This window comes from Acinetobacter sp. UBA991 (assembly GCF_002292065.1).
Lineage (GTDB): Bacteria > Pseudomonadota > Gammaproteobacteria > Pseudomonadales > Moraxellaceae > Acinetobacter > Acinetobacter higginsii.
Genome location: NZ_DBBF01000011.1, coordinates 1 through 54,293, shown reverse-complemented (window position 1 = coordinate 54,293; position 54,293 = coordinate 1). Strand labels below are relative to the sequence as shown.

At 41.3% G+C, this 54,293-nt stretch carries 73 protein-coding genes, 2 tRNA genes and 1 other RNA gene (1 of these 76 running past the window's edge); 61 read left to right on the top strand and 15 right to left on the bottom strand.

Translation table 11 applies throughout. The features are described from left to right. From B2727_RS04260 to B2727_RS04240, 5 genes are all read right to left on the bottom strand, one after another. Positions 1-415, bottom strand: partial view of a hypothetical protein gene (locus B2727_RS04260; RefSeq protein WP_291348142.1) — the 5' end (the start) only. Its footprint begins 911 nt before the window's first position; the window shows 415 of its 1,326 coding nt (coding positions 1-415); its start codon is at positions 413-415; its stop codon lies beyond the left edge, outside the window. Positions 416-424: 9 nt separating this feature from the next. Further along, positions 425-1,186: an ERF family protein gene (locus B2727_RS04255; protein ID WP_291348140.1), complete on the bottom strand. Its 762-nt coding sequence runs from the start codon at positions 1,184-1,186 to the stop codon at positions 425-427. Positions 1,187-1,197: 11 nt separating this feature from the next. Beyond that, positions 1,198-1,572, bottom strand: coding sequence for a hypothetical protein (locus B2727_RS04250; protein ID WP_291348139.1), 375 nt, complete (start codon positions 1,570-1,572; stop codon positions 1,198-1,200). Positions 1,573-1,574: 2 nt separating this feature from the next. Then, positions 1,575-2,030: a hypothetical protein gene (locus tag B2727_RS04245; RefSeq protein WP_291348137.1), complete on the bottom strand. Its 456-nt coding sequence runs from the start codon at positions 2,028-2,030 to the stop codon at positions 1,575-1,577. A 201-nt stretch (positions 2,031-2,231) separates the two neighbouring features. Beyond that, complete coding sequence (locus tag B2727_RS04240; RefSeq protein WP_005090154.1) at positions 2,232-2,912, bottom strand: helix-turn-helix domain-containing protein; 681 nt, start codon at positions 2,910-2,912, stop codon at positions 2,232-2,234. 99 nt (positions 2,913-3,011) lie between these two features. Here B2727_RS04240 and B2727_RS04235 point away from each other — a divergent pair, with 99 nt between their 5' ends. The 33 genes from B2727_RS04235 (at position 3,012) to B2727_RS04080 (ending at position 24,349) form a co-directional block, all read left to right on the top strand. Continuing rightward, the gene (locus tag B2727_RS04235; protein WP_291348133.1) at positions 3,012-3,227 is read left to right on the top strand and encodes a hypothetical protein; all 216 of its coding nucleotides are present in this window, start codon (positions 3,012-3,014) and stop codon (positions 3,225-3,227) included. A 9-nt stretch (positions 3,228-3,236) separates the two neighbouring features. Beyond that, positions 3,237-3,551: a hypothetical protein gene (locus B2727_RS04230; protein ID WP_075315860.1), complete on the top strand. Its 315-nt coding sequence runs from the start codon at positions 3,237-3,239 to the stop codon at positions 3,549-3,551. Positions 3,552-3,568: 17 nt separating this feature from the next. Continuing rightward, positions 3,569-3,760, top strand: a complete 192-nt coding sequence (locus tag B2727_RS04225; protein ID WP_016162979.1) for a hypothetical protein — start codon at positions 3,569-3,571, stop codon at positions 3,758-3,760. Then, a complete protein-coding gene (locus B2727_RS04220) occupies positions 3,757-4,053 on the top strand; it encodes a hypothetical protein (RefSeq protein ID WP_291348129.1) in 297 nt (98 codons plus the stop codon). The genes B2727_RS04225 and B2727_RS04220 overlap by 4 nt, the downstream gene beginning before the upstream one ends. Then, complete coding sequence (locus tag B2727_RS04215; RefSeq protein ID WP_291348127.1) at positions 4,050-4,406, top strand: HNH endonuclease; 357 nt, start codon at positions 4,050-4,052, stop codon at positions 4,404-4,406. Before B2727_RS04220 ends, B2727_RS04215 begins: the two co-directional genes overlap by 4 nt. Beyond that, positions 4,403-5,320, top strand: coding sequence for a helix-turn-helix domain-containing protein (locus tag B2727_RS04210; protein WP_005312752.1), 918 nt, complete (start codon positions 4,403-4,405; stop codon positions 5,318-5,320). The genes B2727_RS04215 and B2727_RS04210 overlap by 4 nt, the downstream gene beginning before the upstream one ends. Then, on the top strand, positions 5,317-5,832 hold the full coding sequence (locus B2727_RS04205; protein WP_291348125.1) for a hypothetical protein: 516 nt from the start codon (positions 5,317-5,319) through the stop codon (positions 5,830-5,832). Before B2727_RS04210 ends, B2727_RS04205 begins: the two co-directional genes overlap by 4 nt. A gap of 7 nt (positions 5,833-5,839) precedes the next feature. Further along, positions 5,840-6,277 (top strand): hypothetical protein, encoded by a 438-nt coding sequence (locus B2727_RS04200; RefSeq protein ID WP_291348123.1) that lies wholly within the window; start codon positions 5,840-5,842, stop codon positions 6,275-6,277. A 208-nt stretch (positions 6,278-6,485) separates the two neighbouring features. Then, positions 6,486-6,914, top strand: coding sequence for a hypothetical protein (locus tag B2727_RS04195; protein ID WP_291348121.1), 429 nt, complete (start codon positions 6,486-6,488; stop codon positions 6,912-6,914). After that, on the top strand, positions 6,911-7,069 hold the full coding sequence (locus B2727_RS04190; RefSeq protein WP_291348120.1) for a hypothetical protein: 159 nt from the start codon (positions 6,911-6,913) through the stop codon (positions 7,067-7,069). Before B2727_RS04195 ends, B2727_RS04190 begins: the two co-directional genes overlap by 4 nt. Positions 7,070-7,083: 14 nt before the next feature. Continuing rightward, positions 7,084-7,830: a hypothetical protein gene (locus B2727_RS04185; RefSeq protein WP_291348118.1), complete on the top strand. Its 747-nt coding sequence runs from the start codon at positions 7,084-7,086 to the stop codon at positions 7,828-7,830. 474 nt (positions 7,831-8,304) lie between these two features. After that, positions 8,305-8,649 (top strand): hypothetical protein, encoded by a 345-nt coding sequence (locus B2727_RS04180; protein ID WP_291348188.1) that lies wholly within the window; start codon positions 8,305-8,307, stop codon positions 8,647-8,649. A gap of 78 nt (positions 8,650-8,727) precedes the next feature. Then, positions 8,728-9,000 (top strand): hypothetical protein, encoded by a 273-nt coding sequence (locus tag B2727_RS04175; RefSeq protein ID WP_291348116.1) that lies wholly within the window; start codon positions 8,728-8,730, stop codon positions 8,998-9,000. Next, positions 8,904-9,365, top strand: coding sequence for a hypothetical protein (locus tag B2727_RS04170; protein WP_291348114.1), 462 nt, complete (start codon positions 8,904-8,906; stop codon positions 9,363-9,365). Before B2727_RS04175 ends, B2727_RS04170 begins: the two co-directional genes overlap by 97 nt. Next, positions 9,334-9,975 (top strand): putative metallopeptidase, encoded by a 642-nt coding sequence (locus B2727_RS04165; protein WP_291348112.1) that lies wholly within the window; start codon positions 9,334-9,336, stop codon positions 9,973-9,975. The genes B2727_RS04170 and B2727_RS04165 overlap by 32 nt, the downstream gene beginning before the upstream one ends. A 58-nt stretch (positions 9,976-10,033) precedes the next feature. Further along, the gene (locus tag B2727_RS04160) at positions 10,034-10,540 is read left to right on the top strand and encodes a DUF2280 domain-containing protein (protein ID WP_291348110.1); all 507 of its coding nucleotides are present in this window, start codon (positions 10,034-10,036) and stop codon (positions 10,538-10,540) included. Further along, positions 10,537-12,195 carry a terminase gene (locus B2727_RS04155; RefSeq protein WP_291348108.1) on the top strand — a complete coding sequence of 553 codons (1,659 nt, stop codon included), beginning with the start codon at positions 10,537-10,539 and terminating at the stop codon, positions 12,193-12,195. The genes B2727_RS04160 and B2727_RS04155 overlap by 4 nt, the downstream gene beginning before the upstream one ends. Before the next feature lie 12 nt (positions 12,196-12,207). Further along, a complete protein-coding gene (locus tag B2727_RS04150; protein WP_291348107.1) occupies positions 12,208-13,623 on the top strand; it encodes a DUF1073 domain-containing protein in 1,416 nt (471 codons plus the stop codon). Next, a complete protein-coding gene (locus B2727_RS04145) occupies positions 13,595-14,281 on the top strand; it encodes a phage minor head protein (protein WP_291348105.1) in 687 nt (228 codons plus the stop codon). The genes B2727_RS04150 and B2727_RS04145 overlap by 29 nt, the downstream gene beginning before the upstream one ends. A gap of 1 nt (position 14,282) precedes the next feature. Beyond that, positions 14,283-14,573: a hypothetical protein gene (locus tag B2727_RS04140; RefSeq protein WP_241345312.1), complete on the top strand. Its 291-nt coding sequence runs from the start codon at positions 14,283-14,285 to the stop codon at positions 14,571-14,573. Between the two features lie 45 nt (positions 14,574-14,618). Then, positions 14,619-15,935: a DUF2213 domain-containing protein gene (locus tag B2727_RS04135; protein ID WP_241345313.1), complete on the top strand. Its 1,317-nt coding sequence runs from the start codon at positions 14,619-14,621 to the stop codon at positions 15,933-15,935. A gap of 2 nt (positions 15,936-15,937) precedes the next feature. After that, entirely contained in the window at positions 15,938-16,426 is a 489-nt protein-coding gene (locus tag B2727_RS04130) for a structural cement protein Gp24 (RefSeq protein ID WP_241345314.1), read from the top strand. 62 nt (positions 16,427-16,488) lie between these two features. Further along, a complete protein-coding gene (locus B2727_RS04125; protein ID WP_241345315.1) occupies positions 16,489-17,514 on the top strand; it encodes a DUF2184 domain-containing protein in 1,026 nt (341 codons plus the stop codon). A 10-nt stretch (positions 17,515-17,524) separates the two neighbouring features. Further along, positions 17,525-18,028 carry an STY1053 family phage-associated protein gene (locus B2727_RS04120; protein WP_291348099.1) on the top strand — a complete coding sequence of 168 codons (504 nt, stop codon included), beginning with the start codon at positions 17,525-17,527 and terminating at the stop codon, positions 18,026-18,028. 3 nt (positions 18,029-18,031) lie between these two features. Then, on the top strand, positions 18,032-18,418 hold the full coding sequence (locus tag B2727_RS04115) for a DUF4054 domain-containing protein (protein WP_291348097.1): 387 nt from the start codon (positions 18,032-18,034) through the stop codon (positions 18,416-18,418). Continuing rightward, complete coding sequence (locus B2727_RS04110) at positions 18,415-18,975, top strand: hypothetical protein (RefSeq protein WP_291348096.1); 561 nt, start codon at positions 18,415-18,417, stop codon at positions 18,973-18,975. The genes B2727_RS04115 and B2727_RS04110 overlap by 4 nt, the downstream gene beginning before the upstream one ends. Further along, the gene (locus B2727_RS04105; protein ID WP_291348094.1) at positions 18,962-19,330 is read left to right on the top strand and encodes a hypothetical protein; all 369 of its coding nucleotides are present in this window, start codon (positions 18,962-18,964) and stop codon (positions 19,328-19,330) included. The genes B2727_RS04110 and B2727_RS04105 overlap by 14 nt, the downstream gene beginning before the upstream one ends. Positions 19,331-19,333: 3 nt before the next feature. Further along, entirely contained in the window at positions 19,334-19,879 is a 546-nt protein-coding gene (locus B2727_RS04100; RefSeq protein ID WP_291348092.1) for a phage neck terminator protein, read from the top strand. After that, positions 19,876-20,997, top strand: a complete 1,122-nt coding sequence (locus B2727_RS04095; RefSeq protein WP_291348090.1) for a DUF3383 family protein — start codon at positions 19,876-19,878, stop codon at positions 20,995-20,997. Before B2727_RS04100 ends, B2727_RS04095 begins: the two co-directional genes overlap by 4 nt. Before the next feature lie 10 nt (positions 20,998-21,007). After that, entirely contained in the window at positions 21,008-21,451 is a 444-nt protein-coding gene (locus tag B2727_RS04090; RefSeq protein WP_070074780.1) for a phage structural protein, read from the top strand. Positions 21,452-21,462: 11 nt separating this feature from the next. Further along, complete coding sequence (locus B2727_RS04085; RefSeq protein WP_291348087.1) at positions 21,463-21,903, top strand: phage tail assembly chaperone; 441 nt, start codon at positions 21,463-21,465, stop codon at positions 21,901-21,903. A gap of 44 nt (positions 21,904-21,947) precedes the next feature. Continuing rightward, the gene (locus tag B2727_RS20020; protein ID WP_409449601.1) at positions 21,948-22,100 is read left to right on the top strand and encodes a DUF6889 family protein; all 153 of its coding nucleotides are present in this window, start codon (positions 21,948-21,950) and stop codon (positions 22,098-22,100) included. An 8-nt stretch (positions 22,101-22,108) separates the two neighbouring features. Next, positions 22,109-24,349, top strand: coding sequence for a phage tail tape measure protein (locus B2727_RS04080; protein ID WP_291348085.1), 2,241 nt, complete (start codon positions 22,109-22,111; stop codon positions 24,347-24,349). Here the strand turns inward: B2727_RS04080 and B2727_RS04075 are convergent. Both B2727_RS04075 and B2727_RS04070 read right to left on the bottom strand, forming a co-directional pair. After that, on the bottom strand, positions 24,346-24,711 hold the full coding sequence (locus B2727_RS04075) for a hypothetical protein (protein WP_291348083.1): 366 nt from the start codon (positions 24,709-24,711) through the stop codon (positions 24,346-24,348). The genes B2727_RS04080 and B2727_RS04075 overlap by 4 nt on opposite strands. 9 nt (positions 24,712-24,720) lie before the next feature. Next, positions 24,721-25,098: a hypothetical protein gene (locus B2727_RS04070; protein ID WP_291348081.1), complete on the bottom strand. Its 378-nt coding sequence runs from the start codon at positions 25,096-25,098 to the stop codon at positions 24,721-24,723. A gap of 85 nt (positions 25,099-25,183) precedes the next feature. On the opposite strand from B2727_RS04070, the gene B2727_RS04065 reads away from it, so the two are divergent. The 16 genes from B2727_RS04065 to B2727_RS03990 all read left to right on the top strand — a co-directional run bounded on the left by B2727_RS04065 (position 25,184) and on the right by B2727_RS03990 (position 37,699). Continuing rightward, the gene (locus tag B2727_RS04065) at positions 25,184-25,834 is read left to right on the top strand and encodes a phage baseplate protein (protein WP_291348079.1); all 651 of its coding nucleotides are present in this window, start codon (positions 25,184-25,186) and stop codon (positions 25,832-25,834) included. A gap of 3 nt (positions 25,835-25,837) precedes the next feature. Then, the gene (locus tag B2727_RS04060; RefSeq protein ID WP_291348077.1) at positions 25,838-26,131 is read left to right on the top strand and encodes a phage baseplate plug family protein; all 294 of its coding nucleotides are present in this window, start codon (positions 25,838-25,840) and stop codon (positions 26,129-26,131) included. Further along, complete coding sequence (locus B2727_RS04055) at positions 26,128-27,120, top strand: baseplate hub protein (RefSeq protein ID WP_291348075.1); 993 nt, start codon at positions 26,128-26,130, stop codon at positions 27,118-27,120. Before B2727_RS04060 ends, B2727_RS04055 begins: the two co-directional genes overlap by 4 nt. Further along, complete coding sequence (locus B2727_RS04050; RefSeq protein ID WP_291348073.1) at positions 27,120-27,797, top strand: Gp138 family membrane-puncturing spike protein; 678 nt, start codon at positions 27,120-27,122, stop codon at positions 27,795-27,797. Before B2727_RS04055 ends, B2727_RS04050 begins: the two co-directional genes overlap by 1 nt. A 37-nt stretch (positions 27,798-27,834) precedes the next feature. Further along, complete coding sequence (locus tag B2727_RS04045; protein ID WP_101237244.1) at positions 27,835-28,194, top strand: hypothetical protein; 360 nt, start codon at positions 27,835-27,837, stop codon at positions 28,192-28,194. Next, a complete protein-coding gene (locus B2727_RS04040; RefSeq protein WP_291348069.1) occupies positions 28,191-29,375 on the top strand; it encodes a baseplate J/gp47 family protein in 1,185 nt (394 codons plus the stop codon). Before B2727_RS04045 ends, B2727_RS04040 begins: the two co-directional genes overlap by 4 nt. Beyond that, entirely contained in the window at positions 29,375-29,968 is a 594-nt protein-coding gene (locus B2727_RS04035; protein WP_291348067.1) for a DUF2612 domain-containing protein, read from the top strand. Before B2727_RS04040 ends, B2727_RS04035 begins: the two co-directional genes overlap by 1 nt. Beyond that, complete coding sequence (locus tag B2727_RS04030; RefSeq protein WP_291348065.1) at positions 29,958-30,617, top strand: hypothetical protein; 660 nt, start codon at positions 29,958-29,960, stop codon at positions 30,615-30,617. Before B2727_RS04035 ends, B2727_RS04030 begins: the two co-directional genes overlap by 11 nt. Positions 30,618-30,697: 80 nt before the next feature. Beyond that, complete coding sequence (locus B2727_RS04025) at positions 30,698-32,662, top strand: GDSL-type esterase/lipase family protein (RefSeq protein WP_291348063.1); 1,965 nt, start codon at positions 30,698-30,700, stop codon at positions 32,660-32,662. A 58-nt stretch (positions 32,663-32,720) separates the two neighbouring features. Continuing rightward, on the top strand, positions 32,721-34,760 hold the full coding sequence (locus tag B2727_RS04020) for an FAD-dependent oxidoreductase (RefSeq protein WP_291348061.1): 2,040 nt from the start codon (positions 32,721-32,723) through the stop codon (positions 34,758-34,760). Continuing rightward, positions 34,761-35,588 carry a LamG-like jellyroll fold domain-containing protein gene (locus B2727_RS04015; RefSeq protein ID WP_291348059.1) on the top strand — a complete coding sequence of 276 codons (828 nt, stop codon included), beginning with the start codon at positions 34,761-34,763 and terminating at the stop codon, positions 35,586-35,588. Between the two features lie 55 nt (positions 35,589-35,643). After that, complete coding sequence (locus B2727_RS04010) at positions 35,644-35,925, top strand: phage holin (RefSeq protein ID WP_291348057.1); 282 nt, start codon at positions 35,644-35,646, stop codon at positions 35,923-35,925. Next, on the top strand, positions 35,915-36,127 hold the full coding sequence (locus B2727_RS04005) for a hypothetical protein (protein WP_004805867.1): 213 nt from the start codon (positions 35,915-35,917) through the stop codon (positions 36,125-36,127). Before B2727_RS04010 ends, B2727_RS04005 begins: the two co-directional genes overlap by 11 nt. Positions 36,128-36,309: 182 nt before the next feature. Further along, positions 36,310-36,840 (top strand): hypothetical protein, encoded by a 531-nt coding sequence (locus tag B2727_RS04000; protein ID WP_225761670.1) that lies wholly within the window; start codon positions 36,310-36,312, stop codon positions 36,838-36,840. Between the two features lie 26 nt (positions 36,841-36,866). Next, positions 36,867-37,046, top strand: a complete 180-nt coding sequence (locus tag B2727_RS03995; protein ID WP_005312839.1) for a hypothetical protein — start codon at positions 36,867-36,869, stop codon at positions 37,044-37,046. 98 nt (positions 37,047-37,144) lie between these two features. Further along, a complete protein-coding gene (locus B2727_RS03990) occupies positions 37,145-37,699 on the top strand; it encodes a lysozyme (protein ID WP_005312842.1) in 555 nt (184 codons plus the stop codon). A gap of 293 nt (positions 37,700-37,992) precedes the next feature. On the opposite strand, the gene B2727_RS03985 is transcribed toward B2727_RS03990, so the two are convergent. The 3 genes from B2727_RS03985 to B2727_RS03975 all read right to left on the bottom strand — a co-directional run bounded on the left by B2727_RS03985 (position 37,993) and on the right by B2727_RS03975 (position 39,725). Continuing rightward, entirely contained in the window at positions 37,993-38,217 is a 225-nt protein-coding gene (locus tag B2727_RS03985; RefSeq protein WP_032858899.1) for a hypothetical protein, read from the bottom strand. Positions 38,218-38,221: 4 nt separating this feature from the next. Next, entirely contained in the window at positions 38,222-38,398 is a 177-nt protein-coding gene (locus tag B2727_RS03980; protein ID WP_005312847.1) for a hypothetical protein, read from the bottom strand. Between the two features lie 112 nt (positions 38,399-38,510). Further along, entirely contained in the window at positions 38,511-39,725 is a 1,215-nt protein-coding gene (locus B2727_RS03975) for a tyrosine-type recombinase/integrase (RefSeq protein ID WP_005312850.1), read from the bottom strand. Positions 39,726-40,040: 315 nt separating this feature from the next. Between B2727_RS03975 and coaD the strand changes: the two genes are divergently transcribed. From coaD to B2727_RS03950, 5 genes are all read left to right on the top strand, one after another. After that, entirely contained in the window at positions 40,041-40,532 is a 492-nt protein-coding gene (gene coaD / locus B2727_RS03970; protein ID WP_004805114.1) for a pantetheine-phosphate adenylyltransferase, read from the top strand. A gap of 1 nt (position 40,533) precedes the next feature. Next, a complete protein-coding gene (locus B2727_RS03965; RefSeq protein ID WP_005321387.1) occupies positions 40,534-40,797 on the top strand; it encodes a YfhL family 4Fe-4S dicluster ferredoxin in 264 nt (87 codons plus the stop codon). 26 nt (positions 40,798-40,823) lie between these two features. Then, an RNA gene (rnpB, locus tag B2727_RS03960) (RNase P RNA component class A) lies at positions 40,824-41,179 on the top strand. A 61-nt stretch (positions 41,180-41,240) separates the two neighbouring features. Further along, positions 41,241-41,317: transfer RNA gene (locus tag B2727_RS03955), tRNA-Met, on the top strand. Positions 41,318-41,580: 263 nt separating this feature from the next. Beyond that, positions 41,581-41,657 (top strand) — tRNA-Met (locus B2727_RS03950). Between the two features lie 114 nt (positions 41,658-41,771). Here the strand turns inward: B2727_RS03950 and B2727_RS03945 are convergent. Together B2727_RS03945 and B2727_RS03940 are read right to left on the bottom strand one after the other, a co-directional pair. Then, a complete protein-coding gene (locus B2727_RS03945) occupies positions 41,772-42,803 on the bottom strand; it encodes a hypothetical protein (RefSeq protein WP_033134439.1) in 1,032 nt (343 codons plus the stop codon). Further along, a complete protein-coding gene (locus B2727_RS03940) occupies positions 42,796-44,421 on the bottom strand; it encodes an NAD+ synthase (RefSeq protein WP_033134440.1) in 1,626 nt (541 codons plus the stop codon). The genes B2727_RS03945 and B2727_RS03940 overlap by 8 nt, the downstream gene beginning before the upstream one ends. A gap of 863 nt (positions 44,422-45,284) precedes the next feature. On the opposite strand from B2727_RS03940, the gene B2727_RS03935 reads away from it, so the two are divergent. Next, the gene (locus tag B2727_RS03935; protein ID WP_164467937.1) at positions 45,285-45,446 is read left to right on the top strand and encodes a hypothetical protein; all 162 of its coding nucleotides are present in this window, start codon (positions 45,285-45,287) and stop codon (positions 45,444-45,446) included. Positions 45,447-45,490: 44 nt separating this feature from the next. Here the strand turns inward: B2727_RS03935 and B2727_RS03930 are convergent, their stop codons facing one another. Further along, positions 45,491-46,027, bottom strand: coding sequence for a hypothetical protein (locus tag B2727_RS03930; RefSeq protein ID WP_005321396.1), 537 nt, complete (start codon positions 46,025-46,027; stop codon positions 45,491-45,493). A gap of 77 nt (positions 46,028-46,104) precedes the next feature. Here B2727_RS03930 and B2727_RS03925 point away from each other — a divergent pair, with 77 nt between their 5' ends. Then, complete coding sequence (locus B2727_RS03925; protein WP_033134441.1) at positions 46,105-46,830, top strand: tetratricopeptide repeat protein; 726 nt, start codon at positions 46,105-46,107, stop codon at positions 46,828-46,830. Between the two features lie 55 nt (positions 46,831-46,885). Beyond that, positions 46,886-47,281, top strand: a complete 396-nt coding sequence (locus B2727_RS03920; RefSeq protein ID WP_033134442.1) for a hypothetical protein — start codon at positions 46,886-46,888, stop codon at positions 47,279-47,281. Between the two features lie 79 nt (positions 47,282-47,360). Here B2727_RS03920 and hemJ read toward each other — a convergent pair whose 3' ends face one another. Beyond that, a complete protein-coding gene (gene hemJ, locus B2727_RS03915) occupies positions 47,361-47,813 on the bottom strand; it encodes a protoporphyrinogen oxidase HemJ (RefSeq protein WP_004805133.1) in 453 nt (150 codons plus the stop codon). A gap of 21 nt (positions 47,814-47,834) precedes the next feature. Next, positions 47,835-49,064 (bottom strand): beta-ketoacyl-ACP synthase II, encoded by a 1,230-nt coding sequence (locus B2727_RS03910; RefSeq protein WP_004805136.1) that lies wholly within the window; start codon positions 49,062-49,064, stop codon positions 47,835-47,837. 291 nt (positions 49,065-49,355) lie between these two features. On the opposite strand from B2727_RS03910, the gene B2727_RS03905 reads away from it, so the two are divergent. The 4 genes from B2727_RS03905 (at position 49,356) to fusA (ending at position 54,168) form a co-directional block, all read left to right on the top strand. Beyond that, the gene (locus B2727_RS03905) at positions 49,356-50,687 is read left to right on the top strand and encodes an EcsC family protein (RefSeq protein ID WP_005321425.1); all 1,332 of its coding nucleotides are present in this window, start codon (positions 49,356-49,358) and stop codon (positions 50,685-50,687) included. Positions 50,688-50,847: 160 nt separating this feature from the next. After that, positions 50,848-51,222, top strand: coding sequence for a 30S ribosomal protein S12 (gene rpsL, locus B2727_RS03900; protein ID WP_004648013.1), 375 nt, complete (start codon positions 50,848-50,850; stop codon positions 51,220-51,222). A gap of 159 nt (positions 51,223-51,381) precedes the next feature. Then, a complete protein-coding gene (rpsG, locus tag B2727_RS03895) occupies positions 51,382-51,852 on the top strand; it encodes a 30S ribosomal protein S7 (RefSeq protein ID WP_004655203.1) in 471 nt (156 codons plus the stop codon). A gap of 177 nt (positions 51,853-52,029) precedes the next feature. After that, positions 52,030-54,168 (top strand): elongation factor G, encoded by a 2,139-nt coding sequence (gene fusA, locus B2727_RS03890; protein ID WP_005205454.1) that lies wholly within the window; start codon positions 52,030-52,032, stop codon positions 54,166-54,168. The last annotated feature ends 125 nt before the right edge of the window (positions 54,169-54,293 follow it).

The following is a 54,293-nucleotide window of genomic DNA, read 5'->3' as shown; positions in this document are numbered from 1 at the left end:
TTATTTCATCACTAAGCTCACGACCTAGTGCTTTTGATATAGCCTTTAATTGAAGCTCAGCATTTTCAGCGTCACGTTGAACAAAACCACTATTGATAGATTCAACAAGCGCACTGGTTTTGAAGTTCATGACATAGATTGAAGGGGCATAAGTACAAATAACAAATACATCTTGCCCTTCTTGATATTCATCAACCGTAAGTGGCTTTGTAAATTTAATACCAGCTAATTCCAACATTTCTAATTGAATGCAAAATTCATAATTAGGTTGGCCAAAAACGGTCGCAGGCATTTGGTCCAGAGTGCTGAAATCTTTATCTGCATGAAGAACGCCATCACCAGCATAACGGCACAGTACTGTTTTACCCTTTTGAAGGGCAGCGAAAGCCTCTTGGGCATTTAAAATATTATTCATAGCCGTGTCCTAGTGATGTATCTGATTATTTTGTTGATTTTGAACTTGTGAAGGCATTGGTAATTCCCAGCCTTGTTGGTCGGCACGCGCCTGGCATGCTTTTCTGATACCGGCATAAAAATTAGTGCCGTTAAACGTACTCAATGCCTTTTCTAAAGTTGCAGGATTATTTGCCTTGCTGATTGATACCAAGGCATCCTGAAAGCGTTGGCCAAGAGACTTTTGAACAGGCTGATTCTGTTGCTGAGATATGTTTTGGTTTTGCTGGTAATTCCCACGCTGGTTGTTCTGACCATTCGCACATTGTTGGTTTTGGCCTCTACTTTGCTGGTTATTTTGACCCTGTGATCCAGCTTGTTGTTGGTACGCATCCGTATCGGCATCTTGAGTATCATCAATCAGAAATAAGCCATTTAATGCATATTTACGGGCGTATGAGCTTGAAGCACCAAAGGTTTGAGCAACATCCATACCTTTCTTATTAATATCTACGCCAGCATGAGCAGTTACTACAGTTTGTTTTCCATTTGCATCGGTAAACACAGCTTTAGCAGTAAGCACTACTACAGATCCAATTTCTTGTACCTCATCAGTAAGGACAAGGGTTGCGTTATGTTGTAGTAAAAATGGTTTAACACCCTCCAGAATGTCCTCAAGGCTGCGGTAATGGAAATTACCAAATTTATTGAATTTACTTTTTGGTGCCTTTAATTCCTGTTGAATGGTGCGTAACACATCTAATTCAGCAGATTTTGAATGTTGTTGTGTCATGACAGATCCCCTTAATTAGATTGTGCGTTGTGGTATGCAGTACGTTGGTTGGCGCTATAACGTGAAACTTGGCTGTTACGTGCTTTGCGTTCTATTGCACGTTGCTTATTTACAGCCTTTTTAAACTCACGCTTAAACCACGTCTTAGATAAATCATCGGTAGTGATCGGGCGTAATTCTCCATCTTGAGAATCACGAACACGGATTGAGTACCAATCGAACTTTTGGTCCTGGGCACCGCCAAAGAACTCTTTGTCGAAGTCAGGCGTATAGTTCAATGAAAGCTTGGCCAAGTAGATTTTTGGACCAAGGCGAACGTTGTAAAAACCATCTTCATCTTTGCAAAGGTACTGGCTAAAAGGGGTGGTGAATTTAGCAATGCTCATGATCACCCCCGGACCATTTTATTTTTTTCGATGTGGGCGGTGATCACTGAGATCATGTTTCGGATATCGTCAGCGTTTGTGAAATCGCCGTAATTACCATTATTTGATGTGAATATCTGGTCAACAGCCAAGTTGGTGATATGGATTGTTGGTTGTTCTCCGCCAATTGCACCGTTCCATTCTTCAACAAGTTCAAAGTCAAAGCTTGTGTAGACACGGAAGCCGTCAAGATTGACAACAGCTTGGCCTGTACTTTCAGAAGTAATATGAGCGGCTAATACGCCGTAAGTTGACTGAGTATTTGCATAGTTATATGAAGGGGAAACTTCGACAGGCTTGGTTACTAATGCATAAGCACCTGTTAAAACACCAACACCAATAGCAGCAGCTGTGCAATTTTTTAACAAACTCTTGCCAATTGCATAACCGCGATTGTGATTTAAAACATTTTGTTCCATAATCTACCTCATGTAAGTGAGAAGCCCTGTTTTGATGTGAGAGTCGGCAGGGCTTTTTGCTGTATATGAGTTAGATTATGTACTACAGGTACATGTAAGTAAATAGTGATTTATGATTATTTTGTACTTATAGTTCATTAATATTGTATGTACATGATAAATAGAATAAAAAAAATCCGCATGAAGCGGATATTTTCTTAATTAGAATCTTCTTGGTGGAATAAATGAACCAGCATACTTACCAACCAACACCGCTCCTTCTGGAATTTCAATAATTTTAGGATGCCAATCAGGGTTTAATGCTTTTAAAAAAAGCTTATCACTTTCAACAACTAATGCTTTAAAAGTTGCTTTATTATCCCATCGAACAACAATCATTTCTCCATTTTGAATATCAGAAAGGCAAAAATCAGGGTCGATACAAATCTTTTCTCCATCTTCAAACTCAGGGAAATTACTTTCCCCTTTAACTGTTAGATAAAAACTATTTTTCCCTGCATAGGGGGTTAATGGCAAAACTTCTTCGTCACCAGATAAAACAACACTATCCATATCTGTCCACACACCAGCTTGTACCCAAGATAGTACAGGTGCATATCTCGCCATAGCAAGCCTTGAAATTGCGATTTCCTTATCTGGGCGACTGTCATTGTCGTCATCAATACCAGTAATTAACCAACTAACCGATTTTTTTAAAAACAAAGCAATATCAACGATTTTTTCTACAGTTGGTAAGGTTTCGCCATTAATCCATTTATTGGCCGCTTTTACACCCACTCCAATTTCCTTAGCCAGTATTGTGGATTTCCCGTGTTGTGGTATTCCAGCTTCATCAAGTGCCTGGTTTAGACGTTTGGCGAATTCAAAACAGAAAGGTGTCATATATTTTTCCATTTGTACTGAAGGTACATTATAAAAATAGTTGCAAAGGGTGTCAGTTCCATTTATATTTGTACTAGGAGTACACAATGGCATTTTTTTATGACACTTAAATCTCATCTAGATAAAGCAGGCGGCGTTAGGGCTGTGGCTGATTGGCTTGGTTTCACACCTAAAGCTATTTACAAATGGTGTGAAAAAAATGAATTACCACGTACCGAATACACAGGAGAAACCAAGTATTCGGAAAAAATCGAAGAGATGTCTAATAAGAAAGTGACTAAAGAAGAGTTGCTTGAAGTTGGACGTCCAAAATGAGGAAAAACCATGATTAGACAGTGCTTTAAGCAAGAATCAAGTGCAAGCGAAAAACTACTTGAACCTATAACAACTAGAGTTCCAATAGAAGTAAAGCAGATAGTCGATGATTTAGCGGAAGGCAATCGGGCGAAATGGATTAGAGAAGCCATTGAATTAAAGATCGAAGTTGATTTAGGCCAATCATCTATTGAAGAGCTAAGAAAATCAAAGAATACACAGTATTCAAGTGAATACAGGAATGTATTCAAAAATCTATTTTCCGTATTCCAAATAAGCAAAAAGCCCGAAGTTGCGATTCGAGCTTTTAGCAATGTTCATTAATCGAAGGAATCAAGAACATGACAAATATATCAAAACACCCATGCGCTAACAAGTGCACCAGTTTTAAAGATGAGCAGTGCAGTACCTGTCTAGTGATGGGTGATGATGAATTTATTGAAAATCGTATCTCTCCAAAATGCAAATCAATTTCCAATGATGTGCAGATCCATTTGAGTAAAGCACTTGCAGCGCAAAAGGAGGTCTCATGAATTCCTCTAAACTTCCAGAGCATAAACAAACTCAGATAATCCAATCTTGGCATGAGCCAGCATTAAGAACTCTAAACAGTTATTTGGATGTTCGGAAGGCGAATTTACGCAAGATTAATCGAGATGAGGCTAATGCTGCAGTAACACGTGATGAGCTAATCGAAGCATTAAGTAAAGATCATCGAATTTCATATCAAGATGCTGGGATGATTATTTCTAGTCTGCATCGATGTGAAAAAATCATCATGTTCGGCCGCTTTATCCAGGTGAAAGACCAGGGCGGTGAAGCATGAAGCAACCTTACCATATTAGTTTTAGTGGTGGCCGCACATCAGCTTACATGACGTACTACCTGCTAAATAACTTTAGTCACGTTTATGGCCGAGACGTTTTTGGGCGGAAAACTGAAAAAACACCGAAAAAATATATCAAAAAGAAAATTGGTATGAGGCTTCGCCTTGAGGTTTATGAGCGCGATGGATTCAAGTGCGTGACGTGTGGTGTTCAGAAAAATTTAACACTTGATCATATTAAGCCAGAGATTTTGGGCGGGGCATCAACAATAGAAAACCTCCAAACAATGTGTAAGTCATGTAATTCATCGAAAGGCACGGAATACGATGAACCTGACGAGGGGGGCGAATGAGTTTAGATGCAACAATTTGGGCGTGGCGAGCAGAAGTTCAAAACAGCAGTCAACGTCTTGTCCTTTTAACTTTGGCTGATAGAGCTGGCGAAAACCATAAGTGTTTTCCCAGCCTTAAGCGTATGGAGAAAGATACCAAGCTAAACCGTAAGACAATCATCAAGGTTTTGGATGAACTTGAGTCTGGAAAATTAATTAAATTTACAGGTGAAACGGCAGGTAATGGCGTAAAAATTTATCAGCTAATTGGTGTTTTAGGTCGAGAAGAGGAGACTTTAACCAATACCAAAAATGGAACTAGTACCAATAACAGAACTGGTTCCAATTTAGGCACTGGTTCCAAAAACGGTACTAGTACCAATATTGGGATGCCAACTAGTACCGAAAACGGTACTGCAACCAGTACCAATATTGGGACACAGAACCTCCCAATGAACTTACCAATAGAATCTATAAATAAAAAACATTGGCTTTGCTCAAAAAAATTGAGCTTGGAAATTGCTCAAGCAAATCCAGCAATCAATCCCAATGAGGTCATCTCTTCAACTTGGTTTAATCGAGAGTTCAGAGCTTTTGAGATTTTCAATGCTGAAAAAACCATGTGTGACGATCTGATGATTTACCACTTTGCAAACTGGTTGCTTGAAGCCAAAGCAAAAATGGACCGACTGAACCGTTCGGCTCAGCCAAACCACAAACCAGAATCTAAAGCCCCCCTCACTGAAAAACAAATCAAGTTTTTAGCAGGAAAATTATCTCGCTTGCCTGACTTCGGTAAATACGCCGTGGGTAACGAATCACATGAACAACTTGCGGTGCGTCTAGAGACCATGCTGAAAGATCCAAAGAATCTCGAAAAGTGGTCTGAATATTTAACGGAAGTTGGCTTTAAACAAAAAGGAGCTGCAGCATGATTAATTTAAACACGCCTGCAGGTATTCAAAACCTGAAAGCGATCATTCAAGAGTTCGATTCTTGTTTGTACGTTGAGCGCGATTATTTCTTTGATAAACACTACACACTGGTCCAGTGCGAGGCAGACATAGAAAAAATACGCGCTGCAGTGAAAGCAGCTGAATTGCGCAAGGGCGTTCAGATCAAAGTTGATTTCTCACATGTGCCAGATAAGGGGATGCGCCGTCTTCGATTCAAGGGGCAGGGGGTAGTCGATCGTTGTGAGGATGGTCGTGTATTTGGCCGTCTGGACGATGGCAGACCATTTTGCTGTTTTGTTTCTGATGTCGATTTCCTAGATCCAGACGCAGTGGCCAACAAACCAAAGGGCTATGCAGAAATGATGGTTTTGCGCAGTGCCTATGTCCAGGGGAATAGATCACCTGAGGCGAAGAAAGCAAACAAACAATACATGCTGATCCGCAGGAAAGGGCTATTAAGCCAGGTAAAAAAATGTCTGAATATTTGGTAGAAGGTTTATGAGCATCACATTAAGCGGACACCAGTTGAAAAATCTACTTGAGTTTGCCAATCCAGATGGGGAAAACGATATAGATCAACTTGAAACTGAATTGACGATTGCATTTGTGGAAGATGGTCATAGTGGCAAAGGTTATTACTTTTGGATGACTGAATATCCAGAGGAAGGCTACATGTTTTTGGATGACATGGATCAAAAATCTCTGAATAAATATAACTGGTCATTAATTCCTGAGCACGTTCAATACATGGCAACTGATGAAGATGGCATGGCTTGTGGCTGGTTAGTGAAGCCACAAATTATGGGTAATGCTTGGAGGCATCAGGCTCATTTATCAGCTTTTTTCAACATCAATGTCAGAGAAAATTATCTAAATCATTTTCAAGGCGACTGGAAAGAATCACTTGAGAAACGTCCAGAGGAACAAAGCCAATGAAATGTAATCGATCAGATTGTCTTGCCAATATTTCAAAAGACCTACCATGTTTTTGGGGATTCGCTGGACCTGAGGAATGCGAATACGGTGTAAAAGTAAAGGAACGCCCGATTTCTCGCAGACGGAAACGCAAATTAAGCAAACAAGGTAAAAACGTTTACTGGTCCAAGCATTTAGAACAATACGTGTATGTGATGGGAGATGAAGCATGATTCGAGTTGGTATCGATTGCGGTGTTAAAACTGGTTTTGCAGTAGCCATCAAAGGTGTTTTGAATCGAGTTGAGACTTTAACCATCACTAAGGCCATGGAGGAAGTCAAAGAGCTACACGGACAACACCCCGATTTAATCGTCCGTATTGAAGATGCACGTTTGCGCACCTGGTTCGGATCTGCAGATGCGCGACAAGCTAAGTCGGGTGCAGGTGTACGTGAGGGCGTTGGATATGTTAAACGTGACTGCAGTATATGGGAGCAATTCTGTATAGAGCAGGGAATTAAATTTGATTTGGTACACCCAGCAGCAAACATGACAAAAACCAAAGATGCATATTTTAAAAAAATAACCGGCTGGGTAGGCAGAACAAGCGAGCACAGCCGCGATGCAGCAATGCTTGTGTACGGACGGTTGAAATGAGAAAACAAAATAACGATTGGTTGTTAATTATTGCATTCATCATATTCGCCATTGTTGTCGTGGCGGTTAATACATGGAACACGGTTCAAGTTTGTAAAGGTCAGGATGTGTATTGGGTGAATGGAACCCAACACACCTGCAAATTGTTTAAGTAATAGGAGCGCAATGTATGTTGATTGAGAAGTTTGATTTTTTAGAGTTGTTGCGCCTTGCTATTGCCCAGAGTAACGGAAAGGGGAAAATTACAAAGGATGTTGTTTTAGGTGAGATGGCACTTTTACCTGCAGGGGCAAAGTTATGGGCTGAACTTCTCCTCGAGCGAGTTGATTTTGAGAGAATTGCAATAGTTACCGAAGCCAAAAAGATATATGAAACCAATATCATTAACGGCGTTGAGGTAAAAAAACGTATTGAAGACAAACCAGGTAAAGTGGAGTTTAAAACTGGCGAAATTACATCTGCAATATTCTTTAAGGTTCGTAACAAGATGGCCAGAGTCATTCATCAAGAGATGATTAAGAAGAATTTTAAACCGAACAACTTGCAGGGAACTTTAGAGAATGTGGCCAAAGCAATGGCTGAGGTTGTATTGCGCGGCCATTTGTTTGTAAAGGCGATGTGCCCGCCGTGCCAGGGTTTAGGTAAATTAGAATTGTTTGAAGGTCATAAAAATTCAATTGGCACTAAATTCTGTGAAAAATGCGAAGGATCTGGAAAGCGACCATATACGCTTAAAGAGAAAATAGACATTGCACATTTAACAATTACTAAAACGGCATATATCAAAAGCTACCAAAAATATGAGCAGTTAGGAGAGTCAATAGTTGCGGAGTGGGAGAACGTGATTCGCCAGAGATTAGCTAAATCATTCCATTTCGAATTAAGTGAAGATAATCAAGTTGCATCATTTGCTTGACAGTGGGGTATACAGTTAAGTATAAGTATTTCTAAAATGGGCGTTTTATTAATTAGATGCCCTCAAAGGTTACCAAGGCTCGCTTATGCGAGCTTTTTTTATGCCTCAGCCTTTGGCATTGATTTAATAGAGTCAGCACATCATGGGTGCGTAAAGGGTTAGACAAGGTTTCATTATCCTTAATCACACATCCGCTTGTATGTGGTCGAACACAAGCAAAACCGAGAGCTACTTATCAGGCTTTCAAACAAAAGTTGATAGGCGCTTTGCATGGTCGGCAGAGTGAATAGAGGGGTGCGAGGCTTTGAACAAGGCACTACCCTTGGTTTGACCACCTAAAGAGGTGAGTATTTACTTGCGGATTGGCGACCCCTTAACACACTCAGTTAGCCTTAAACCACGGTACTACTCAGCCCAGTTATTCATTTGGAAAGCTGGGCTGTTTTCATGGCCATTCAAAAAGAGAGAATAAAAATGGAAAATCGTTGGCATGCTGATCAAGAAAATAATATGAGGCCAGATGTTAAGGGTTTGCCTTGCCCATTTTGCGGTTATGACCATGGTGTAGCAGTTGATACTAATTCACATGATTTAAAAGAGCATGGGGTTATATGGTCAGCTCGTGCATTTTGCCATGAGTGTGGGGCGCAATCTCCCAGCACAAACATAACAACATGGCCAGATCATCCATTAAGTGAAGAAAGAATTTATATTGATTGGGAAAATGAGCGTGAGGTTGTGAATCTCGCGGTAAAGATATGGAATATTCGAAAATATGATTTAACCCTCACTCGCATGAGCGCAATGCGAGTCAACTAGCCGAACGGATTACGGCGTATAAGGCCCCGCTGACATACTAGTTACTGCGGGGCTTTTCTTTTCTTGTTTGGAGAAACCATGAGCCGAAATATTGATAAAGAAATTCGGGAAACCGAACAAGAATTAAAGCATGTAGGTAGTTGTACGACCAAAGGCCTAACAGCCGATCAGATCGCTCAATTAGATGAGCGATTTTTTTTGGCCATTGAAAAATTAGCCTGGCTGAAAGGTCGCCGTGATGTGAGGGTATTTGAATGGAAGCCAATCAATATTTTCAACTTACAAGAAAACGAGAGCTCAAAACAAAGCCACGTTTCAAGCCATTGCCGAAAGCGAATGAAAAATATTTAGAAGCTTTTGAGGATATGGAACGAGCCTTACAGGTTTTAGAAATTAAATATGAAAAGTTGTTCCATTTTAAATCAACCAAACACTGGCGTTTTGATTTCCATTTAATTGAGTATCGAATCCTGGTTGAAATTGCGGGTGGACCTTGGTCTGCTGGTCGGAAAAGAAAACAGTTTTCACATGATGCAGATCGTGAATACACCGCATATGAAATGGGATTTACTATCATTCGGTTAGAGTCTGCCGCAAGATTTAAAATAAATGAATCAGGGCCAATACAGATACAAGCTAGCTTTGCACAGCAATGGCTTAAAAATTTAAAGAGGCATACATTTAATGAGCCAAATAAGACCGTTTCCACCGACTGACTTGATCGACCAAGCAGACAGTGAGGAGGCAATACGCCTTGCACCGGCACCAGATATTATGGATTGGGTTGTTACAAACTTTTTAACTATTGGTGGGTCATTGCACAATCCTGATCATGACCATATTGCAGAGCTTATCCATGATTGTGAGGACTTTATAGCATTTGCATGGGCATCTTCGGCGTGTACTGCTAAAAAGCGCATGGTCCTTGGCCAATGTGAAAAGGTTATGTTTAACCAGGGCGGCTGGCGTAAAGCACGACAAGAGCAACAGATGCGAGATTGGTTTGGGTACGTGCCCATATACCTAATCACAATTGATGCTAGTTTTTGCGAGCAAGCTACTGACCGAGATTTTTGTGCTTTGATTGAACATGAGCTATATCACATCGGCGTTGAACGTGATCAAGATGACGAGCCACTCTATAGTGATATGACAGGGCTACCAAAGCATTACTTGGCTGGCCATGATGTCGAGGAGTTTGTCGGAGTAGTCAAACGATGGGGAGCAAGCGAGAAAGTGAAGCGACTTGTTGAAGTGGCGAAGCAATCGCCGTTTGTGAATGATGTAAACATTTCCAAGTGCTGTGGAACCTGCCTTGTAAGTTGAGCCGTATGGCTCTTTTTTTTGGCCTGTTTCCTTGATGGGCCTTGATGGATTTTGAATTATGGCAAAGCTAAAAAAAGCCGAGCAACTCTATATAGTTCGGTCACTTGCGCAATTCATGACACCCACGGAAGTTGTTAAGGACATCAAGGATAAATTCAACATCGATGTGTCACCGCAGCAAGTGGAAGCCTATGACCCCACCAAGGTTGCAGGCAGAGATCTACGACAGGAATACAAGGACGTATTTGAAACAACACGGGATGAATATCTCAAGCAACCAATCCACAACATCAGTGGGGCAAATGACATTGTTCAGCTCAAAATTTTAAGCGATCTGCTTTGGTCTAAAAAAAATAACGTGACGATGACAATTAAGATCGTGGACCAGATGCAAAAGATCATGAAAGGTTTTTATGAGAAGCGTGTCGAAATTACAGGGGCAGGCGGTGGGGCAATAAAAACGGAAAATACTCAGATCCCATCGCCACCAATTCTTACACCGGAAGAACTTGCAGCGATGTCGCCGTTAGAACTTTCTCGTTTAGTCCTAACAGGTAAGAAATGACTTATGCACTTGATGAGATTGCGCCATTAATCAAACAGTGGACGATTAATACCCGGTTGCCTGATGTTGTGGCCGAAATGTCACGGCGTTACTACTACAAAGCAGTAGCTGAGCAGAATGAACTAAGCATTCAGGCAGAGCTATATAAGTGCCGTACAGATCCGATTCATTGGTTCAATCACTGGATCTGGACATACGATCCGCGCGGCATGTCATTTGGTCTACCTGCAAATATTCCTTTTGTCTTGCGGCCCAAGCAAGTTGAACTGGTTGAATGGCTATTAGAGCGAGAGAACACGCAGACACATGGCTTAATTGAAAAATCCCGAGATGAGGGAATGAGCTATGTTGTACTGGGGTATTTTCTGCATCGGTGGTTATTCGTTGATGGCTTTGCAGGTGGTGTGGGTAGCCGCAAAGAGGAATTGGTAGATAAGAAGGGCGACCCTAAAACCCTATTCCATAAATTCCGCGATATGTTCAGCAAAATGCCCGACTGGATGAAGCCTAAGGGCTTTGTCGAGAAAGTGCATGATAACTACATGCGGATTATCAATCCTGATAACGGCGCTACCATAACCGGAGAGGCAGGCGACAATATTGGCCGTGGTGGACGTACCACAATGTACTTTCTTGATGAGTGGGCATTTGTAGAGCGACAAGAGGCAGTTGATGCCGCTATATCGCAAAACACGAACGTTCATATCAAAGGATCTACACCCAACGGGATTGGAGACAGATTTCACCAGGATAGATTTAGCGGCCGTTACGCCGTTTTCTCTATGCCGTGGCGAGCTAACCCTGATAAGAATTGGACCGTTGAATATAACGGTAAACTGATCCACCCGTGGTATGAAAAGCAACTGGCCACATTGGATGATGTGGTCCTTGCTCAGGAAGTCGATATTAACTATGCCGCATCGGTTGAAGGTGTATTGATACCATCAGCGTGGGTACAGCTTGCATTAGATGCACATGAAAAGCTTGGCATTCAGCCTACAGGTGATCGTATTGCAGGTCTGGACGTAGCGGACGAGGGTAAGGATAAGAACTCTTATGCAGCGCGTCACGGCGTTGTTATGACCTATTTAGATACATGGTCGGGCAAAGGCGATGATATTTTTGGTACCACTCAAAAGGCCATGGATTTAAGTGTCGATCAATCAATCGATACATTGTTCTACGATGCTGATGGTCTCGGAGCTGGTTGTCGTGGTGATGCCCGTGTAATCAACGAAATCCGTAGGGAAAAAGGATTAACTGAGGTTGATGTGGAGGCTTTCCGAGGATCTGGTTCTGTATTTGAGCCAGATGCGCAAATGGTGGAAGGCCGTTTCAATAAAGACTATTTCGCAAATCTTAAAGCCCAGTCTTGGTGGTCCTTGCGTTTGCGCTTCCAGGAAACATTTAGAGCACTGGAAGGCCGTGAGTATGATCCGGATATGATCATTTCATTATCCAGTAAGCATATCAATACGAAAGAGCTGGAATTGCTCACCACTGAGCTATCACAGCCTACATATACCAAAAACGGCGTGGGTAAGATCTTAGTCAATAAGCAACCAGACGGGACGGCATCACCGAACCGAGCTGATAGCGTCATGATTTGTTTTAACCCGCAGATTGCAGCCTTAAGTGTTTGGGGCAAGCTTTAATACGAGAAAATTATGGGAATCTTAAAATTTACGGCTGACAGTTTCCAAAACTTCGCCGCTCGCGTTGGCTTGGGTTCAGGAAACCAACATGACCAGTCAGGTTATGGGTTCAATTACTTAAGCCGGAATCGATTAAAACTTGAAGCAATGTATCGTACCTCTTGGGTTGTTGGCCAAGTCGTGGATGTTGTCGCCGATGATATGACACGCAAAGGCTGCAACATTAAAGGATTTAGCTCACCTAAAGACGGCGAGATGATTGACCAGGAGATGGATCGCCTGCAGGTATGGGATCGGCTTAATAAGACAATTAAGTGGTCCCGCCTTTATGGTGGAACCATTGCTGTAATGCTGATTGATGGTCAGAACGTTTCTACGCCGTTAAATACCAATACAGTTGGGAAAGGTCAATTCAAGGGGTTACTTGTTCTGGATCGTTGGATGGTTCAGCCATCTATGCAAGATCTAGTCACTGAATATGGTCCACATTATGGGATGCCTAAGTATTACGATGTGATCCACGATTCAGTCGGCATGTGCAACCAGAAGGTCCATTTTTCACGTGTAATCCGTATGGACGGCGTTGAGCTGCCATACAACCAATCAATTACAGAAAACCTTTGGGGCCAATCAGTCATTGAGCGTTTATTAGATCGATTGACGATTTTTGATAGCGCAACTTTAGGCGCTGGCCAGTTGGTCTATAAGGCGCATTTACGCACCTACAAGGTCAAAGGATTACGTAACGTTATTGCAGCTGGCGGTAAGCTTTTTGATGCCCTGGTAAAGCAGATTGAACAAATCAGACTATGGCAATCTAACGAGGGTTTGACCTTGATGGACGCCGAGGATGAATTTGAGACTCATCAATACAGCTTTACGGGATTGGATAATTTACTTCTGCAGTTTGGGCAACAGATCTCAGGTGCAACCGGTATCCCTTTAGTGCGCTTATTTGGCCAATCACCAGCAGGGCTAAATGCAACTGGTGAGTCTGATCTAGCCAACTATTATGACAATATCAATCAACAGCAAGAGGGGCGATTGCGTACGCCGTTGCAGATCCTTTATGCCGTGTTGTCTATGTCGGTGGTTGGAAAGCCTTTGCCTGATTCATTCGACTTTCAATTCGCCTCATTGTGGCAACTTGGGGATGATAAAAAAGCAGAGGTGGCCAAGAATGTGGTCGATGCTGTATCTGCAGCCGAGGAATCTGGATTGATCAAACGTTCTACCGCTTTAAAAGAGTTACGTCAATCAAGTGAAGTCACAGGAATCTTTTCTCATATTACTGATGAGGAAATTAAAGATGCAGATGATGAAGATCCACCACCGCCAGGGGAACGTTTAGACGATGAAGAACCAAATCAGCCGCCTATCGCCGAATCGGGCGCGAAAGATGGAGATCCGGTACAGTCAGCAGCTTAGAAAGATCGCCCATTATGTCGACACCATTGTTAAGGGTTTCGATGTTCATGATCCGAGTAAGTACCCCATCATTGTGAATGCCTTAAACCAATATGCAGAGACCTTGCATTTTTGGGCACAGAACACGGCGGGGAGAATCATTACTGATGTTGCTTTACGCGACGAGAAAACTTGGCTCATCTATGCACAAGATCTATCCCGTGGTGTACGTGAACAGATCCGCAATACTGATACCGGTGCCGTCTATCAAGAGTTACTGAATGAGCAGGTTCGCTTGATCAGATCGCTACCATTGGAAGCAGCCCAGCGCGTCCAGGATCTATCGACTAGATCGCTAATCGATGGTAGCCGTGCCAGTGAGGTGGCTGGTCTGATTATGGCCACTGGTCAAGTAACTAGATCCAGAGCAAACACAATTGCCAGGACTGAGGTCAGCCGAGCATCATGTCTATTTACGCAGGCCAGAGCTGAGAATCTTGGTTCTGATGGGTATATATGGCGTACCAGTGAAGATGGTGATGTGAGGCCAAGTCATAAGGAAATGAATGGAAAGTTTGTCCAGTGGGATAAGCCGCCAACATTAGACCGTTTAACTGGACATGCAGGTTGCCTACCTAATTGTAGATGCTATGCCGAGCCAGTCATACCGGAGATTTGATATGCAAATTATTTTTACTATTTATGGTGGCCCACATGATGGCTATGAAATCTCATCGAGCTATCCAATGTCACATGTGAACATGGAGGATCATTCCAAAGCTCATGATTTATGTGATTCACCAAGCTACTGGCCTGTACCATTAAATATTATTCGCTACGATAAAAAGCGGATTTTTATAAAGAAGTATGGGCGAATTTTTTTAAGAGATATTTATGCGATTAGCGAACATTCTGCACATACGGCATTGAGAGAACTCCAGCGGTTTTTCAATCCAATTTATAAAAAATAATGGCCACCTTCGGGTGGTTTTTTAATGCCTGCATAAAGGTGAACCATGTTTAAATCTAAAAAGACCAAAGACCAAAAAACGGTTGATCGATCAGAGATCTATACGACTGGTCAGTTGGGACGCACACGGGAAATTACCCCCGAGGGTTATCTACTTTGCCGTGATGTTCCGATCGCACGTATTGGAACCTTGATGTATGCAGATGGCGAGGTCCCTATTACTGCAGACAATACTGGGTTGATCATCATCTACCGTGGTGAAGATGTTCTATTCGATCCAATCACCATTGCAAGTGCTGAAAGCAAGCCAATTACAGATGACCATCCTGACGATTGGGTAACGCCGGATAACTGGAAAGAACTATCCAAGGGCGTGGGTAAAGATGTTCGCCGTGGTGATGGTGTTGATTCAGACTTTCTAATGGCCGATCTGTTGGTCATGGATAAAGAGACCATTCAAAAGGTTCTCGATGGAAAAGTAGAAATTTCCCTGGGCTACGATGCTGACTACACAGAGACCAGCAAAGGCAAAGGGTTACAGAGCAATATTCGGGTGAACCATATTGCATTAGTTGAAAAAGGGCGATGCGGTTCTCGCTGCTCAATTGGAGATAGTTTTATGTCTAAAAAGACGACTAAAGATAAAGCGCCTTGGTATCAAAGTTTGATTGGGCTTAAACGTACCGTGGATCAGGCTGTTGAGGAGGCAGAAAAAACGTCTGATTCTGAGGAAGAAGAAACCGAAGATGAGGATGAACCTGAGGAGGGAAAAACCAAAACAGGTGATGCGGCGTTTCAGGCTGACATGCGTAAATTCATGAAAACGATGGATAAGCGATTAACTGCTTTGGAAAAGAAAAAAACCAAGGATTCTGAAAAAGAAGAAACCGAGGACGATGACGAGCCTGAGGAAGAAACAAAGGACGGCGGCGATCTAACCGAGGCAGAGAAAGCCGAAAAACTTTCTAATGAAGGTGTTCAGTCTTATACCGGTGATTCATTAAAAGAAGTTGTTTCACGTGCAGAGATCCTTTCGCCTGGTTATCGCATGCCGACCTTGGATAGCGCCAATAATGGTAAAGCTGTCCTGAATGTTAAACGCCAGGTGCTTAAAGCCTCATATGCTACTCAGGATGGGCAAAAGGCAATCGCGCCGTTTGTTCCAGTTGATCCTGATTTTGACAAGTTACCCACCCATACAATTGATGCTGCTTTCGCAGGGGCATCGGAATTGATCAAACAGCAGAACAATGCCCGTGGTGTTCGTTCTGGAATTAAAACAAGTGATTTCGGTCGATCTGCACCAACACCTGCAGACATTAACGCCCGTAACCGCGCTTACTGGAACCAACAAGGAAAATAATCATGAGTAATGCTTTTTTATATCGCATGCCAAGCGGCATCCCTGGTGATGTTTCTCGTAAAAGCCAATCAACAATTGAATCGCATCCTGTAGGTGCACAGTTCGCTGCATTTGGTCTATTCGGTAAGATCGATGGTACGACAGGTAAATTTGTACCACTGGCTGCAGCTGATACGGCGGCAGTGATTTACGGTTTATTCGTTCGTGCTTACCCAACACAATCAGCTCAAAATGAATTAGGTAAAGCAGTACCACAACCAAACGGCATTCAAGACGTTTTACGCCGTGGTTATATGACAGTGAAATGTAATGCCGGGAATGCCAAAAAAGCAGGAACTGTTTATGTGCGTGTCACTGCAGGGACCGAAGCCAAGCCAGTTGGTGGAATTGAAGCCGCAGCAGATGGTGCAAACAGTATTACATTGCCGAATGCCTTTTTTATGCATGATGCGGACGCAAAGGGCAACGTAGAAATTTCATTCAACATCTAAAACAATATTGATTCGCACGGCCACCAATGAGGTGGTTTTTTTGTGCCTGGAGAAAACAAAATATGAGTAAGTTATTAATTGCAACTACTCTTGCCCAAGCCGTGGCCATGGGTACAGCAAGCCCTGTACGCGCGCGTACACGTGACCATATGCTGACCTTTGATGCTCAGACGGTAGATAGTACCGGTGCGTTTCTGGTTGGTGAATTAGAACGCTTAGATCAAACCATGCATGAGCCTTTGGCTGATGTCACTTGGTCCCGTGATATCGATCTACGTTCCGACGTATCGATTGCCGATGAAATTTCGAGTTTTTCAAATGCCACCTTTGCTGCAGCTGGTGGTGCATCGCCACAGGGTAAATCTTGGGTAGGTAAGAACGCTGATGCAATCCAGGGGATTGCGTTGGATATCGGCAAAACAGCTCAACCATTAACCTTATGGGCCAATCAGATCGGCTGGACACTTCCAGAGCTTGAATCGGCTCGCCAAGTCGGTCGTCCTGTTGATGCGCTTAAACATAGTGGCTTAATCCTTAAGCACAACATGGACACCGATGAGCAGATCTATATCGGTGACGACATTGTGGGTGTTAAGGGTTTACTCAACTCGGATAAGGTTGGAGCAACCAACGTCAATAAAGAATGGTCGGTTGCCACTGCAGACGAAATTCTCGCAGATGTAAACATGATTTTATATAACGCATGGGTTGCTTCGGCTTTCGCTGTTTGTCCGTCGAAATTGTTATTACCGCCTGAGCAATTCGGTTTAATCGTCACCCGTAAAGTTTCAGAAGCGGGCAACATCTCAATTCTGGAATATATCAAAATCAACTGTATCTCTATGGCTAAGAATGGTAAGCCTTTGGATATTCAACCATCCAAATGGTTAGTTGGTCGTGGCACTGGAGGCACTGACCGCATGATGTGTTATGAGCAGAATGAAAACCGCGTTCGTTTCCCGATGGTACCGTTGCAACGTACACCAGTCGAATACCGCGATTTGCGCCAATTAACTACGTATTACGGCCGTTTAGGTGCAGTTGAATGGGTTTACCCTGAGACAGCCTTCTATGCCGATGGTCTGTAAGGAGAACGACATGAGTAAGCAAGTACAAATTCTCCTTTCACGTCCATTGACTGTGAACCTTGGTACTGATGAACATGGCCGTGCAATTACTGTAAAACTTCAAGCTGGGCTGCAGTCTGTAGAACAAGATGTCGCTGAAAACTGGTTCGTAAAAGCCCATTGCCAAGAGCTCACCCAAGAAGATGTTCATGCTGGTGAACTACAAAAGCAGGTTGAACAATTGCAAGGTGATCTGCAGGCATTGCAGGAACAATCGGACGAGGCCGCTAAGACGATTGAAAAGCTGAAAGGTGATGTTCAGGACAAGGATAAAGAGATCAGTGATCTTAATATCCAGTTGAACAAGGCACAGCAAGAACAATCACTGAAAGATGCTGAAACGATTCAGAATCTTACTAATGAGATTGGTTTGCGTGACACTGAAATCAGTGGTCTTAAAACCAAATTAGCCAAAGCAGAAAAAACTATTGCTGATGCTAAGGTCAAGGACAAAGAGCAACCAAAGGAAGCTTAACCCATGATCAGTGAATCCTCCTTTCGTGAACAAATGCCATTCTTTGCAGATGCTGCACAATATCCATCATTCCAGTTTAATTTTTACTTGAACCTTGGGAAAAAATTACTGAATGTGGATCGATGGGAGGATCTGCTCGATTATGGTTTGACGCTGTTTATTGCTCATTATCTCACGCTATATAAGCGTGGGATGGATGCGGCCAGTGTTGGTGGTGATGCAGGCAAGATTGTAGGGAATGAGACTTCTAAGGCCGTGGACAGTGTTTCTAAGTCCATGGATGTGTCTGGGGTGATTATTGCTGATGCTGGCCACTGGAACCAAACAACATGGGGTGTTCAGTTCTATCAGCTCATGATGATGGCAGGTGCGGGAGGTGTTCAGCTATGAGCAGCAATGTAACAGCCACAGGTAATGGTCTGTTAGATATCTTGCAGGCTGTTGCTGAATTATCGAAGGTTGATGTGCTTGTGGGTATTCCGCATGGCGAGGTCCGAACCGATGGTGATGGTCTCACCAATGCCCAGATTGGTTACCTGCAGGAAAATGGCTCACCTGCGATGAACATTCCAGATCGTGCTTTTCTTGTGCCAGGCGTTGAGCAGGTACAAGAGCAAGTCGGGGATAAGCTGGTTAAAGCAGTTGATGCTGCCTTAACTGGCAATCATAAGCGCATGATGATGTTGCTTGAGTCGGCAGGTACGGTGGCAATGAACTCAGTTCGAGCATATTTCGTTAATGGTGAGTTTGCGCCGTTGTCTTTGGCCACAATCCAAGCACGTGCACGGCGTGGCCGAAAAGGTGCGAAAAAGTATCTTAAACAGCTAGAAACTGGACCTGCAGAAACAGGCCTGGTTCGGCCGTTGATCGATACTGGCCAATTACGAAAGTCGGTGACATACATCATTATGAAAAAGGATAAGGAGGTAAAGCGTGGCTCGTCTTGATGTCTCGGATGTACTTCTAGATCCTGATTTTATGGATACCGGTATTGTCTGTAATCGTACTGTCGTGATCGTTGGCAATAACGGCCGATCGCAAGAGGCCAAAAAATCAACCCCCTTTGCGGGTGTAGTGACCACCAATAGCGGTCTAAACATGGACCGCCGTCCTGATGGAACTTTGATTAAAGGTGCAATTAATATTCATACCAAGTTTGCTTTGTCCTCAGGTAATACTGAAACCAAAGCAGATGAGATCTTATGGCAGGGTAAAACCTACATCGTTTCTCAAGTTCTGGATAATTTGCATTATGGCCAAGGTTTCGTTAAAGCAATTTGTGAGCTTAAGGCACTGGGGTAAATCATGGGTGATTCTGCTACAGGGGGATATATCACCCCTAGTGGCGGATCTGCTTATGACCAGGAACTTGAGGACATTTTCCAAGCTTTCATTGTTGGGGTTACATCTTTACCAGGTGCAATGGTTCGGCCACGTTTCCAGAGAGATCCTCCGCCTTTCCCAGCGATTGGTGAGGATTGGTGCGCCTTCGCTGTAAAGTCGATAATTCCTGATGATGGGCCATACTTCGACCAGAAAGACGAGAAAATGGATTCAATTCGACATGAAGAATTGACACTATTCCTATCGTTCTATGGTGATCATGGCCAGTCGATCGCAAACGTCCTTAAGGATGGTCTAGCAATTCCGCAAAACATCGCGCAACTCAATGCGCAAAAAATCAAATTTATCAGTGTTGGTGAGCTCATCACCGCGCCTGACTTTCTCAATAATCAGTTTGTACATCGATATGACCTAACCGCCGTATTTAAGCGGAAAACATCACGCACGTTTGCTGTTAAGTCATTTTTAGATGCTGGAACAATAAATTTAACCAGGAGTAATCCATGACATTACCCGTTTCTAATGTCGTAAATGTCAGCATTAGCCTTGCTGCATTGGCGGCAGGACCTCGCTCGTTTGGCTCTTTGCTGATTCTCGGTGCTACCAGTGGCGTGATTGATGCGATTGAGCGTATGCGTGCTTATTCAAATATCACCGAAGTTGGTGAGGATTACGGCGTTGACGATCCAGAATATAAAGCAGCCTTAGCTTATTTCGGTCAATCACCTAAGCCACGCACCTTATATATTGGCTATTGGCACAAAGAAGGCACAGGGGCAGAAACAATTCAAGCTGCAGTCCAAGCATGTCTTGGGTCGTTGAAGTGGTACGGCCTGGTGATTGCATCGGATCTCACTGAGCAGCAGGCTTTAGATGTTGGTGCTTTGATTGAGGCTGCAGATCCTTCGCGCTTATTTGGCTATACATCTCAAGATGAAAATTGCTTAAGTGCTACTGATACAACAAGTATCCCTTACAAGCTTAAGCAAAAGAAATATCGCCGTACCTTCACTTTATTTTCAAGTGATAACGCTTATGCTGCTGCATCGGTGTTTGGTCGTGCTTTCACTGTAAATTTTATGGGTACCAATACCACCATCACTTTGAAGTTTAAGCAGCTTCCTGGCATCGCTGCAGAGGATCTTAAAACGGCAGAGGCTAAGGCACTGGCAGCGATTAACTGTAACGTGTTTGCAGGCTACAACAATGACACGGCGATCTTGCAAGAGGGTGTCATGACTGATGGCACATTCTTCGATGAGATCCACGGCCTAGACTGGTTCCAAAATCATTTAGAGACCTCATTATTTAATCTCCACTACACCAACACAACTAAGATCCCGCAAACAGGTGCAGGTGTGAACCGTCAGTGTGGTGTCCTTGAAACAGCTTGTGAGCAAGGTGTGACCAATGGCTTGCTTGGTCCTGGTCGATGGAATGGTGACAGCTTTGGCGTAGTTGAGACAGGTGATTATTTGTCAAAAGCATATTACGTCTTTGCCAATAGCTTAGATGATCAACCACAGGCAGATCGTGAAGCCCGCAAAGCGCCAGTATTTCAAATCGCGGCCAAGTTAGCAGGTGCAACACACTTTGCCGATGTTCTAGTCGCTGTAAACCGTTAAGGAGTAATTTGTGAGTACATATTCTTTTATGGATACCCAATGCACTTTAACCAGTGCAGACGCGGTGATTGATTTAGGTTATGGCGCTGCTATTTCGGATGAAGGTATTACCTTTGCCATGGCTGGTGATAAAAACACGATGACCATTGGTGCTGATGGCCAAGGGATGCATTCTCTACATGCTGACAATTCAGGTCAAATCACTATTCGTTTTCTTAAAACCTCACCTACTAACGCCAAGTTAATGAACCTCTATAACTTGCAGAAAAATAGTTCAGTGAAGTGGGGCAAAAACACGATCACACTGAATCATGAAGGTTCAGGGGATAACCACACAGCCACCAAATGTGCATTTAAGAAAGTTCCAGACTATGTAAATGCCAAAGACGGCGGCATTGTGGAATGGGTATTTGACTCTATCAAAGTCGATATGAAACTTGGCACATACGAGTAAGGTTTTAAGTTATGGAAATTAATGGAATTGAATACACGATCGGCCGCTTAAATGCGGTCGATCAGTTTCATGTATCCCGAAAAATTGCACCGATTGTGCCAAAGTTGATGCCGATTATTGCGGAAGTGGCCAAAGGTGATTTAGCAAAAGCAATTGATTCGATTGACCAGGGCGAAAGCGGCGATCTTAGCGACCTGCAACCATTGGCCGATGCTCTATCGCCGTTAATGGATGCTATCGCACAAATGCCTGAGGATGATGTTAATTACATCATTTTTAAATGCCTTGGGGTTGCTAAGCGTGGTGGTGCGGTGGTCTGTCGTAATAACAGCATCATGTTTGATGACATCGATATGACACAGGTTTTGCCACTGGTGATTGCCACGATCCGGATTAACTTGGGAAATTTTATTCAAGGGTTGCTTATGAAGGCATCGAGCATGCAGAAGTAACCGCAATAAATTTCAGGTCCTTACCGGATGAGTCTGATTGGCTCATGCGGCCAGTGATCAAAGGCATGTGCAAGTACGAGTCTTTAACGAATGGGGAGCTAGATCTCGCTGATATAGCTCTCATGAATGATGCGCTTGATGTCGTTGCAGATAATGAATATCTGTTGAACAAGGAGCGTGAAAGAAAAAATAAATAGGTGTTCCCATGGCAGATGGTGTAATTCGTGATTTCTTGGTTTCGCTTGGATTTGATACTGACAATTCAGGCTTAGCTAATATGAAAAGTGCCATGGATGGCATTGAATGGAAAGCTAAAGCATTAAACGGCGCTTTGTTAGCTTTGGCCACTGGTGCGGTACTAGCTGTAAAACAAACGGCCAGTGAACTGGATAAGCTATATTTCTCGTCTCAGCGTATTGGTGCCAGTGTTACCAACATCAATGCTTATGGGAATGCCATTGCACAACTAGGAGGAAGTGCAGAGGGTGCAGTCGGATCTCTAGAATCATTGGCTGAAAAGATCCGTAATTCGCCAGGATATGAAGGGCAGATTAAAAGTCTTGGGGTAAATACCCGAGATGCAAACGGTGCAATGCGTGACCGTGTTGAAGTCATGAAGGATCTGAGCGGTGTTTTAGCTAAAATGCCGTCTTATCAAGCCAATGCTTATGCCAATTCCCTTGGTATTGATCAAAATACATTGATGGCCATGCGTGATGGTAAATTCATGGCCAACATGGATAAATACCAGAAGATCCAAAAAGAACTCGGCATGAATAATGACTTGGCCAAGTCTGGCAATGAGTTCATGACAGAATACCGTGATTTGACAATGATGACTAAAACAGGATTTCAGGTCATTGTTATGCAAGCGGGTAAAGCTTTAATTCCAATCTTGAGAATGTTGAATCAGTTGATTCAGGCAGGTATTCATGCCTTTTCGCAATTGAATCCACAAATCAAAGAAGGTCTCGCCGTTGGCCTACGCTTTGCAATGTTAGCTCTGATGTTTGGAGCTTTGGCCAAGTCCCTCGGGCTACTTTTAAAGTTTATACCGGCTTTTAAAACCTTTATCGGATTGCTTAAGTTGTTCCGACTCGCATTCCTAGCATCACCGATCGGGATTATCCTGGCATTGGGTGCAGCACTGGCCTTGCTCTATGATGATTACAAAACGTGGAAAGAAGGAGGTAAGTCACTGTTTGATTGGTCTAAGTGGACCAATGGCATTGATACCATTATCAATAAGATCAAAGATTTTTTAGATATTCTCGACAAGATCAAAGACAAGACAATCGAGTTTATTCAGAAAATCATTAAAGATCCTGCAGGTGCTTTAAAAGAGGTTGCGACCGAGGTTCAAGAAGGTGTCACCAAGACTGCTGAGAAAGTAAATGATGCGGTCGATAAATACATCAATCCCACTGATCCAAAGAAAGTAACCCCAACCCAAGACAAAGTGGCCAGTTTTACCGACTTTACCTTTTCAATGGTTGATAAAGGGTTGGCATGGCTTGGTAATGCTGATGCTCAAACCCGAGTGGAACAACGCGAACGGGGAGAAATTGGCTATCAGTCTGTTGCTACTGGTGCAGCAATTGCTGCAGTAAGTGCGGTTAAGAATGCTGTTTCTTCGGATTCAAATAAAATTGTAGATTTGGTGGGTGTAGATGGTAAGCGTCGAATTTATAAAATGGCGGATGGATCTACAGAAACTAGAGATGATGGAACAGTTGCATGGAGAAACAACAATCCGGGTAATTTGAAGTTTGAGTTCAAAGGAAGTGCTGATAAATCTGTAAAGTCAAAGCGTTCTAAAGAGAAAGCTTTATCTGATGCTAAAAAGCGCTATGAAGGTATAGTGGCACTTGACCAATGGGGGAATGCCATATTTGAGACTTACGAAGCAGGTGCGGTAGCAAAGGCTAAATTGTTGAAATCAGCCCATGCTGACAAAACAGTTGCAAAAATGCTTCGTAGTTATGCGAAGGATGATTATTCTGGAAAGACAAATTATGCAGCTTATGAAAATACCATTTTTAAAGAAGGTGATAGTCTAGGATTGGATCTTAGAACGAAAACGATTGGTCAAATGTCAAATAAAGAGTTTGAGGCATTAGCCGTGGGTATGGTTAAAGCAGAGGGTGTTAAAAAAGGTACTGTTTCCAGAACAGCACCAAGCTCAAATATATTAAGTAATATGTTTAGCAATTCATCATTAGATGTAAGTACTTTAGCTCCACCTTCTGGAAATCCACATAAATCTCAGATTAATAATTCAAATGCGATGACTGCAAGCAATGTGATTATTAATCAGAATTATCAAACTGATATGACTATTAATGGGGCGTCAAGTCCAATTGAATCTGCAAACGCCGTTAAACGTCAGCAGGAAAATTCAATGGTATTTATGGCTAGAGGTGCTCGCGGGGTTTTTGTTGGTTAATCATCAAGGGCTGTTGTGCCAAGAAATCTAAAATTATTTTTGGTTATCCAGCCCGCAGTTTTTTTACCTTCTTTGGAAGTGTACACAACATAGAGCCAGTTTTGATTTTCATTTTTGAAAGTGTAGTAAGCCGTAACTACATCATTTGGAATGATAAACACTTTATCAAGTTTACATTGAGCAGATGGAGCTGAATGAAAATACTCGCGTTGACCTTTAGAGCCTATAAACTTTTGAAGCTCTAAGGCATCTAATTCTACATAGCTATTATCAGCAATATTGCTTAGTTCGGAGCATGTTGGCTTAGCATATAAACCAGTGCTACATAGAGCTAATGCAGAAAGGATTAAAATTCTTTTCATTTCATTCACCTAATCAAGGACCGCGACAATTATGCAAAGTAGGACAAAGATTATGATAATCCATTTAAGGAAGTGCAAAATAAAAGAAACCAGTTTTCCAAAAAATGATTTCTTATTATTTTGTTGTTGAGATAACAAAGCATTATGTTCATCTTCAAAAGCGGCAAAATATTCATTTCCACATTTTTGGCATTGATATGAATTTTCCCACCGGAAAACCCTAAATTCATATTTTGAACTGTCAAAAATTTCAGAAAAAGTTTGTTCAGGTTTAGGGTACTTTCTTGGCATTAGTTTAAAAGCTTTAGACTGCTTGGATTCACATCTAGGGCATTTAAGAGATTGACCTGATTGTATATAAGTCGCACCTGTAGGTTTAAGCCGCATATAAGTTCTCTTGTATAAAAAGTTAAACCGCTTGAAACAAACGAATTTAGATAATTACAGCCTTCATATATTAGTTGAGTGAATTATGTCAATAGGTACATTAATAGATGGTGGCCTAGGCGCTGTCACGTCATATCAAAATTCTGAGATCCTTGGTTCTTTATTATTATCTGGCCGTGGTCGAACGATCATGGGACTTTTCGCAGATGTAACGGTCGAAGAAAAGCATAAGGACGAATTGAAAGTTACAGAGCATCCAACCGAAATCGGTGCAGCTATTTCGGATCATGCATTCAAAGAACCGCCAGAAGTGACCATGAAAGTGGGCTGGTCTGAAAGTGCCGGCACATTAAATGGTTTTCTTGGCGATACTGTTCTCGGCGGTAATACGAGTTTGACTATCGTTTATCAAACATTACTGCAGCTACAAGAACAAGCTTTACCTCTGATCATCTCAACTGGTAAACGCCTATACACCAATATGTTGATCAAATCACTTGGATGTACTACGGATCTACAGACTGAAAACGTTTTGATGATCGATATTACTTTTAAAAAAGTTTTGATGGTTAGCACTCAAACAACATTTATTGCAATTGAGAATCAGGCAAGTCCAGAGGCTACTGCAGGTGTAGCAGATGGCGGCACCGTTCAAGCCAAGGAGGTGAGTGCATCAGTACTGGGTCAAGTTGTGGGTGGCGCTCAAGTTGGTGGAGCTTGGAAATCTATATGGTGATTTATGAATTACGAAATACCGCTTAATTATGGCAATCATAAATTCAATATTCGATTGGGTTCAGCACAGTACAAGTTGCAGTTGATCTACCGAGTTGATCATTGGTATTTAGATATTTTTGATACTGCAGAGAATCCCTTAATTGCAGGCTTGCCTATGTTGGTGGGTGACAATCTATTGGTCCAACATCAACACATCATCAAAGGTGCATTGTATGTGCTTAATACCAATGAAGATGAAAGCCAAGCCTTTAGCGATTTAGGTATAAATATAAAATTATATTGGAGTGACTTATGACAATGCAATGGGGGCGTAACTGCAGACTAACGATTCAAGTTGATCAGAATACGCCAGACGCTTTAGATTTTTCCGATTTTAAAATCACATTCATTGTGAGCCAGCCAACAACAGAACAACCTAAGGCAGCGGAGATTTATATCTACAATTTATCCCATGAGACCATGAATAAGTTGGCAGGTGTCGATGACGATAAAAAGAATACTCAAGTTATCTTAGCCTGCAGTTATGGTAAGGATGAGCCTGAGGTTATTTTTAAAGGTCGTGTGTTTCAATATCGCCGTGGTCGATATAGTCCAGTTGATACCTATCTCTGTATTCTGGCCATTGCTGGTGATCAGGTCCGTAATGATGCAATCATTGCTCAATCTGTACCTGCAGGTACACCAATAGAAGGATTAAACGAGCTGATTATAGAAGAGGCTAAAAAATATGGTATCGATGCAGGGGAGATGGTTAGGTTAAGTGATCAAAAGTATCCCCGTGGCCGTACATTGTTCGGCAGCTTTCATGGTTTTATTGAGCGTGTTGGCCGCGAGAATAATGTCACTTATGACTATTCCGAAGGGGTGCTTAACTCAACTGAACTGGATAAGTTTTCGATTCAACCAATCTTTGATCTAAGTTCTGAGACAGGCATGGTTGGAATGCCCCAGCTCACCAGTGAGGGTGTTATTGTTAAATGCTTATTGAATCCAAAGTTAAAACGGATGGATAGAATCAGGATTGATACTCGGAACATGCAGTCTGAAAACTATGACATTGCATATGAAAGTCAGGGTAAAGATCAACCATATAAAACTCCGAAACTGGCAACCAATGCCAAGGGAATTTTCGTGATTCAGGCAATAGAGCACAGCGGTGATACCCGTGGGGATGAGTGGTACAGCAATATGGTCTGCACGGCGTTGGGGGCGGTGGTACCAAAAACAGGTATCTCAATTAATGCCGTGGACGAGAGCTGGAGACCGGCGCCGAGGGCAGAATAATGGCATTAACAGTCAACGAGCGTTCACCGGATCTGCTCGGTATTATCAAAGATGCGGTTACTGCAGAAGTGTTGAGCTTATGGACTTCATTACCCTGTGAAGTGGTGAGTTATGATTCGGATGCTGTCACAGTAGAAGTTAAGCCTTTAATCCGGGTACCGGCACGTACACCGGACGGCGGTATTGAAATGTTAGAAATTCCAATACTGCAGGACGTACCAGTCATGTTTCCGTGCGCTGGCGGCTTCACTATCACACATCCGATCAATGTTGGGGATGAGTGCCTTGTTAGCTTTTCATCGCGCAATATCGACCTGTGGTGGCAATCTGGCGGGGTTCAGAATCCATTTGATACTCGGCATCATGATTTATCTGATGGCTTTGCATTTTTCCGACCGCAATCCCAAGCGAACAAGATCTCGAATATTTCAACTGACAGTTTAGAAATCCGCAGTGATGACAACGCAACGAAGATCCAAATCACAAAAGATGGGGTCTTTAATTTTATTGGCCAGAAAGCCGTCTTTCATTGTGATGTAGAAATGAAAAAGACATTAACGGTTTCTGGACTGATTAAGTCATTAACTGATGTTGTGGCCAAGGCAGTAAGTTTACTTAGCCACATCACAACGGGCGTTGCATCGGGATCTGGTAAATCAGGCCCACCAGAACAATAGACCAATCAATACGAGGGGCGCGAAAGCGTCTTTTTTTATGCGCTATAGAAAACTTTCAAGTGATGGCGACTATGTTTTTGGATCTGGCAAGAATGACTTTCTTGTGAACTCACCCGAGACCGTGGCGCAGGCAATTTTATCCAGGCTTAAGCTTTGGCTTGGGGAATGGTTTGCTGATACATCGGATGGTACCGGGTGGAGTCAGTCGATTGTTGGTAAGCATTCCAAGAACCTTTATGAGCTCACACTAAGACAACGGGTTTTAGAAACACCGGGTGTAAATAACATTGTCGATTTTCAAAGCTCTTTAGATACAGAAACACGGCGTTTAACTGTATCGATGACAGTCAACACCATTTACGGCGAAGCATTTATTAACGGGGACTTAACAACATGACATTGACGACAGTTGCGCCAGTTATTACCGATAGCGGTCCCGTAGCACCCACCTATTACGAGATAGTTGATTATCTCAAGACGCAATACAAAAGTATTTATGGTGAAGATGTATACCTAGAAAACGACAGCCAGGACGGGCAGTGGATCGGTGTATTTTCCCGTGCGATCGCCGATGTAAATGCGGCCATTGTAGATACTTACTCCACCTTTTCACCAAAGACAGCAAAGAAAGATGCACTTTCACGCAATGTGGCCATAAACGGGATTGATCGCCAGGTGCCAACATTCTCGTCTGTAGATCTAGAAATTACGGGGGTGGCCACAACGGAAATCACAAAGGGATACGCCCTCGATGACAACGGAAATCAGTGGATCTTTCCAGACTTGGTGACAATTCCCAATTCGGGTCAAATTGTTATTACAGCCACGGCCAAAAAGCCAGGTGCAATTCTGGCCATGAGCAACACCATCAAAACAATCGGAAAGCCGACAAGAGGGTGGAAAGGGGTAAACAATCCAGCCACATCGACTTTAGGAATGCCAGTTGAATCAGATGCAAAGCTAAGACAACGTCAAGCACTTTCTGTGGCCATTCCTTCACAATCTAAAACGGATAGCATTAAGGGGGCGATCTTTAGTTTGCCAGGCATTTCACGCTGTAAGACATACGAGAATGACACTGATTCTACAAACAGTCTCGGCATTCCTTCTCATAGCTTATGTGTGGTCGTTGCGGGTGGTGATGCTGCAGCAATCGCGGGCATTATGCGAGCAAAGAAAAGCTTAGGCTGTGGTTGGTTTGGTAACGTCAACGTTACAGTGATCAACTCTTTTGGGGATGAGGAAACAGTCTCACTTTATCGACCTAATATCATCAATATCGGCTTTAAATTAAATCTTGTTGGATCTTCGGAATACACCAAAGAGATTGAAAGCAATATTAAGCAGAATTTGGCCGACTATGTGAATCAGCTTGATATTGGTGATCGAATCATGATGAACAAGCTTTATATCCCTGCAGGCCTATTTGGGAATCTAGATTCTGAAACTTATCAAATCGATTCAATTGAGATCATCGCAAATGGTGTACCGATTGTAGGTGATTACAACCTAGCTTTTAACGCCGTGGCCTATTGCGATACAGACAATATTGAGATCAATACATCAGGAGGGTTCTAGTGGATGCAAGTAAATACATCGCAATGCTAACGAGCCAGCATCGAGACAAACCCAAGTTTAGGCAAACGGTCGAGACCTCAATTAATCCACTGATAGACTGTCTTGATTGTCTCAGTAGCTTGGGCAGCAAGTTTGATCTTGCAATTGCCAAGGGTGACCAGCTGCAGATTATTGCCGATTGGCTCGGTGCAGCTAACTCTATACCCAACTCAGTGCCGGTTCCTTATTTTGGCTTTCAGGGGCAACCTGCCTCATTGCCCTGGCGTGAGACAGATGATCCGAGTTTTAAGTCTGGTTATTGGCGAGAGTCGGGCATGAGTGGTTACACGGCGTTAAAGATGACTCCGCAGCTTTTTAAGCGAGTGATTAAAGCAAAAATCTTGCTGAATAAAAGCGACTGTACAGAGCTATCAGCGAAAGAAATTATTTCTCTCGTAATCGATAAACCGTTCAAGTTTAGAGATAACAAAGACATGACGATCACCTTTTCATTTTTAGCTGGTTATGAAGTCTTTGAGCGTGAGCTAATTAAATTAATGTTCCCTTTACCTTCTGGGGTGAGGTTGATTTTCGAGGGCGAAGATGAGTATTGAGAAATTAAATGAGTTTGCCAAAAACGTAGATTCAAGTGGTAGTAACACCGAGGGATTGAATCTTGATAATGGATTCCCATCTAGACTGCAACCAGCACGTCAGTGGTTCAACTGGTTATTTAATAACTTAACCAAAAAAGTGAATGAGATTATTGATGCGCTTGGGTCGCAATATAATGATCTCAATCAAAAGATAACAAATGTTGATAATAAGTTTCCGAATAAACTTGATAAAGAAGCCACTGCAGTGGCAGCAAAAAAGTTAGAAACTGCTCGACAAATACAGCTTACGGGTGATGCGTCTGGATCTGCAAATTTTGACGGTACAACGAATATTAATATTCAAGCCAAACTTGAAAAAGGTTTTGGAATAAACCAAACACGGATCAATTTGACAGGTCAAAGGGTGTCAGGGCAAGAGTATACCAATGTCACAGGTAGCCCAATAGAAGTCAATATCACAATTATTGTAAAAGATACTCAACCGTACGCGCAGTTAATTGTGGATGGTGAACCGATTTTACAGGCTTATTGTGATGTAGGAGCAAATGGTCGAGTACTTGCTTGCTTTACCGCAACTATTCTAAATGGAAGTACATATAAGCTATTTCAGGATAATGGGATTATTTCCTGGTATGAAATACGTTGAATGATCATTAAGAATTAATGAATGACTAAGTTAATGAAACAAACCCGCGAAAGCGGGTTTTTTATTGCCTGGAGAAAAGCATGGCAACGAATTGGAGTGCGATTTTAAGTAACGCAAATAGTCTTGCTGACATTCTTATGATCTTACGTAAGGTATTGGCTCAGCTTGATGCAAAAGCAGATTTAACTACTATCGATGAGGCCATTGAAGAAATTAATCAAGTTCGCACTGATATTGACGCAAAGATTGTATATATAGATAAAGTCATTAACGAATCAATTGAAAGTGGACTTTATAAGCCATTTAGCAAGCAAGTTGATTTGCTTGCCTATGTCCCATCTGCAGAGCCAGTGGTTGGGAAAGCTTTTGATACTTATAAAGTTTGGATTTGGGAAACAAGAGCGCCAGACACAATTCCCAAATGGCATGATACAGGACTTAGTGAGTTAGATCAGGCTAAAAACTTTGTAAATTCTAATGCATTAGTGCTTAGACCAAATTTGGACAGTGAAAATTTAAATACAGTTATTTTAACGGGTATTTATCGCCAAATTGATAATGCCAAAGCAACCACTGCAAACAATTACCCGACAGCTGAAAATGGGGCAGGTGTTTTAGAAGTTATAAATAATAATGGGCTTATTATTCATGAGTATACGACTTGGTATAATCGAAAATTTAGACGAACTAAGTACGGTACATTTGATTTTCTACCTTGGCAAGAGACGCCGAGCGCCTCAAATATTGTTTTATATTACAAGCCAAACTTAGGTGTTGAGGACTTAGATAGTGTTCTCGAGAGTGGCACTTATAGACAGCTAAGTGATGCTAATGCAACAACATCAAGCCACTATCCAACTACAACCAATGGTGCAGGAATTCTACAGGTTATTAACCGTGGTAACTTGATTATTCAGGAATATACGACTTGGTATGGTTTGCAATTTTGGCGAACTAAATATAGTAGTTTTGCATTCGGCGCCTGGCAAAAATATGCGACTCAAGCAGATCTAGCTGGATTTCTTGGAGTAAAAACTCCTTTACTGACTACCGAAAATCTCGATGATGTTTTAACCCTTGGTGTATATCGACAGACACAAGATACTAATGCAACACTTGAGCGTAATTATCCAACCGATGTAAATGGGGCGGGTATTTTAACAGTTACTCCACATAATGGTCTAACACTCCAAACTTTTGTTACCTGGTACGGTCGACATTTCTGGCGCACTAAATATGGTTCATTTCCATTTCAAAAATGGAATGAATATGCATCAATCGCAACTATTAATTCACCTTATAAAGGCAAGGTCATAGCTTGGATTGGTGATTCTATTGTTGAGGGGAATAACCACCCTAATCGAATTGCAACATTATTGGGTGCAACAGTACATAAGTTTGGTTTTGCTAGTCATACGATGTCAAAGTATCCCAATAGTCCTTTGGGTCGGGATAAGGGGTCAATGTACCGATTTGCTAAAGCGATTAATACGGGCGATTGGACGGACGTGATAGCGGGTGGTGAATGGGTTCGGGACAATTTAAATGATGACAACATGCCACAGATCAATGCAATGGTTGCATTGGATTGGAGTAAGGTCGATTACATCATGATTGCATTTGGAACCAATGATATATATTCGACAACCCCACTCGGTGAAAACTATGTGGCAGATGCGAATGGTGAAACATTTATTGGTGCTGCTTGTTATTCAATTGAGCAGATTCAATCGAAATACCCGCAAATTCAAATTATGTTTGTCTCACCAACATTCCGAACCCGTTGGTTTCAGACACCGAACCCTGATCGACCAGAACAAAATAGTGATACGTTGCCTGATCCACAGGGTAAACCATACATTGCGTACATTGATGCTTTGCTTAATCTGCAAGACATCTACCACATTCCAGTTTTTGATTTCTATCGTAGAAGTGGCATGAACATTCGCACATGGTCAAATTATCTTAGTGATGGTGTACACCCGAAGGAGAACGGCATTCAGTTATGGACCAAGAAAATCAGTGCTTTTATGTTAGGGAATTAATTTTTATCAACAGTTTACGCCCCTTTTAACAGGGGCTTTTTTACGTTTGGAGAAAAGCATGGCTGATGCAACAAGTGGTAAATACTTGCTATCAAAAGATAAAAATCTTTCGCGTGTTGTGACAGAAGCAGACAACAGTGCTCAGGTACAAGGTACTTATTTTATTGAAGGTGTTGGCGTTGTCGTTGCTGTCGAAATAGATGATAACGGAAAAATTATTTCTGCAATCGATGCTAGTGGCGCAAAACATAGTTTGTCAAAACTAAATCAATTATCTCGTGTAGTAACCGAAAGTGACAATAACACAGAGATTCAGCAATCTGCCTATGTTGAGACAATTGGTTCAGTAGTTGCAATTGAGAAAGATGCAGACAATAAAATTATCGCTGCGACAGCTTTGGATGGGGGCAAATATCAACTGTCAAAAAGCAATAAATTATCACGGGTAATAACAGAAGATGATTTAACAGCGGCTTTTGATGTTGTGATTTATGGTTCTGGAATGCCCTTAATTACTGCTGCGAAAACTGCGAAAGAAAACGGTCTATCAGTTTGTTTAATCTGCCCTGATAAGCGAGTAGGCGGCATGATGACCGCAGGTGTCAGTGTGTTTGATGGTGCAGCCTCTACGCCATCTGCGAGCTATGGCGGTAGTGTTGGTTTTCTTGGTGGTAATACACGTAAAGTTTTAAATGAGATCAACACTTTCTATGGTGCAGGTTCTACATTGCCTGCGCCATTCACATTTGAGCCGCGTATTGCTCAACAAGTTTTTAACCGCTGGTGCGCAGAGTATGCAGATTTAACAATTTTAGATTGTAAGTTACATGATGCTTTTACCAGTATTGTTAAATCTGGAAACAAACTAAATGGCGTGTGGACACCAAAGGGCCTGATCAAAGGTAAGCAATTTATTGATGCAAGCTACACAGGGGACTTATTACGCTGCGCTGGCGTGTCGTGGACTGCCAATGTAGAAGCCCAAAGCACAGCCGAACCCGATGGCGGTAGTCGTGTATCTGTTGCTTATACTGCAACCAATGTTGATTTAGAAAGTGTTGGATTGACTGGAGCTGATGCAGAGGATGCGGTTAAGCGTTCGCAATTCACAATTGTGTCAGGTCCATCCGATCCGTTAATCCCTGCTGATGGTTCCGCAATCCCGAATACTACAATTGGCTATGGTACTCGTAGCATTGTTACGAAAGCCTCTGATCGAATTTCTTTCACAGCTTATAAGCTTCCTAGTTATGACCGAAAGAATCACCTGGTGTTTTTGGCTCGAATTAAAAATACAAACTTTGATGCAATGACAAATGATCAAATTGTACGTGATGTGATCGGAGATCAGGGAGCCATTCGAACCGTTTCTGGTGAAGTAGCATTCAACTCAAATAATGCCAAAATTCCGCAAACCACGAGACTTGCCCTTGATTATCCAACTGCGAACTGGCAGCGCAGACTCGAAATTGAGAAAGATGTAATCGAGCATTACATCAATCATTGTTATTTCTTATCAACTGATAGCGCGGTACCCGCTAAAGTTCGGACTGCTATGAATGAATGGGGTCATAGTGGTAAAGAGTGGCTTGATAGCAAATACGGGGTTGGGATTCAGTTTAAAGTCTATGATCGACAAACAATACGCATGATCAACGACAATGTAGTGACCGCCTACGATTTACGCCAAGCCGAAAATTCAGGCCATATCATAGATAAAATCGGGATTTTTTCGTACTTTTTCGATGGGAAAAAGCGTTTAGCTTTTGCATATCGTGCAGATGCTACTGATCAAAAATGGACGTTGATTGAAGAAAGTAAAGTTACTGATGCAAACACCCCAATGTACGGGATGTCGATGCGTATGCTTTTACCACGAGCTGCTGAGTGTGCAAACTTAACTGTAGCTTGGTGTTGTGCCATGACAGAGCTTGCATTTCACTCGTGCAGAATGGAAGCCACAGGCGGCATTTTAGGTGAAGCAGCTGCAACAATTGCAACGTTAGCGATAAAACAAAATTTAAATGTTCAAGCTGTTTCTTATGTAGATGTAAAACAAAAGCTTGTCACACAAGGCGTAAATTTAGGAGCACTTTAAATGTCAACTTTAGTATTAAAAGTACCAAACGCAGTAAATGTTGATGCGCCTCAAGCTATTGTTGGAGCAGAAGCAGATTTCTTAATAAGTGCAAAGCCTAAGCGTTACTGGAGATTCAGTAATATCAGCGATATTACAAAAGGCGTTCGTGATGTGATTACAGGGAAAAAGCTAGTAGTTCATAATGGAAAGCCGAATCCTGTTGTTTCAGCAAAATATATAACATTGAACGGTAATACTTTTTTACGGCCAGAAAATCCGAGTGAGCAAATCACAACAACACAAAGTCAGACTTTTGCAGCTTGTGTTCGTATTCCTGTTTCTGCTGCCAATACGTTTATGTCTATTATCTCAAATCAGAAACGGTTTGAGTTGACCAGTACAACACAAGTATCTGCGGGACTAAAAGGGATTTATACAGGCAGCTCGTTTACGAACAATAATGACATCATGTTTTTAAGTAACAACTTGGAAAGTCGTGTAACTGATGTGGATTCAAATGATCGGGCCAATAATCAATGGCACACGTTTGTAGGCGTTTATAACTATGACGCAACATTAGTCAATAACAGTGTGAGTTTATACATTGATGAAACATTGATTCTTACTCGTTTGCTTGATTCATCTGTACAGTTATCTGCTCGTTTTCCAGAAGACTCTGTCGCTGCTTTGAGCTTAATCATTGGTGCAGATTTAATGTCGCACTCTGATTTAAATACAGCTCAGCATTACTTTGTTGGCGATATAGCAAATTTAGCATTTTTTGACCGTGCCATTACGTTAAATGAGGTTGTAGCATATGGCGCAGCGGTAAAGTCAGGACTTTGAAATTAACTATAAATTATAGGCCCCTTAATAGGGGCTTTTTTTCTGGAGAAAGGAAATGCAGGAACAAGCAGCAAGCGCGGTTGAAGCTGCTACAAACACAATCGCAGCAACGGCACCAAAAGTATCTTATGCATCAGGGGTGGCATCAGTGGCAGCGTATGCAGCAAATATTGATTGGGCAGTATGGTTCTCTGTCTTTATCGGTGTAATCACTTTTTTCATGACGTTGTACTTTAAGCGGCGTGATGATAGGCGAGCAGAGGAGATCCACGAATTGCGAAAGAAACAATACGAGCAAACTAAAGATCGATTGAAAGGTGATTTAGATGACAAGTGAACAAACTCGGGCTTATCTGGCCTTTGCCTTAGTTGCATTAATGTTTGTCCTGGTAATCGCATTATTCTTTGTTGATATGCCACGGGAAAACAGCAACTTAATAAACACGGCCTTGGGTTTTATTGCAGGAGCAATGACAACCGCTTGCGGTTTCTATTTCGGTAGTTCAGAGCAAGAAAAGAAGAAAGATAAAGACATTTAGATCACATCATTAAACAGCCGCCTTCGGGCGGTTTGTGGATATCCTAATGGTATTTGGTGAATAGTAAAATATTTATAAAAATGGTGGATATTTCAAATTATTTATTACTTTATGTTTTTATAATATTTTGTTATCTTCCGTAAGCAAAACTACTATTAGGGGAATAAACATTGGACATTTTTTTGTTCGACGAAGAATCATTAAGAACTACATCAAGGAATTGGATTGATTGCGGAATTGCCATAAACTTAGATGATGAATTAATTGAGCTGAATGAGCAATTTTTTGAGCATATACAGGTTAGTAAATCATTTGGTGATTATTTAAAAAGAGAAAGCCTCAATACATTTATTGGTATTTGCGACGAAGATTGTGAGCATCCAAACATCATTGTTGAGGTTGGATATCATCGCCGGGGACGTGAATTGACACTAAAGATTTTCGATATTTATATAAGTCCCCAACTTGATAGTTTGTTGAATTCAGATTATGATGCGAAATATGCAGAATATTTAACCTTCTTGGTTCAAAGATTCTTGCAACATGCAGACAGTTCTGGTAGTGCTACCAAAATTTATGCACGTACTGACATTAGTCAATCATTCTTGCAACTGCTTCATCAAGCTGCAAAATCTGTGCAAACAGAGTTAGACAAGGCAGGTTTATCTGTAGAATTTGAAGGCAAGCGTTGGCTTGCTTTTCGTCGCAAATAACCGTTAACCAGCATAGGTGGAATACCATGAGTATTATTTCATTACAAAAGCATGTTCAATTAACTAATACTAAAAATGAAAAAGTTAATGAACTAATTGCTAATTGCTTCAGCTTAGCTTGCGCTAAGACTGGCAGCTTACGAGATGTTCTTAAAGGGGATATGAAAATTATGGTAAAAAATTCTCGACTACGAAAAGCTTCGTAAAAAGAAACCTCCTTCGGGAGGTTTTTTAATGCCTTAAATTTAACGTTCTTAAGCCGACTTAATTCAAGTCGGCTTTTTCATATCAAGAGGAAAGTAAAATGGATCGAAAACCATTTTTTGATGCAGCTCGAGATCTACTAGGTGGTAAACTTACTCAGCCGCAAGTGAACAAACTCAATCAAGTAATTGATGGGTTTCAAACTAACAGCATGCTTACTAGCAAAACGGGCATTGATTTAATAACAAGCTTTGAAGATATAAAACTCAATGCATACGATGACGGCGTTGGGGTGTGGACCATTGGCAAAGGCACAACTGTTTATCCTAATGGTGTTAAAGTCAAAAAGGGTGATGTATGCACTATGGATCAGGCTAAAGCATACTTTGCTCATGATCTAAAGCGCTTTGAAAATGCTGTTAACAGTGCTTTAACTGTTGTTGTGAATCAGAATCAATTTGATGCACTTGTATCGCTGGCCTATAACATAGGCGAAAAAGCATTTAAAACCTCAACACTGGTTGAACTTCTGAATGCCAATAAGTTTACTGCTGCTGCGGATCAGTTTCTGGTATGGAATAAGGGCGGTGGAAAGATAATGAAGGGATTAGTGCGCCGCCGTGCCGCAGAACGTGAGCTGTTCTTAAAAAAGTAATTCACCGATGCAGTCGATCTATCAGTTCATTGCTGTTTAGTGTCTGCATCATTTTTCTTTTACCTGGTTGCACTGCACACTCGATAAAAACAAATGTAAGTATCTCGGTATGCCTCCAATGTGTGCAGGAAAGATAACAACGAAACTTTCGTGGTAAAAATCTATAGTTGTATATTGTGATATTCATCACACTTGTAGTGTTGAAATTTTACCCTTCACGATACTTAAAAATAATAAAGATAATTTGGTTGGGTGCATAGCGTAAGCCCTAGTGATATCACCAAGGGCTTTTTTTATTCCATAACAACAGTAAAACCTTTAAGTTTCCTCTTATTCAAGAACAAATACCGTTCCGCTGCAACTTTCGTTTGAAATTCCATAGATCCCTCTTTCTTTTCAGAAAAAATGTAATGTTGATTAAACATTCCGCTAATATCTGAATAATCTTCATGTTGCTCAAACAGATCTGTTTGAATGTGCAAATACAAATTTCCTTTTTTAAGATAGTGAAGTCTCATAATTTCACCGCTTCTTCTGAGGTTTTACAACTTCTGGGGCTTCATATTGTGCAATTTCATCAAAGCCTAGATCTTGGCTAAAATCAGAATTAACGTCTTGAGATACATCATCGAATGACTCTTGCTGGAAATCTTCTAGTGGAAACTCTTGATGTTCAAATGCAATTGACTTAATACCCATTTTTAGCTCACTTGATTATGTAACTTAATCAAGTAAGCATAATTATGAATCAATCTGAATTCAAATTTAATTGGTTGTGGATAAAGAGGTAAGCGACAAAACATGTCGTTGTTTAATCCTTCCAACTATCCACAATATCAGCCCAATCTTGCATCATCTTACGCCTAGGTTTTAAATGCTTAGAATGGTCGTAAGAAGCTTTAGTCCTGTTAGATTCAGAATGAGCCAATTGTTTTTCCACCCAAGCTTCCTCATATCCTTTTTCATACAACAAAGTGGATGCTGTAGCCCTAAAGTCATGTGTAGTTACACCTTTAAGACCAATATACTCAAGCATACTGTTTAGTGTTTCTTTTGCCAGCATGCCGTTATTTTTTTTGCTGTAAATAGCAGGGAATACCAACGTTTCATCGCCTGAAATTTCATATTGTTGTTTTAAAATATTTAAGACTTGATCAGAGATTGGTAGCACATGAACCCTAGCTTTTTTCATAACCTCTATGGGGAAAGTAATTAATTTTGACTCAAAGTCTACCCATGACCATTCCATCTTCCGTATCTCAACGGCACGTAGCATCGTATATAAAAGAATAAAACCTGCATTTTTTACAGTTTGAGTTCCATTGTATTTGGGGAGACTTGATCTAGCCTTGTACCGTTCTTCTTTAGTCAATGCTCGCGCATGATTGACGCGTGGTCTTTTGATTACATCACGAACAGCATATGTTGGGTCATTCTCTGCTCGTAGTGTTGCAATAGCATACCGAATCACAGCCCCAAGGAATCTTCTATTCTCAAGCGCAGCAGATGCGCCAGTAAATCTACCATTTGATTCTTTTACAACACGATCGACAGTATTGTTTAAAATTTTAAGAACATCAGCTGCAGTCACATCACTTACATTCTTTTTTCCAATAATAGGTGAAATATCTTTTTTTAAAGCAACGTCAAATTTCTCTTGATATATTTCTGATTTAGATCCCATTCGTTTTAATTTGAATTCGGCTGCAATTGAATCAAATGTATTTAAAGTTTCGGCCATAGCTTGTGCTTTTATATTTTTTCGATCCTCGACTGGATGGATCCCTTTGGCTAATTTGGCCCGCATCTCATCTTTCAATGTACGAGCATCAGCCAGACTAATAGACGGGTATTCGCCCAGGCTCATCGATGACTCTTTACCCTGAAAGACGAACTTAAAACGCCAGACCTTTGCACCTGTTGGCCGCACCTCTATATAGAGTCGATCAGCATCAAGGATCCGATAAACCTTATCTTTAGGCTTTAAGGTTTTAATTTTTACATCTGATAGTTTTACAGCAGCCATTACAGGTAGTCATAGTAAATGTTACCCGTATTATTACCCGTTTTTACTGTGAATTAAAACAAACTAAAAAGAACTAAAAGGAACATCAATTATTATTTATCAAATAGTTATAAAAATAAAAGGAACTATAAAGAATTGTAAGAAACTTAAACACGTATAATTTTTTACAACTGTTGCTTGCGCCATAATTCAAACTTCCACAATTACAGCTATTGTGCCGTAAAACGCAACCTTTTTCCAATGTTTAGGAATTTCGCGTTTAGAGCCAAGATTTGTTAAAATACGCTCCTTATCTCATTAACTAGAGTACAACGCATGTCTAAAACACGTGTGATTTATCCGGGGACTTTTGATCCAATTACCAATGGACATGTTGATTTGGTTGCAAGAGCATCAAAAATGTTTGATGAAGTTGTGGTTGCAATCGCGATTGGTCATCATAAGAATCCTGTGTTTAGTTTAGAAGAGCGTGTTGAATTAGCCAAAGCATCATTGAGTCATTTGACCAATGTTGAGTTTGTTGGTTTTGATGGTTTACTGGTTAATTTCTTCCGTGAACAGCGTGCAACAGCCGTACTCCGTGGTTTAAGAGCAATTTCTGATTTTGAATATGAATTTCAATTGGCGAATATGAACCGTCAACTTGATCCACATTTTGAATCAGTCTTTTTAACTCCCTCTGAGCAATATTCATTTATCTCATCGACATTGGTAAGAGAAATTGCTCGTTTAAAAGGTGATGTGACCAAATTTGTGCCTGCCATTGTGGTTGAGGCCTTTGAACGTAAACATCAACAAGGTTGGTAGCGTGTCTTTATATATTACAGATGAATGCATTAACTGTGATGTCTGTGAACCTGTTTGTCCCAATGAAGCCATTTATATGGGTGAGCTGATTTATGAGATCGATCCTGCACTCTGTACAGAATGCATCGGTCATCATGATCAGCCACAGTGTCAGTTGTTTTGTCCAGTTGATTGTATTCCGCTCGATCCGCAACATGTCGAATCGCATGATGACTTGATGGCGAAATACAAAAAGTTAACTGCGCAAAAAAATGCGAGCAATTAATTTCGATCTTTGATAAGATGCGCCACGAAGTGGGCTGGACGGTCGCTGCTGTGGAGGTCTCCGTGACTGAAACAGGGGAGGAAAGTCCGGGCTTCATAGGGCAAGGTGCCAGGTAACGCCTGGGCGGCGAAAGCCGACGGCAAGTGCAGCAGAGAGTAGACCGCCTCATTCGTGAGGTAAGGGTGAAAGGGTGCGGTAAGAGCGCACCGCGTGTCTGGTAACAGTTCACGGCAAGGTAAACCCCACCAGAAGCAAGACCAAATAGGAATCCTGAGGCACGGCCCGTGCTGGATTCGGGTAGGTCGCTTGAGCGTATGAGTGATTGTACGCCTAGAGGAATGATCGTCCTCGACAGAACCCGGCTTATAGGCCCACTTCTCAAATTTTTTAAAATTGTGCTTGACGTGTGTATTGAAAGTTAAGATAATGCGCCCACAGTTTTCGGCTATGTAGCTCAGTTGGTTAGAGCACCGCACTCATAATGCGGGGGTCACAAGTTCAAGTCTCGTCATAGCCACCATTTTATAGACCACGCTCCTGCGTGGTCTCTTTTTGTCTGTAGTTTTTGTAATCTTCAAAATAATCTTTTGACACTAGATTCTCTGGTTATTTTTAATTGAATAAAAGCTCATTCATGACTCAATTTTGTCGTTGACGCAGAGATCTGTTGAAATTTGATCAATTGATGGCTGATAGCATAAAAACTGTTCATATGTTCTATATTTTCAAGGTCATAGACTTGACCAACTGAATCGAAAACTAGATAATGCGCACACAGTTTACGGCTATGTAGCTCAGTTGGTTAGAGCACCGCACTCATAATGCGGGGGTCACAAGTTCAAGTCTCGTCATAGCCACCATTTTAAAAACCACGCTCCTGCGTGGTTTCTTTTTGTCTGGATTTTGCTCGAAAAAATAATGCATCAGATATGCAAAAGCCTGTAAATGAGTTATTCATTTACAGGCTTTATTTTTTATAGATGCTTTTCGATGCTGGCGAGGGTTTGTGGGCTTTCATAGAACGGTTTTAGGATCAGCGTAATAATCGGTTCTAATACGCCGTGCTCATCTAATGCTTTCACAACTTTTGGATAGAATCGCACAGCCTCATTCAGCAGGTCAGTTTCTTCTAAGCCAATTGCAGCAAAAACATCTTCCAGACTTTCATCTTTATAGAAGTCATAAAACACCTTAACACCGTATAAAATCAAATCTTGTATGAACGTGGACTGGCGTAATTCTTTCCAGTACTCGTAAATCATCACGAAGAACTCTTCTACATCCAGTGGTGTCACTTGTTTGGTGTATTCTGATAAAGGCTGGGCTTTGTTGTCGTCCCAGATATTGCGCGCAAGGCTCTCAAGGTCATCATTTGAAAGCAAGCTGAGATCAACCAGTTGTTCTTGAATGAATCGACCAATACTTTCTTCAATCTTTTGTTCAATACGCTGCTGTTGGCGATGCGAAAAGCTTTTTAGTTTTTGTTGCCATTCGTATTTGCTTTCAGAAATATGCGCTTCATCTGACTGAGCAAATAATTTTGGTAATTTGTTTTGTAGTGTTGTGGTGGCGATGTATTGGCACAACTGCTGAATCGAAGGGCTTTCTTTTAAAAACTGATTTAAATAATGGCGAATATTTTCCAGCTCTAAAAACTTGGATAGCCACATTTCAAACTGGTGATCTGAGAATACGTCTTGTAACTGTGCAGATGACTGTAAAGAAAAGACATGCAGTCTTTGTGCAATTTCTCCAATAAATTCTAACAGACCTGCACCGAGTTGCATTTCAAATGCATAGCGTTTTACAACCGCCTGAATTTGTTCTAATTCAACCACTTCCTTGAGCTGAATATTAGGTGCATGTTGGAGAAAAAGTTGAATAAATTGCTGGAAAAAATCAGCAGAAAGTTGAGTGGTGAGTTGATTTTTATAAAATGAAACTTGCTCAAGCATTAAAGCTTGAGCAAGTAATTGTGACTTTTCAGAAACAATTTTTTCAGTCATTCGCGGTCCATCCATTGACGATCGGGTAGCGTCGCTCACGACTGAAGGCACGTGAACTAATACGTGGTCCAATCGCACCCTGACGACGCTTGTATTCATTACGATCTACCAAGCGAATGACTTTTTCGACCACTTCAGCTTCGTAGCCTTTGGCGATAATATCTGCTTGGCTGAGATCTTCTTCAATATAAGCATATAAGATGGCATCAAGTACATCATAAGCAGGTAATGAATCTTGGTCTTTTTGATCTGGACGAAGTTCTGCTGATGGTGGACGAGTAATCACACGCTCTGGAATCACAGGTGTTTCTTCAAGCGTGTTACGGTATTTTGCTAATTCAAATACAATGGTTTTATACACGTCTTTCAGCACTGAAAAACCACCAACCATATCGCCATAGAGGGTGCAATAGCCTACCGAGATTTCAGACTTGTTGCCTGTAGATAGCACGAGATTACCAAATTTATTAGATAAACCCATCAGTAAAGTACCGCGAGTACGTGCTTGTAAATTTTCTTCAGTTGCATCAGCAGGGGTATTACCAAAGAATGGGAACAAGGTTTGCATGAAGCTATTTACGATTGGGTGAATCTCGGCAATACCAAAGGTGACGCCCATACGACGTGCTTGTTCAGTTGCATCTTCTACACTCATTTGTGAGGTGTAGGTATAAGGCATCATTACAGCCTGTACTTTATCTGCACCAATGGCATCAACCGCAATGGCCAATGTTAAAGCTGAATCGATTCCGCCAGATAAGCCAAGAATCACACCTGGGAAGCCAGAGCGTTGCACGTAGTCACGTGTTGCCATCACTAAAGCTTGATAAATCTCGGCAAAAGTTTCTAATGTAGGAATCGCATCAGTTGCTTTGAACTGTTTTTGTTCTGCATCATATTCAGCGTAAGCAAGCGCTTCTTGAAAGCTTGGTACTTGCAGTGCAAGTTGGCCGCTATTATTGCTGACAAAGCTTGAACCATCAAAAATAAGGTCGTCTTGTCCACCCACTTGGTTGACATAGACAATATTTAGACTCAATTGTTTTGCAAGTTCATTGAGGGTTTGAATGCGGTGTTGTGGTTTGCCCACTTCATACGGTGAAGCATTTAAGACCAGAACTGTTTCAACATTCAATTGACTGAGTTGTTTAACGGTATTCAGTGACCAAACATCTTCACAAATCAAGACACCGAATTTATGGCCTAGATATTCAAAAACAAGATGTTGATGACCTTCTTGGAAATAGCGTTTCTCATCGAACACGCCATAATTTGGCAGGTTTTGTTTGTTATAAACACCTAAAACTTGCCCGTCTTTCATGACAGCAGCGGAGTTATAGCGATGACCATCCTCAGTTTGGTGCACAAAACCGAATACCATCAAGATATCTTTTACTTCGCTTAATTGGGCAAACGCTTTTTGAGTGCGCTTTTGTAGATTTGGGCGGAGTAATAGGTCTTCAGCAGGGTAACCAAGCGTAGAAAGTTCAGGGAAGATGATCAAATCAGCCTGTTGTTGTTTCGCTAAATTTGCTTGCTCAACCATCTTTTGAGTATTTGCATCAATATTGCCAATGTGCGGAGAGAATTGAGCAAGGGCAACTTTAAAATTTTTCATTCAAACCTAATCCTAAGTCTTAACAAGTTCTGATATACAAGTTGTTGATTTATATGGGTATAATTATTTAAAACAAGTGTATATCATGGCGCCAAACATTTTATATCTTAAAGAAAAATGACAAGTTTACTAATATATACTAAATGCACATTTTTCTGCGTAAAAATAACAAGTTTTTCTGTATAAAACAGCAACATTTCTCAATGTTTGCGTGATTATGGTGCATGATTATAAATAAATTGAATAGAGTCATATAAAGTTTTTTTCATGTCATTTTCGCATGTAAGCATGACACCCTAATTACAAGATCAACAAACAATAAAAAATTGAGAAAAAAGAACAACTTTAGGTTTTTACTTTACATTTAAAAATATTTAAAACAGTTGTACTTTTTTGAAAGATGTTATTGTTCAATAATTTAAAATTATATTGTGTGTTTTTTATACCGTTTATCGGGAATATCTTTGCGACACTTGAGTGTACATTTGTGCACTGCTATTATCCTAATTAATGTGAACGGATGTGCACTTTGATACTCATCAAGTGTAACCAAGCACGTAAAATGAAGAGGTAACAACAATGTCAGTTTTATTATTTCCTGTAATTGCTTTTGGTTTGGCTGTAGTCGTTGGTCGTGTGGGTACAGTAATGTTCCAAGAAAAAGATCAACAAGTTTAATTGATCATTAAATTTTGATTCATTTTTGATGAGGTAACGAACAATGTCAGTTTTATTATTTCCGGTAATTGCTTTTGGTTTAGCTGTGGTTGTTGGTCGTATTGGAACAGTAATGTTTCGCGAACAAGATCAGCAGGCCTAACCTAGTTTTTAAATAGTCATTTTAAATAAAGAGGTGCGAAATTATGACTTCAACAATTTTATTGCCTGTAATCGCCTTGGTATTCGCTATTGGTGTTGGGCGTATTGGTACCATTGTTAAGGATGCGATGCGTGTAGATTTTACGACTGATATGGATGATAGTCATGAACTTAATAATGAAACTCAAAAAGGCACTGCTGCATAATTTTTCTTGCACAATGCTTACTTAAAAAGCTCTGTAGTTAAAACTTACAGGGCTTTTTTATTTTTTAGAATAATGTTGGGGATTTTGTGGAAAAACACATCTCGTGCAATATCACCTTGTTGTTCGATGTTATAACTAGAAAAGGCTTTGTTTTTTATAAATTGATATCGATATGGATTGTATTGCTTAAAACTGAGGTAATAGCCAACTTGAAGGATTGCACCTTTAACAACCACATTGATTCCTTGCTGAAACTGTAAAATATGCGCTAGTTCGTGAATAAAGATTCCCTGCAAGGATGTGGAGCATGTTGAATAGTCAGGGCTAAAGTATTTCTGATGCACAAATAGATTGCCATTGGGTGCCATAAAAATATTAGTAGGTTGCCAAGGTAGGTAGGGAATATTAAAAATCTTTATTTGTGCATAATCGATAAGATCGCCAAAGACAGGGCGTGCCATTTCGATTTCACCAGACGTCAAACCACGATATTGGAATTGATTCATTTTGAGGTAAAAGATTAGGCTGGCAATGAATCGAGCTTTCAATTTTGGTAGAGCATGCTGTATTGGTTTGTTCATCTGAACTAGGCATCTGAAAAACGTGAAGATCTAGTTTATTCTAGAATAAAAGCAAACTAAACAGGGTGAATTTTGGTATGCGAAGCATTAAATTAATGGTTTTTTCACTCTGTTGGATGAGCTGCGCAGCTTTTGCAAATTTAGACATACAGCACTATACAAATTGTACGGGATCACCATTGAAAGCGTTACAAGCTAATAGCACGCTTTTTTTCTTAACCATTGATGCTTATAAAAATAATCAATACAACTATGCTGCAATCTTGGATGCATCTGAAACTGAAATGACGCAGTGTTTTATTGTTGATCAAAACCGAAACGTGATTTTAGATACCATACCCAGCATGATTTCTAACAGTTGCAGTGGACAATGGGATAAACAAAGTCATACACCGGTTTGGATGGCTGATATTGGTGGGGGAAAAGATGGGGTTAACTACTTTCACTACTTAGCTTCGGAACAGTTAAAGCAACTCAATAAAAGAGATGTTTCTGAGATACAGCAAATTGTTGGGAGCATTGATTGCCAATTATCTACCTATAGAAAACAGGATGCAGCAGAACTAAACGATTCTGCATTTTTCCTTTATCAATTGGGTTATTATGATGCTTCATTAAGATTTTTAAACCATGTCATAAAATTAGATCCGAATAGAACTGTGGCTTACTTAAATCGAGCGGATGCTTATTTAGCTTTAAAAAATATAGGTCAAGCCAGAAAAAATTACATGATGTATGCTGATCAAATGAAAAAGTTGGGCTTATCCAACAAAGTCCCGTTAAGAATAAAAAAATATTTATGATCTGATGGCGAGCGCAGAAATACAGATCAATCATTTGCAGCAAGAGATGAAATGAATGATGAAACAAACTTTATGGTTGTGCCTGTTTTTATCTGTGTGTGTACAGGCCTATGCAAGTAATGAATATTACTGTTTTGCTAATGGCAAAAAATCAATTTTATTGGTTTCACCACAATATCAAAAGACACAAACGATTAAGTATTATCCCTATCTCAAAGATATCAAGCTTTCTGAGCCAGTCTATATTGAAGAGGTTGAGATGGGTGAAGTCGCTCAGCCCGAAGTTTATAAGACCATGAATGAGCTGATTGATGGCAAAGTGACAGGGCAATATACCTTTGTGTCGCAGGGCTATATTCTTTATGGTGTAAGTTATCGTAATCTGAAAACAAAAAAAGAGACACATTTTGAGCAAGTGTCTTTGAATTTGAAGGGGATAAGCTGTTTGTAGTCTGGATGCCTAGATCGGAAACGAATGCTGTAATTGTTTTTGAAGAAAATTACAGCATTAGAAAACAAGACTTGTTGTCTTAGAACTGAGGTTTTACTACGACTAAAATCACCACTGCAAATAAGATCAAGGTCGGCATCTCATTAAAGAAGCGCCAAAACTTGTGTGATTTATAGTGAGCATTGCCAATCAGTTTTTTACGGTAATAACCACAAACAAAATGGTAAATCACCAATAAACCGACTAGACCGACTTTAAGGTAGAACCATAAAGCTTCATGATAATGTCGGGTTGCATCGCCCCAATCAACCAGAAAGTGGGCGGTAATAAGTGTGGCAATCATAGACGGCCACATAATACCGCGATACAACTTACGTTCCATGACTTCAAAGCGTTGATGGCTAACTGCATCTTCACTCATGGCATGGTAGACATAAAGGCGTGGTAAGTAGAACAATGCAGCGAACCAGCAAACCACAGCAATAATATGTAATGCTTTTACCCATAAGAAAGCATCAGAAGGTGCATCCATCGATAATCCTGCTAAATGGGATTATGCGTCCCACTTCTTGAAAATAAGGCAGGCGTTAACACCGCCAAAGCCAAAACTGTTACTCATGACAGTATTCAGTTTTGCATCACGTTTTTCAAGTACAATATCGAAACCTTGTGCGCCTTCATCAAGCTCAGTCACGTTGATGTTTGGCGCAATAAAGTCATTTTGCATCATCAAGACAGAATAAATTGCTTCCTGAACGCCCGCAGCACCTAAGCTATGACCCGTCATCGATTTGGTCGAGCTGAGTGGAGGAACTTGTCCTTCACCAAATGCACGTTCCATTGCTTTAAGCTCAGTTACGTCACCCGCTGGTGTTGAAGTACCGTGTGTGTTGACATAGTCAATTTGCTCTACACCATGCTGTTTTGCTTCATCCAACGCCATGATGATACAACGTGTTGCACCTTCGCCACTTGGCGCAACCATGTCAGCACCATCACTGTTTGCAGCATAGCCAATCACTTCAGCGAGGATATTCGCGCCACGTGCTTGCGCATGTTCAAGTGACTCAAGCACCACGAAACCACCACCACCAGCAATCACGAAACCGTCACGGTCTTTTGAGTATGGGCGTGATGCAGTTTCAGGTGTGTCATTGTATTTTGAACACAATGCGCCCATCGCATCAAACAATAAGCTTTGTGACCAGTGATCTTCTTCACCACCGCCAGCAAGCATTAAATCTTGTTTACCCAATTGAATCAGGTTGTAGGCATAACCAATCGCATCGGCAGACGTTGCACATGCACTGGTAATCGAGTGCGCTACGCCTTGCAGTTTGAATGCAACGCCAACGTTCGCGGTAATGGTGTTACTCATATTACGAGGTACAAAGAAAGGACCGATTTTACGCGCACCTTTTTCCTCTAATAGTTTGATCATTTCTGCAACAGATGCAGTTGAGTTACCACCAGAACCGCCAGCGATACCGTAACGTGGATTGTTTGCCAAATCTTCTTGTTTCAGTCCAGCATGTTCAACAGCTGCGACAGCTGCGTTATACGCATACATCGCACAGACGCCCATAAAGCGTTTCAGTTTGCGATCAATACCATCAAAATCCTGTTCAGCTGCAGCGCTGACATGGCTTTTGAAATTCAGTTCTGCATAAGTTGGATTTAAACGTGTGCCTGAGATTCCATTTTTTAAAGAATGAGTGACCTCTTCTAAAGAGTTACCGATACATGAGTTAATGCCCATACCAGTGATTACAACACGTTTCATTTACAGATCCCTTTTATGGTAATACTTAAGCCCTGTGCATCTCGCTATGAATACAGATCAGGAGAAAAATAACGATTAAAATGGCTTATGAGTGAATGACACCATGATAGCAGAAAGGTTTTTTATTTCTTATGGCAAATCTTATGCCTATTTCCAGTTGTGTAAATATTCGTAAATATTCGCGATGTTGTGACGAAACGTAAAGAAAGAACACAGATAAAAGTTGAGATAAATCTGCATTCAACCTAGTATTTACCTAGAAATGCACAGATTACACAACAGAGGTACTTGATGACAAAATCTAAAAACAAGCAATCTTCAGGTTTATTTGCACAAGCCTTTGGAGTGGCTAAAAAGCTCAGTTCAGAATTGCAGAAATTTCAAGTTGCCCCAACCACATCGGGTGCGGAACTCGCGAATTCATCCAATATTGTTGAAGGAAAAGCACGTTTCAAAAGTCCATTTGAGGTCGAAAAATACGAAAATCCTCAGCAAATGCTACGTCAACAATTTCCAAAACTATCTCATCAATTGTTAGGTCGTCATTATAACCGAGTGAATAGTGTGGCTTCGTTTGTATCACCAGATTTGGGCGATAAGGTCTCAGACTATTTATTCCAATGGTTAAATGAGTTTAGTTCAAATAGTTCTTTGACTGAAAAAATCCTTGAGGAAGCAGGGGTCAAAGATATTATGGAACTGACCACAGATACAGGACGTTCACAGCGCCTAAGTCAGGCATTAATTGAGCAAAATAAATTATTGGCTGCAGCACAAGGAGCGATTACAGGTGCAACGGGAGTCTGGGGTGCAGCGATCGATATTCCAGCATCTATTGTTTTGACCTTGAGAACGATTTATCAAACTGGTCGTTCACATGGTTTTGATTTATCTGAGGATACAGATCAAGAAATTGTTGCTTTCATCTTTAAAGAAATTGATTTGAGTTTAGTTGCGGAAAAACAAACCTTGTTAGTTGCGTTAAAAGCGTTGAAATCCATGTTGGAAACGCATGATTTGCAACAGTTTCAGCAATTGTTAGGTTCAAATAATGATATTGAGTTGGTGAAAAAATGGTTAGTGGATGAAAGTGGTGAGTTTAAATGGAACTGGCTCAATCGGATTCCTCAAGCTTCTGTGCTTAGTAAATTGACACCTGTTGCAGGTGCAGCGCTAGGTGGTTTCTATAGTTGGAGACTATTAGAGGATGTTGGGCACAAATCGCAATCTATTTTTGGTGCAGCTCGCTTCTATATTAATGAACATCCCCATGAAAAAATTTCGCCACTAGATGCATATTTTAAGGCGGAAGCTTTATTGAAAAAGGCGAGCCCACGTTTATTAAGTGCAGCGGCAGAAGCCAACAAAACCACAGCATCAGATGAACAGAATGATGTGATTACTAAAGTGACGGTTCAAGTGAAAGCAAATAAAGCTTCGACAGTCGCTGTGGGTGACAAGGTAGAAGAGGGAATTCAGCAGCTTGCAGAACAACATGTGGTTGAACATCCCCATGCGGAACAACAGCCAGCATTAAAAGTACAGCAAGATGAAACTTTTGAGGATATTGAGGCTGAGCAAAAATCAATTGATATAGAACCTGCCTCAACAAAACATAGCTAAATCTGGCTGTAATGTTTTAGACATAAAAAACACAACAAACATCAGAAATGGTCGACACTTCAAATGTTGACCATTTTTACTTCTTAGCTTACAATTATGTGCCCTTAAAAAGAGGTTCTTTCCTTTTTTTAAGGTTGTTTAATAACGGGAGAATTGCCAAATGGCAACAACAAATCAGTTGATCCGTAAGGGTCGTACAACTTTGATTGAAAAATCTAAAGTTCCTGCGTTGAAGGCTTGTCCACAACGTCGTGGTGTATGTACACGTGTTTATACTACTACACCTAAAAAACCTAACTCAGCAATGCGTAAGGTTTGCCGTGTTCGCTTAACTTCAGGTTTTGAAGTATCTAGCTATATCGGTGGTGAAGGTCATAACCTACAAGAGCACAGTGTTGTTCTTATCCGTGGTGGTCGTGTTAAAGACTTACCAGGTGTACGTTACCATACCGTTCGTGGTTCTTTAGACTGTGCTGGCGTTAAAGATCGTAACCAGTCACGTTCTAAATACGGTACTAAGCGTCCTAAGAAGTAATTCTAGGAAACTAGTCCAAATAACCCTTTAGCGTTTCGCTTGTTTGAATTCTTCATAGTTTTGTAATTCAAGCGACGTATAGTAAGGCCAGCGAAAGTACATGACACTCGTACAAACTGCTGGATTATCCTGAAGTGTCATATTATTAGGTGTATTAAAATGCCAAGACGTCGCGTAGTCGCTGCTCGTGAGATCCTTCCAGATCCAAAATTTAGCAGCCAAACAATCGCTAAATTCATGAACCACGTAATGCAAGATGGTAAAAAATCTATTGCTGAAAGTATCGTTTACGGTGCTTTAGACCGCGTTCAAGAAAAAAACAAAGTAGACCCGGTTGAATTTTTCGAGACTACTCTTGAAAAAGTTCGTCCTATGGTTGAAGTAAAAGCACGCCGTGTTGGTGGTGCTACTTATCAAGTACCTATGGAAGTACGCCCATCCCGTCGTACTGCTCTAGCTATGCGTTGGTTAGTAGATGCTGCTGCTAAGCGTTCTGAAAAAACGATGGCTTTACGTCTTGCTGGTGAGTTGCTTGATGCAGCTGAAGGTAAAGGTGCAGCGATCAAAAAACGTGAAGACGTGCATCGTATGGCTGAAGCCAACAAAGCCTTCTCTCACTACCGTTTCTAAGCGGATAAAACAGTCCCTAATCAGGAGAATATTCATGCGTACCGCGGCTCGATTCAACATCGCTCTTTACCAAAGTGGGGGCTTTGCGGGTATTTAAGTTGCCTGCTTGGATATTCGTGCGCATCAATTTAATTGGTGCGTCCTGTTTTAAATATAACATTTAGGAATGTAGACATCATGGCTCGCCAAACCCCAATTAGTAATTACCGTAACATCGGTATTTCTGCGCACATTGACGCAGGTAAAACAACTACAACTGAACGTATTTTGTTCTACACAGGTGTATCTCACAAAATTGGTGAAGTACACGATGGTGCAGCAACAATGGACTGGATGGAACAAGAGCAAGAGCGTGGTATTACAATTACCTCTGCTGCTACAACTTGTTTCTGGTCTGGTATGGCTAACCAATTCCAACAACACCGTATCAACGTAATTGATACACCGGGACACGTAGACTTCACAATCGAAGTTGAACGTTCTATGCGTGTTCTTGACGGTGCGTGCATGGTTTACTGTGCAGTTGGTGGTGTACAGCCTCAGTCTGAAACTGTATGGCGTCAAGCGAACAAATATAAAGTGCCTCGTTTAGCATTCGTGAACAAGATGGACCGTACTGGTGCAAACTTCTTCCGTGCTGTTGAGCAAGTTAAAACTCGTTTAGGTGGTAATCCTGTGCCTATCGTTGTGCCAATCGGTGCAGAAGATACGTTCACAGGTGTTGTTGACCTTATCGAAATGAAAGCGATTATCTGGGATGAAGCATCTCAAGGTATGAAGTTCGAATACGGTGATATTCCTGCTGACCTCGTTGAGATTTCTCAAGAATGGCGTACTAAGATGGTTGAAGCTGCGGCTGAAGCATCTGAAGAGCTAATGGACAAGTACTTGGAAGAAGGTGATCTTTCTAAAGAAGAAATCATCGCTGGTCTTCGTACACGTACATTGGCTTCTGAAATCCAAGTTATGCTTTGTGGTTCAGCGTTCAAGAACAAAGGTGTTCAACGTATGTTGGATGCTGTAATTCAATTCTTGCCTTCTCCTACAGAAGTTAAAGCGATTGAAGGTATTCTTGACGACAAAGATGAAACTAAAGCATCTCGTGAAGCATCTGACGAAGCGCCGTTCTCTGCACTTGCGTTCAAAATCATGAACGATAAGTTCGTAGGTAACTTAACATTCGTACGTGTTTATTCTGGTGTTCTTAAACAAGGTGATCCGGTTTATAACCCAGTTAAATCTAAGCGTGAACGTATCGGTCGTATCGTGCAAATGCACGCGAACGAACGTCAAGATCTTGAAGAAATCCGTGCAGGTGATATCGCAGCGTGTGTAGGTCTTAAAGACGTTACTACGGGTGATACATTATGTGATGAGAAAAACATCATTACTCTTGAGCGTATGGAATTCCCAGAGCCAGTAATTTCATTGGCTGTTGAACCAAAAACTAAAGCTGACCAAGAAAAAATGTCAATTGCTTTAGGTCGTTTGGCGAAAGAAGATCCATCGTTCCGCGTTCGTACAGACGAAGAATCTGGTCAAACAATTATTGCTGGTATGGGTGAGCTTCACCTTGACATCATCGTTGACCGTATGAAGCGTGAATTCGGTGTTGAAGCGAACATTGGTAAACCAATGGTTGCTTACCGTGAAACGATCAAAAAGTCTGTTGAGCAAGAAGGTAAGTTTGTTCGTCAAACAGGTGGTAAAGGTAAATTCGGTCATGTATATGTTCGTTTAGAGCCTATGGATGTTGAAGAAGCTGGTAAAGAATACCAATTCGCTGAAGAAGTTGTCGGCGGTACAGTACCTAAAGAATTCTTTGGTGCGGTTGATAAAGGTATTCAAGAACGTATGAAGAATGGTGTATTGGCTGGTTACCCTGTTGTGGGTATCAAAGCGACATTATTCGACGGTTCTTACCACGATGTCGACTCTGACGAATTATCGTTCAAAATGGCTGGTTCATACGCTTTCCGTGACGGTTTCATGAAAGCTGATCCTATCCTTCTTGAACCAATCATGAAAGTTGAAGTAGAAACTCCAGAAGACTACATGGGCGATATCATGGGTGACTTAAACCGTCGTCGTGGTATGGTTCAAGGTATGGACGATCTTCCTGGTGGAACAAAAGCAATTAAAGCAGAAGTTCCATTGGCTGAGATGTTTGGTTACGCGACTCAAATGCGTTCTATGTCTCAAGGTCGTGCGACGTATTCTATGGAATTCGCTAAATACGCTGAAACACCACGTAACGTGGCTGAAGGCATCATCGCTAAGTTCCAAGCTGGCGGTAAAAAAGGTGACGACGAGTAATCTTTCGATTACTATATTACCCAACTAAATTTAGTTAAAAAACCAAGTGCTCATGGGCGACCCTCATGAGCAGTTTATAAAGGAAGATCATCATGGCTAAAGCCAAGTTTGAACGTAATAAACCA

Bases quoted from the DNA above. Each gene is read 5' to 3' on its own strand.
- B2727_RS04255 (WP_291348140.1), bottom strand. From the start codon at position 1,186: ATGACACAACAACATTCAAAATCTGCTGAATTAGATGTGTTACGCACC.
- B2727_RS04250 (WP_291348139.1), bottom strand. From the start codon at position 1,572: ATGAGCATTGCTAAATTCACCACCCCTTTTAGCCAGTACCTTTGCAAA.
- B2727_RS04245 (WP_291348137.1), bottom strand. From the start codon at position 2,030: ATGGAACAAAATGTTTTAAATCACAATCGCGGTTATGCAATTGGCAAG.
- B2727_RS04240 (WP_005090154.1), bottom strand. From the start codon at position 2,912: ATGACACCTTTCTGTTTTGAATTCGCCAAACGTCTAAACCAGGCACTT.
- B2727_RS04235 (WP_291348133.1), top strand. From the start codon at position 3,012: ATGACACTTAAATCTCATCTAGATAAAGCAGGCGGCGTTAGGGCTGTG.
- B2727_RS04230 (WP_075315860.1), top strand. From the start codon at position 3,237: ATGATTAGACAGTGCTTTAAGCAAGAATCAAGTGCAAGCGAAAAACTA.
- B2727_RS04225 (WP_016162979.1), top strand. From the start codon at position 3,569: ATGACAAATATATCAAAACACCCATGCGCTAACAAGTGCACCAGTTTT.
- B2727_RS04220 (WP_291348129.1), top strand. From the start codon at position 3,757: ATGAATTCCTCTAAACTTCCAGAGCATAAACAAACTCAGATAATCCAA.
- B2727_RS04215 (WP_291348127.1), top strand. From the start codon at position 4,050: ATGAAGCAACCTTACCATATTAGTTTTAGTGGTGGCCGCACATCAGCT.
- B2727_RS04210 (WP_005312752.1), top strand. From the start codon at position 4,403: ATGAGTTTAGATGCAACAATTTGGGCGTGGCGAGCAGAAGTTCAAAAC.
- B2727_RS04205 (WP_291348125.1), top strand. From the start codon at position 5,317: ATGATTAATTTAAACACGCCTGCAGGTATTCAAAACCTGAAAGCGATC.
- B2727_RS04200 (WP_291348123.1), top strand. From the start codon at position 5,840: ATGAGCATCACATTAAGCGGACACCAGTTGAAAAATCTACTTGAGTTT.
- B2727_RS04195 (WP_291348121.1), top strand. From the start codon at position 6,486: ATGATTCGAGTTGGTATCGATTGCGGTGTTAAAACTGGTTTTGCAGTA.
- B2727_RS04190 (WP_291348120.1), top strand. From the start codon at position 6,911: ATGAGAAAACAAAATAACGATTGGTTGTTAATTATTGCATTCATCATA.
- B2727_RS04185 (WP_291348118.1), top strand. From the start codon at position 7,084: ATGTTGATTGAGAAGTTTGATTTTTTAGAGTTGTTGCGCCTTGCTATT.
- B2727_RS04180 (WP_291348188.1), top strand. From the start codon at position 8,305: ATGGAAAATCGTTGGCATGCTGATCAAGAAAATAATATGAGGCCAGAT.
- B2727_RS04175 (WP_291348116.1), top strand. From the start codon at position 8,728: ATGAGCCGAAATATTGATAAAGAAATTCGGGAAACCGAACAAGAATTA.
- B2727_RS04170 (WP_291348114.1), top strand. From the start codon at position 8,904: ATGGAAGCCAATCAATATTTTCAACTTACAAGAAAACGAGAGCTCAAA.
- B2727_RS04165 (WP_291348112.1), top strand. From the start codon at position 9,334: ATGAGCCAAATAAGACCGTTTCCACCGACTGACTTGATCGACCAAGCA.
- B2727_RS04160 (WP_291348110.1), top strand. From the start codon at position 10,034: ATGGCAAAGCTAAAAAAAGCCGAGCAACTCTATATAGTTCGGTCACTT.
- B2727_RS04155 (WP_291348108.1), top strand. From the start codon at position 10,537: ATGACTTATGCACTTGATGAGATTGCGCCATTAATCAAACAGTGGACG.
- B2727_RS04150 (WP_291348107.1), top strand. From the start codon at position 12,208: ATGGGAATCTTAAAATTTACGGCTGACAGTTTCCAAAACTTCGCCGCT.
- B2727_RS04145 (WP_291348105.1), top strand. From the start codon at position 13,595: ATGGAGATCCGGTACAGTCAGCAGCTTAGAAAGATCGCCCATTATGTC.
- B2727_RS04140 (WP_241345312.1), top strand. From the start codon at position 14,283: ATGCAAATTATTTTTACTATTTATGGTGGCCCACATGATGGCTATGAA.
- B2727_RS04135 (WP_241345313.1), top strand. From the start codon at position 14,619: ATGTTTAAATCTAAAAAGACCAAAGACCAAAAAACGGTTGATCGATCA.
- B2727_RS04130 (WP_241345314.1), top strand. From the start codon at position 15,938: ATGAGTAATGCTTTTTTATATCGCATGCCAAGCGGCATCCCTGGTGAT.
- B2727_RS04125 (WP_241345315.1), top strand. From the start codon at position 16,489: ATGAGTAAGTTATTAATTGCAACTACTCTTGCCCAAGCCGTGGCCATG.
- B2727_RS04120 (WP_291348099.1), top strand. From the start codon at position 17,525: ATGAGTAAGCAAGTACAAATTCTCCTTTCACGTCCATTGACTGTGAAC.
- B2727_RS04115 (WP_291348097.1), top strand. From the start codon at position 18,032: ATGATCAGTGAATCCTCCTTTCGTGAACAAATGCCATTCTTTGCAGAT.
- B2727_RS04110 (WP_291348096.1), top strand. From the start codon at position 18,415: ATGAGCAGCAATGTAACAGCCACAGGTAATGGTCTGTTAGATATCTTG.
- B2727_RS04100 (WP_291348092.1), top strand. From the start codon at position 19,334: ATGGGTGATTCTGCTACAGGGGGATATATCACCCCTAGTGGCGGATCT.
- B2727_RS04095 (WP_291348090.1), top strand. From the start codon at position 19,876: ATGACATTACCCGTTTCTAATGTCGTAAATGTCAGCATTAGCCTTGCT.
- B2727_RS04085 (WP_291348087.1), top strand. From the start codon at position 21,463: ATGGAAATTAATGGAATTGAATACACGATCGGCCGCTTAAATGCGGTC.
- B2727_RS20020 (WP_409449601.1), top strand. From the start codon at position 21,948: ATGCGGCCAGTGATCAAAGGCATGTGCAAGTACGAGTCTTTAACGAAT.
- B2727_RS04080 (WP_291348085.1), top strand. From the start codon at position 22,109: ATGGCAGATGGTGTAATTCGTGATTTCTTGGTTTCGCTTGGATTTGAT.
- B2727_RS04075 (WP_291348083.1), bottom strand. From the start codon at position 24,711: ATGAAAAGAATTTTAATCCTTTCTGCATTAGCTCTATGTAGCACTGGT.
- B2727_RS04070 (WP_291348081.1), bottom strand. From the start codon at position 25,098: ATGCGGCTTAAACCTACAGGTGCGACTTATATACAATCAGGTCAATCT.
- B2727_RS04065 (WP_291348079.1), top strand. From the start codon at position 25,184: ATGTCAATAGGTACATTAATAGATGGTGGCCTAGGCGCTGTCACGTCA.
- B2727_RS04060 (WP_291348077.1), top strand. From the start codon at position 25,838: ATGAATTACGAAATACCGCTTAATTATGGCAATCATAAATTCAATATT.
- B2727_RS04055 (WP_291348075.1), top strand. From the start codon at position 26,128: ATGACAATGCAATGGGGGCGTAACTGCAGACTAACGATTCAAGTTGAT.
- B2727_RS04050 (WP_291348073.1), top strand. From the start codon at position 27,120: ATGGCATTAACAGTCAACGAGCGTTCACCGGATCTGCTCGGTATTATC.
- B2727_RS04045 (WP_101237244.1), top strand. From the start codon at position 27,835: ATGCGCTATAGAAAACTTTCAAGTGATGGCGACTATGTTTTTGGATCT.
- B2727_RS04040 (WP_291348069.1), top strand. From the start codon at position 28,191: ATGACATTGACGACAGTTGCGCCAGTTATTACCGATAGCGGTCCCGTA.
- B2727_RS04030 (WP_291348065.1), top strand. From the start codon at position 29,958: ATGAGTATTGAGAAATTAAATGAGTTTGCCAAAAACGTAGATTCAAGT.
- B2727_RS04025 (WP_291348063.1), top strand. From the start codon at position 30,698: ATGGCAACGAATTGGAGTGCGATTTTAAGTAACGCAAATAGTCTTGCT.
- B2727_RS04020 (WP_291348061.1), top strand. From the start codon at position 32,721: ATGGCTGATGCAACAAGTGGTAAATACTTGCTATCAAAAGATAAAAAT.
- B2727_RS04015 (WP_291348059.1), top strand. From the start codon at position 34,761: ATGTCAACTTTAGTATTAAAAGTACCAAACGCAGTAAATGTTGATGCG.
- B2727_RS04010 (WP_291348057.1), top strand. From the start codon at position 35,644: ATGCAGGAACAAGCAGCAAGCGCGGTTGAAGCTGCTACAAACACAATC.
- B2727_RS04005 (WP_004805867.1), top strand. From the start codon at position 35,915: ATGACAAGTGAACAAACTCGGGCTTATCTGGCCTTTGCCTTAGTTGCA.
- B2727_RS03995 (WP_005312839.1), top strand. From the start codon at position 36,867: ATGAGTATTATTTCATTACAAAAGCATGTTCAATTAACTAATACTAAA.
- B2727_RS03990 (WP_005312842.1), top strand. From the start codon at position 37,145: ATGGATCGAAAACCATTTTTTGATGCAGCTCGAGATCTACTAGGTGGT.
- B2727_RS03985 (WP_032858899.1), bottom strand. From the start codon at position 38,217: ATGAGACTTCACTATCTTAAAAAAGGAAATTTGTATTTGCACATTCAA.
- B2727_RS03980 (WP_005312847.1), bottom strand. From the start codon at position 38,398: ATGGGTATTAAGTCAATTGCATTTGAACATCAAGAGTTTCCACTAGAA.
- B2727_RS03975 (WP_005312850.1), bottom strand. From the start codon at position 39,725: ATGGCTGCTGTAAAACTATCAGATGTAAAAATTAAAACCTTAAAGCCT.
- coaD (WP_004805114.1), top strand. From the start codon at position 40,041: ATGTCTAAAACACGTGTGATTTATCCGGGGACTTTTGATCCAATTACC.
- B2727_RS03945 (WP_033134439.1), bottom strand. From the start codon at position 42,803: ATGACTGAAAAAATTGTTTCTGAAAAGTCACAATTACTTGCTCAAGCT.
- B2727_RS03940 (WP_033134440.1), bottom strand. From the start codon at position 44,421: ATGAAAAATTTTAAAGTTGCCCTTGCTCAATTCTCTCCGCACATTGGC.
- B2727_RS03935 (WP_164467937.1), top strand. From the start codon at position 45,285: ATGACTTCAACAATTTTATTGCCTGTAATCGCCTTGGTATTCGCTATT.
- B2727_RS03930 (WP_005321396.1), bottom strand. From the start codon at position 46,027: ATGAACAAACCAATACAGCATGCTCTACCAAAATTGAAAGCTCGATTC.
- B2727_RS03925 (WP_033134441.1), top strand. From the start codon at position 46,105: ATGCGAAGCATTAAATTAATGGTTTTTTCACTCTGTTGGATGAGCTGC.
- B2727_RS03920 (WP_033134442.1), top strand. From the start codon at position 46,886: ATGATGAAACAAACTTTATGGTTGTGCCTGTTTTTATCTGTGTGTGTA.
- hemJ (WP_004805133.1), bottom strand. From the start codon at position 47,813: ATGGATGCACCTTCTGATGCTTTCTTATGGGTAAAAGCATTACATATT.
- B2727_RS03910 (WP_004805136.1), bottom strand. From the start codon at position 49,064: ATGAAACGTGTTGTAATCACTGGTATGGGCATTAACTCATGTATCGGT.
- B2727_RS03905 (WP_005321425.1), top strand. From the start codon at position 49,356: ATGACAAAATCTAAAAACAAGCAATCTTCAGGTTTATTTGCACAAGCC.
- rpsL (WP_004648013.1), top strand. From the start codon at position 50,848: ATGGCAACAACAAATCAGTTGATCCGTAAGGGTCGTACAACTTTGATT.
- rpsG (WP_004655203.1), top strand. From the start codon at position 51,382: ATGCCAAGACGTCGCGTAGTCGCTGCTCGTGAGATCCTTCCAGATCCA.
- fusA (WP_005205454.1), top strand. From the start codon at position 52,030: ATGGCTCGCCAAACCCCAATTAGTAATTACCGTAACATCGGTATTTCT.